Origin of the sequence: Natrarchaeobius halalkaliphilus, from assembly GCF_003841485.1 — an archaeon.
Classification (GTDB): Archaea; Halobacteriota; Halobacteria; order Halobacteriales; family Natrialbaceae; genus Natrarchaeobius; species Natrarchaeobius halalkaliphilus.
Window position 1 is genome coordinate 166,134 of the sequence record NZ_REFY01000002.1, and the last position, 57,671, is coordinate 223,804.

51 protein-coding genes (2 of these 51 cut by a window edge) are annotated in these 57,671 nt (G+C 63.0%); 30 read left to right on the forward strand and 21 right to left on the reverse strand.

What is annotated here, in order from left to right:
* The 3 genes from pyrI to EA462_RS04350 form a co-directional block, all read left to right on the forward strand.
* A protein-coding gene (gene pyrI / locus EA462_RS04340) for an aspartate carbamoyltransferase regulatory subunit (RefSeq protein ID WP_243641362.1) crosses the window boundary here: on the forward strand, nucleotides 1-76 show its 3' end. It extends 386 nt beyond the left edge of the window; 76 of the gene's 462 nt are visible here — the last part of the coding sequence; the start codon falls outside the window, past its left edge; its stop codon occupies nucleotides 74-76.
* 358 nt (nucleotides 77-434) lie between these two features.
* Nucleotides 435-1,274 (forward strand): hypothetical protein, encoded by an 840-nt coding sequence (locus EA462_RS04345; protein WP_124177351.1) that lies wholly within the window; start codon nucleotides 435-437, stop codon nucleotides 1,272-1,274.
* A 67-nt stretch (nucleotides 1,275-1,341) separates the two neighbouring features.
* A complete protein-coding gene (locus tag EA462_RS04350; RefSeq protein ID WP_124177352.1) occupies nucleotides 1,342-1,926 on the forward strand; it encodes a TlpA family protein disulfide reductase in 585 nt (194 codons plus the stop codon).
* Between the two features lie 46 nt (nucleotides 1,927-1,972).
* On the opposite strand, the gene EA462_RS17190 is transcribed toward EA462_RS04350, so the two are convergent.
* Nucleotides 1,973-2,143, reverse strand: a complete 171-nt coding sequence (locus tag EA462_RS17190; RefSeq protein WP_165872017.1) for a DUF7563 family protein — start codon at nucleotides 2,141-2,143, stop codon at nucleotides 1,973-1,975.
* A gap of 465 nt (nucleotides 2,144-2,608) precedes the next feature.
* On the opposite strand from EA462_RS17190, the gene EA462_RS04355 reads away from it, so the two are divergent.
* From EA462_RS04355 to EA462_RS04365, 3 genes are all read left to right on the forward strand, one after another.
* Nucleotides 2,609-2,941, forward strand: coding sequence for a helix-turn-helix domain-containing protein (locus EA462_RS04355; protein ID WP_124177353.1), 333 nt, complete (start codon nucleotides 2,609-2,611; stop codon nucleotides 2,939-2,941).
* 187 nt (nucleotides 2,942-3,128) lie between these two features.
* A complete protein-coding gene (locus tag EA462_RS04360; protein ID WP_124177354.1) occupies nucleotides 3,129-3,404 on the forward strand; it encodes a PadR family transcriptional regulator in 276 nt (91 codons plus the stop codon).
* Between the two features lie 149 nt (nucleotides 3,405-3,553).
* Entirely contained in the window at nucleotides 3,554-4,564 is a 1,011-nt protein-coding gene (locus EA462_RS04365; protein ID WP_124177355.1) for a DUF1616 domain-containing protein, read from the forward strand.
* A 322-nt stretch (nucleotides 4,565-4,886) separates the two neighbouring features.
* Here the strand turns inward: EA462_RS04365 and EA462_RS04370 are convergent, their stop codons facing one another.
* Nucleotides 4,887-5,423: a DUF7344 domain-containing protein gene (locus EA462_RS04370; protein WP_124177356.1), complete on the reverse strand. Its 537-nt coding sequence runs from the start codon at nucleotides 5,421-5,423 to the stop codon at nucleotides 4,887-4,889.
* A gap of 428 nt (nucleotides 5,424-5,851) precedes the next feature.
* Here EA462_RS04370 and EA462_RS04375 point away from each other — a divergent pair, with 428 nt between their 5' ends.
* Genes EA462_RS04375 through EA462_RS04395 form a run of 5 tightly spaced genes read left to right on the forward strand, consistent with a single transcriptional unit; the run spans nucleotide 5,852 to nucleotide 11,306 of the window.
* The gene (locus EA462_RS04375) at nucleotides 5,852-6,430 is read left to right on the forward strand and encodes an acyltransferase (RefSeq protein ID WP_124177357.1); all 579 of its coding nucleotides are present in this window, start codon (nucleotides 5,852-5,854) and stop codon (nucleotides 6,428-6,430) included.
* A complete protein-coding gene (locus EA462_RS04380) occupies nucleotides 6,427-7,689 on the forward strand; it encodes a DegT/DnrJ/EryC1/StrS family aminotransferase (protein WP_124177358.1) in 1,263 nt (420 codons plus the stop codon). The genes EA462_RS04375 and EA462_RS04380 overlap by 4 nt, the downstream gene beginning before the upstream one ends.
* A complete protein-coding gene (locus EA462_RS04385; RefSeq protein ID WP_124177359.1) occupies nucleotides 7,686-8,756 on the forward strand; it encodes a Gfo/Idh/MocA family protein in 1,071 nt (356 codons plus the stop codon). The genes EA462_RS04380 and EA462_RS04385 overlap by 4 nt, the downstream gene beginning before the upstream one ends.
* Entirely contained in the window at nucleotides 8,756-10,222 is a 1,467-nt protein-coding gene (locus tag EA462_RS04390) for a nucleotide sugar dehydrogenase (protein WP_124177360.1), read from the forward strand. The genes EA462_RS04385 and EA462_RS04390 overlap by 1 nt, the downstream gene beginning before the upstream one ends.
* Entirely contained in the window at nucleotides 10,215-11,306 is a 1,092-nt protein-coding gene (locus EA462_RS04395; RefSeq protein WP_124177361.1) for a glycosyltransferase family 2 protein, read from the forward strand. Before EA462_RS04390 ends, EA462_RS04395 begins: the two co-directional genes overlap by 8 nt.
* 170 nt (nucleotides 11,307-11,476) lie before the next feature.
* Here EA462_RS04395 and EA462_RS04400 read toward each other — a convergent pair whose 3' ends face one another.
* Nucleotides 11,477-12,577 (reverse strand): DUF354 domain-containing protein, encoded by a 1,101-nt coding sequence (locus tag EA462_RS04400; RefSeq protein WP_124177362.1) that lies wholly within the window; start codon nucleotides 12,575-12,577, stop codon nucleotides 11,477-11,479.
* 245 nt (nucleotides 12,578-12,822) lie between these two features.
* Between EA462_RS04400 and EA462_RS04405 the strand changes: the two genes are divergently transcribed.
* A complete protein-coding gene (locus EA462_RS04405; protein ID WP_124177363.1) occupies nucleotides 12,823-13,740 on the forward strand; it encodes a glycosyltransferase in 918 nt (305 codons plus the stop codon).
* A gap of 54 nt (nucleotides 13,741-13,794) precedes the next feature.
* Here the strand turns inward: EA462_RS04405 and EA462_RS04410 are convergent, their stop codons facing one another.
* The 4 genes from EA462_RS04410 to EA462_RS04425 form a co-directional block, all read right to left on the reverse strand.
* Nucleotides 13,795-14,844: an NAD-dependent epimerase/dehydratase family protein gene (locus tag EA462_RS04410; RefSeq protein WP_124177364.1), complete on the reverse strand. Its 1,050-nt coding sequence runs from the start codon at nucleotides 14,842-14,844 to the stop codon at nucleotides 13,795-13,797.
* Nucleotides 14,841-15,791, reverse strand: coding sequence for a DUF362 domain-containing protein (locus EA462_RS04415; protein WP_124177365.1), 951 nt, complete (start codon nucleotides 15,789-15,791; stop codon nucleotides 14,841-14,843). Before EA462_RS04415 ends, EA462_RS04410 begins: the two co-directional genes overlap by 4 nt.
* Entirely contained in the window at nucleotides 15,788-16,894 is a 1,107-nt protein-coding gene (locus tag EA462_RS04420) for a Gfo/Idh/MocA family protein (protein WP_124177366.1), read from the reverse strand. Before EA462_RS04420 ends, EA462_RS04415 begins: the two co-directional genes overlap by 4 nt.
* A gap of 276 nt (nucleotides 16,895-17,170) precedes the next feature.
* Nucleotides 17,171-18,136: a polysaccharide deacetylase family protein gene (locus EA462_RS04425; protein ID WP_124177367.1), complete on the reverse strand. Its 966-nt coding sequence runs from the start codon at nucleotides 18,134-18,136 to the stop codon at nucleotides 17,171-17,173.
* Between the two features lie 79 nt (nucleotides 18,137-18,215).
* Between EA462_RS04425 and EA462_RS04430 the strand changes: the two genes are divergently transcribed.
* The 3 genes from EA462_RS04430 to EA462_RS04440 all read left to right on the forward strand — a co-directional run bounded on the left by EA462_RS04430 (nucleotide 18,216) and on the right by EA462_RS04440 (nucleotide 20,531).
* Nucleotides 18,216-18,404, forward strand: coding sequence for a hypothetical protein (locus tag EA462_RS04430; RefSeq protein WP_124177368.1), 189 nt, complete (start codon nucleotides 18,216-18,218; stop codon nucleotides 18,402-18,404).
* Between the two features lie 64 nt (nucleotides 18,405-18,468).
* Nucleotides 18,469-20,058 (forward strand): alkaline phosphatase family protein, encoded by a 1,590-nt coding sequence (locus EA462_RS04435; RefSeq protein WP_124177369.1) that lies wholly within the window; start codon nucleotides 18,469-18,471, stop codon nucleotides 20,056-20,058.
* A gap of 89 nt (nucleotides 20,059-20,147) precedes the next feature.
* Nucleotides 20,148-20,531, forward strand: coding sequence for a hypothetical protein (locus EA462_RS04440; RefSeq protein WP_124177370.1), 384 nt, complete (start codon nucleotides 20,148-20,150; stop codon nucleotides 20,529-20,531).
* A gap of 51 nt (nucleotides 20,532-20,582) precedes the next feature.
* On the opposite strand, the gene EA462_RS04445 is transcribed toward EA462_RS04440, so the two are convergent.
* Entirely contained in the window at nucleotides 20,583-21,935 is a 1,353-nt protein-coding gene (locus EA462_RS04445; RefSeq protein ID WP_124177371.1) for a hypothetical protein, read from the reverse strand.
* A gap of 420 nt (nucleotides 21,936-22,355) precedes the next feature.
* Between EA462_RS04445 and EA462_RS04450 the strand changes: the two genes are divergently transcribed.
* From EA462_RS04450 to EA462_RS04470, 5 genes are all read left to right on the forward strand, one after another.
* Nucleotides 22,356-24,143 carry a hypothetical protein gene (locus EA462_RS04450; protein ID WP_124177372.1) on the forward strand — a complete coding sequence of 596 codons (1,788 nt, stop codon included), beginning with the start codon at nucleotides 22,356-22,358 and terminating at the stop codon, nucleotides 24,141-24,143.
* A 67-nt stretch (nucleotides 24,144-24,210) separates the two neighbouring features.
* Nucleotides 24,211-25,431, forward strand: coding sequence for a succinyl-CoA:mesaconate CoA-transferase (gene mct, locus EA462_RS04455; protein WP_124177373.1), 1,221 nt, complete (start codon nucleotides 24,211-24,213; stop codon nucleotides 25,429-25,431).
* Nucleotides 25,432-25,441: 10 nt separating this feature from the next.
* Nucleotides 25,442-26,641: a GNAT family N-acetyltransferase gene (locus EA462_RS04460; protein ID WP_124177374.1), complete on the forward strand. Its 1,200-nt coding sequence runs from the start codon at nucleotides 25,442-25,444 to the stop codon at nucleotides 26,639-26,641.
* Nucleotides 26,642-26,897: 256 nt separating this feature from the next.
* Complete coding sequence (locus EA462_RS04465; protein ID WP_124177375.1) at nucleotides 26,898-27,842, forward strand: hypothetical protein; 945 nt, start codon at nucleotides 26,898-26,900, stop codon at nucleotides 27,840-27,842.
* A 365-nt stretch (nucleotides 27,843-28,207) separates the two neighbouring features.
* On the forward strand, nucleotides 28,208-30,004 hold the full coding sequence (locus EA462_RS04470; RefSeq protein ID WP_124177376.1) for a hypothetical protein: 1,797 nt from the start codon (nucleotides 28,208-28,210) through the stop codon (nucleotides 30,002-30,004).
* Between the two features lie 242 nt (nucleotides 30,005-30,246).
* On the opposite strand, the gene EA462_RS04475 is transcribed toward EA462_RS04470, so the two are convergent.
* On the reverse strand, nucleotides 30,247-30,846 hold the full coding sequence (locus EA462_RS04475) for a DUF7344 domain-containing protein (protein WP_124177377.1): 600 nt from the start codon (nucleotides 30,844-30,846) through the stop codon (nucleotides 30,247-30,249).
* An 847-nt stretch (nucleotides 30,847-31,693) separates the two neighbouring features.
* On the opposite strand from EA462_RS04475, the gene EA462_RS04480 reads away from it, so the two are divergent.
* The gene (locus EA462_RS04480; protein ID WP_124177378.1) at nucleotides 31,694-32,647 is read left to right on the forward strand and encodes a transcription initiation factor IIB; all 954 of its coding nucleotides are present in this window, start codon (nucleotides 31,694-31,696) and stop codon (nucleotides 32,645-32,647) included.
* Here EA462_RS04480 and EA462_RS04485 read toward each other — a convergent pair.
* Together EA462_RS04485 and EA462_RS04490 are read right to left on the reverse strand one after the other, a co-directional pair.
* The gene (locus EA462_RS04485; RefSeq protein WP_124177379.1) at nucleotides 32,640-32,924 is read right to left on the reverse strand and encodes a hypothetical protein; all 285 of its coding nucleotides are present in this window, start codon (nucleotides 32,922-32,924) and stop codon (nucleotides 32,640-32,642) included. The genes EA462_RS04480 and EA462_RS04485 overlap by 8 nt on opposite strands.
* 4 nt (nucleotides 32,925-32,928) lie before the next feature.
* Nucleotides 32,929-34,656: a methyl-accepting chemotaxis protein gene (locus EA462_RS04490; RefSeq protein WP_124177380.1), complete on the reverse strand. Its 1,728-nt coding sequence runs from the start codon at nucleotides 34,654-34,656 to the stop codon at nucleotides 32,929-32,931.
* Between the two features lie 136 nt (nucleotides 34,657-34,792).
* Here EA462_RS04490 and EA462_RS04495 point away from each other — a divergent pair, with 136 nt between their 5' ends.
* Both EA462_RS04495 and EA462_RS04500 read left to right on the forward strand, forming a co-directional pair.
* Entirely contained in the window at nucleotides 34,793-36,724 is a 1,932-nt protein-coding gene (locus EA462_RS04495) for a DEAD/DEAH box helicase (protein ID WP_124177381.1), read from the forward strand.
* A 71-nt stretch (nucleotides 36,725-36,795) separates the two neighbouring features.
* Entirely contained in the window at nucleotides 36,796-38,550 is a 1,755-nt protein-coding gene (locus tag EA462_RS04500) for a helicase HerA domain-containing protein (protein ID WP_394341814.1), read from the forward strand.
* A gap of 30 nt (nucleotides 38,551-38,580) precedes the next feature.
* On the opposite strand, the gene EA462_RS04505 is transcribed toward EA462_RS04500, so the two are convergent.
* Nucleotides 38,581-39,702: a DegT/DnrJ/EryC1/StrS family aminotransferase gene (locus EA462_RS04505; RefSeq protein ID WP_124177383.1), complete on the reverse strand. Its 1,122-nt coding sequence runs from the start codon at nucleotides 39,700-39,702 to the stop codon at nucleotides 38,581-38,583.
* 235 nt (nucleotides 39,703-39,937) lie between these two features.
* Here EA462_RS04505 and EA462_RS04510 point away from each other — a divergent pair, with 235 nt between their 5' ends.
* Nucleotides 39,938-41,563 carry an alkaline phosphatase family protein gene (locus EA462_RS04510; RefSeq protein ID WP_124177384.1) on the forward strand — a complete coding sequence of 542 codons (1,626 nt, stop codon included), beginning with the start codon at nucleotides 39,938-39,940 and terminating at the stop codon, nucleotides 41,561-41,563.
* On the forward strand, nucleotides 41,560-42,570 hold the full coding sequence (locus EA462_RS04515) for a lipid II:glycine glycyltransferase FemX (RefSeq protein ID WP_124177385.1): 1,011 nt from the start codon (nucleotides 41,560-41,562) through the stop codon (nucleotides 42,568-42,570). Before EA462_RS04510 ends, EA462_RS04515 begins: the two co-directional genes overlap by 4 nt.
* Before the next feature lie 3 nt (nucleotides 42,571-42,573).
* On the opposite strand, the gene EA462_RS04520 is transcribed toward EA462_RS04515, so the two are convergent.
* Entirely contained in the window at nucleotides 42,574-42,834 is a 261-nt protein-coding gene (locus EA462_RS04520) for a MarR family transcriptional regulator (RefSeq protein ID WP_124177386.1), read from the reverse strand.
* A gap of 144 nt (nucleotides 42,835-42,978) precedes the next feature.
* Nucleotides 42,979-43,188 carry a DUF7563 family protein gene (locus EA462_RS17530; protein WP_124177387.1) on the reverse strand — a complete coding sequence of 70 codons (210 nt, stop codon included), beginning with the start codon at nucleotides 43,186-43,188 and terminating at the stop codon, nucleotides 42,979-42,981.
* A gap of 380 nt (nucleotides 43,189-43,568) precedes the next feature.
* On the opposite strand from EA462_RS17530, the gene glmU reads away from it, so the two are divergent.
* A complete protein-coding gene (gene glmU / locus EA462_RS04530; protein WP_124177388.1) occupies nucleotides 43,569-44,756 on the forward strand; it encodes a bifunctional sugar-1-phosphate nucleotidylyltransferase/acetyltransferase in 1,188 nt (395 codons plus the stop codon).
* A gap of 235 nt (nucleotides 44,757-44,991) precedes the next feature.
* On the opposite strand, the gene glmS is transcribed toward glmU, so the two are convergent.
* Nucleotides 44,992-46,806 (reverse strand): glutamine--fructose-6-phosphate transaminase (isomerizing), encoded by a 1,815-nt coding sequence (gene glmS, locus EA462_RS04535; RefSeq protein ID WP_124177389.1) that lies wholly within the window; start codon nucleotides 46,804-46,806, stop codon nucleotides 44,992-44,994.
* A 715-nt stretch (nucleotides 46,807-47,521) separates the two neighbouring features.
* Between glmS and EA462_RS04540 the strand changes: the two genes are divergently transcribed.
* Together EA462_RS04540 and EA462_RS04545 are read left to right on the forward strand one after the other, a co-directional pair.
* Nucleotides 47,522-49,582 (forward strand): cation:proton antiporter, encoded by a 2,061-nt coding sequence (locus EA462_RS04540; RefSeq protein WP_124177390.1) that lies wholly within the window; start codon nucleotides 47,522-47,524, stop codon nucleotides 49,580-49,582.
* Between the two features lie 263 nt (nucleotides 49,583-49,845).
* On the forward strand, nucleotides 49,846-50,028 hold the full coding sequence (locus EA462_RS04545; protein WP_124177391.1) for a DUF5786 family protein: 183 nt from the start codon (nucleotides 49,846-49,848) through the stop codon (nucleotides 50,026-50,028).
* 47 nt (nucleotides 50,029-50,075) lie between these two features.
* On the opposite strand, the gene EA462_RS04550 is transcribed toward EA462_RS04545, so the two are convergent.
* From EA462_RS04550 to EA462_RS04575, 6 genes are all read right to left on the reverse strand, one after another.
* The gene (locus EA462_RS04550; protein WP_124177392.1) at nucleotides 50,076-50,783 is read right to left on the reverse strand and encodes a helix-turn-helix domain-containing protein; all 708 of its coding nucleotides are present in this window, start codon (nucleotides 50,781-50,783) and stop codon (nucleotides 50,076-50,078) included.
* A gap of 299 nt (nucleotides 50,784-51,082) precedes the next feature.
* Complete coding sequence (locus EA462_RS04555) at nucleotides 51,083-54,304, reverse strand: bacterio-opsin activator domain-containing protein (RefSeq protein ID WP_124177393.1); 3,222 nt, start codon at nucleotides 54,302-54,304, stop codon at nucleotides 51,083-51,085.
* A gap of 179 nt (nucleotides 54,305-54,483) precedes the next feature.
* Nucleotides 54,484-54,906, reverse strand: coding sequence for a universal stress protein (locus tag EA462_RS04560; RefSeq protein WP_124177394.1), 423 nt, complete (start codon nucleotides 54,904-54,906; stop codon nucleotides 54,484-54,486).
* Nucleotides 54,907-55,013: 107 nt separating this feature from the next.
* The gene (locus EA462_RS04565; RefSeq protein ID WP_124177395.1) at nucleotides 55,014-55,688 is read right to left on the reverse strand and encodes a cytochrome c biogenesis CcdA family protein; all 675 of its coding nucleotides are present in this window, start codon (nucleotides 55,686-55,688) and stop codon (nucleotides 55,014-55,016) included.
* 3 nt (nucleotides 55,689-55,691) lie between these two features.
* Nucleotides 55,692-56,252, reverse strand: coding sequence for a TlpA family protein disulfide reductase (locus tag EA462_RS04570; RefSeq protein ID WP_124177396.1), 561 nt, complete (start codon nucleotides 56,250-56,252; stop codon nucleotides 55,692-55,694).
* A gap of 2 nt (nucleotides 56,253-56,254) precedes the next feature.
* The gene (locus tag EA462_RS04575) at nucleotides 56,255-57,079 is read right to left on the reverse strand and encodes an SCO family protein (RefSeq protein WP_124177397.1); all 825 of its coding nucleotides are present in this window, start codon (nucleotides 57,077-57,079) and stop codon (nucleotides 56,255-56,257) included.
* A gap of 201 nt (nucleotides 57,080-57,280) precedes the next feature.
* On the opposite strand from EA462_RS04575, the gene EA462_RS17195 reads away from it, so the two are divergent.
* Both EA462_RS17195 and EA462_RS04580 read left to right on the forward strand, forming a co-directional pair.
* Nucleotides 57,281-57,457 (forward strand): hypothetical protein, encoded by a 177-nt coding sequence (locus EA462_RS17195; RefSeq protein ID WP_165872009.1) that lies wholly within the window; start codon nucleotides 57,281-57,283, stop codon nucleotides 57,455-57,457.
* A 180-nt stretch (nucleotides 57,458-57,637) separates the two neighbouring features.
* Nucleotides 57,638-57,671: the 5' end (the start) of an alpha,alpha-trehalose-phosphate synthase (UDP-forming) gene (locus EA462_RS04580; protein ID WP_124177398.1), read on the forward strand. It continues 1,592 nt past the right edge of the window; 34 of the gene's 1,626 nt are visible here — the first part of the coding sequence; the start codon lies at nucleotides 57,638-57,640; its stop codon lies off the right edge, out of view.

Below are 57,671 nucleotides of genomic sequence, written 5' to 3' on the forward strand. Positions count from 1 at the left end.
GCTCGAGGACGGAGTTCGATGTGCGTACTGCGGGACGATCACCAGAGAGGAGATCGCCTCGTTGATCGACACCTGACCGGAGGATTCGTTGGGTGTGTGAATCGTTTCATACGGTCTGCTGTAAGTCAGCACCGGCGTATCCGGTGACCGGGTGCCGGGTGCGCCGGTAAACAGTTACAGCAGACCGTATCAGTCGGTACTCTCGTGTTCATCACGAGAAAACTGTCCAGAATATCTAAGTGGATACCGCACCTTCGTCTAATCGTACATGTCGCGTACACTCAAGATTGTGGTCGCCCTGGTCGTCGTCGCCGTCCTCTGGAAGGTCCTTATCGCCTCCTCGGACGTCGAAGAGATCGAGTACGACCCCGTCGATTCCGTCGAATAGATCGCTAACCGAACGGCTTACGGCGACGGCGTCGTACCCTTTGGGTATGTACGGCGTCGTCACCCGTAACGCTGAAGAAGTCCGCTGGCCCGAGTTCGATCGCGGCTGTTACGAGGTCAAAGACGTGACCGGACGGTCCGCCGAACCGATCGAAGACGGCGTCAACATGGTGTCGTGTTTCGGTGACAACGCCGCCGCGGACGCCGATCCGTCACTCGTGCCCGTCGACGACCTCGGACGGCCCGCGACGCGAGACAGGACGTACTTCGACTGGGACTACATCTGCCCCAGTCGGCGGGACTATCGAACGGGACTACTCGAGGTCGTCGACGACTGTGTCGAGGCAAACGAGGACGTTCGACTCGACGACGTTGGATTCCCGCGATCGGAGTACTGTCGCTGTGGCGTCTGCGAACGAGCGTTCGACGAGAGCGACTTCGAGGACAGACTCGAGTGGCGCGCACGCGTCATCACTGGGTTCGTCGCGGAGGCGGCGTCACGAATCCCCGGTCGAGTCTATCTGACGCTGTATCCAGACCCTTACCCCGGTCATCTGTACGAACGATCCGGCCTCGACCTCGCTGCTCTCGAAGAGTACGTCGACGAGTTCGTCGTCCCACTGTACGACACGGCCTACGAGACGACGTACTGGCTCGAAACGATCGCAAAGGGATTCGAAAGCGCACTCGAGACGCCGTTTTCGATCGAACTGTACGCCGTCAACGTCGATATCGACAATTTGATCCACGCACTCGACGTCGCCAACGAGTACGGTAACGACGTCTTCTTCGGGTACGATGCGACCAACGCGAAGGCGGCGATACGCCGGATGCGAGCCGACGACAGGGAGGGAGTAACCCACGGCGAACCGGGCTCTGAGCCGTGACGGCGACCACGAAGCGGACGTCGAACGACGAGTTCGATGCGTTACCCGAGCAGGAACGGGATGTCCGATGAAGCGGCGATCTCTCATTGTCGGTTCTGTCGGCCTGTGCGGTCTGAGCGGGTGTCTCGATGACTCGAGCGTAGACGAACCGAGCGATTCGACGGCCACGTCTTCCGATGACGACTCCCTCGAACCACCGTTTACGATCAGGACGGTCGACGCGCCGGGAAGTCCAGCCGGCGAGATGACGGTTCCGCGATCCGGAGCGCTTCTCGTCAACTTCACTCGAATGGCGTGTCCGACGAGTGCAGAGATGCTCTCGACGCTGGGAACGGTCTCTGATACGCTCTCAGACGACCACGATCACGATTCGGGCGACGCACCCGTTCGATTGCTCTCCGTTACGGACCCGACCCGCGGTCTTTCCCCTTCCGAAACCGAGCTAGCCGAGTGGTGGGACGATAACGACGGGAGGTGGCCGGTCGGTATCGACTCCGATGGCAGGCTCAATCGGTATTACGACGTTGCCGGTTTTCCGATGACGATTATTATCGATAGCGAGGGGACGGTCCACTGGCGAAACAGGCGCGGGACGACCGCAAACAACGTCCTCACTGCGATCGATACCGTTCTCGAGGACGGATCGGACTGACGAATGCGGTCGCGTCACCCATCCCGTTCGACGCGTGTTTCGGGAATTATCGAGTTTCGTCGCCGGGAAGATGATTGCCCGATTGCATCTCCCGATAGGTCGTACAGGCCGGACAGCCGTGGACGACGTCGCCGTTGTCTCCGAACACCCGGGCGAATTGCTGCGTAACGTGCGTACCGCAGTTTCGACAGCGGGCACCCGCCGTGGACGATTCCATTGGCCGCCAGTTCTGGGACCTCATGGTACGACCGAGGGAAGCAAACCTGAATAAAGGACGCAGACCGTTCACCCACCCCGATCGAGCGGATTGGCAGAAATATGCGGTTTCCGGGGATGGTTCGCCCGACAGAATCCACCAGACACCGTATTTCGGATCGACCGTCCGTTCGACCTCAACGTGAGTTCAGATAAGTTGACTTGCATTCGACGGGCAAATCGAGCATTGATCGCTCGGAACGCGAGCCGAAATGAGAGATTTCGTCATCGAAAGCAGACATTTCAGATCGTAAGATCATCCTTCGGAAGAGAAGGTCCCTCGTTATAAAATACCTCTCTCGCCTACTGCTCGAGTCGCTAGACGTGATCGAGGACGCAGGACAGCAGTTCGACAACGTCTCGGATCGGCCCCTCTCGTCGAAGAGAGCGAATCGAGCGAATCGGTTGGAGAGGACTACCTACGATAATGTCCACCAAAGCAAGTAATACACGACCCGACCAGACTGGCGATCCCGAAGCACAACTCGACGTGCTCGGAGATACGTGTGCACGAACGATCATCGTCGCAACGAGCAACGGCCCCAAGACGGCAAAAGAGCTGACTGAACGTACCGAAAGTTCATCGGCCACCGTTTACCGCCGAATTAACAGCTTGCTCGAGAGCGATCTCCTGGCCGAATGCATCCGATTCGAGGAGGACGGATCGCACACGACCGCCTACGAGGCGACGGTCGAACAGCTTACGGTCCGGATCGATCCGGACGGTATCAACGTTTCGCTGTCACGTCTCGAGGAGTGACCGCGCTGGCCGAGGAGTTGCCATCGGACGATCGAGAGGAACGTTCGTCGTCGACGTTCTCGAGCGCATCACAGTCCCAAAAACGGAGAGTTTAGCGAGCCGAACGAATAGTGAAAGCATACCGAACAGGTCTGTATGATACGGATAACAAATATCTACTCAGTGGAACGGTCACTGTGATTGAGCAATGCACGATCTGACCGGCTTTCAGCGAGACCTGCTGTACGTGATCGCGGGTGCGGATCGACCGTCGGGCCAGACAGTCAAAGACGAAGTCGAGAAGTACTACAGCTCCGAGATCAATCACGGTCGCCTGTACCCAAATCTCGATACGTTGGTCAACAAAGAGCTGGTCGAAAAAGGACAACTAGACAGACGAACGAACTACTACGCGATCACGGACGATGGAAGACAGCGAATCGACGAACGCCGCGAGTGGGAACGACAGTACGTCGACGTGTGACGATCACTCGCCGGTCGCGCCGTGATCATCCGCTGGTTGATAACTCGGACATAACAAAGCGCTAGCGAACGGAAGTTGGCTTCGACAATGCTGTCTGATCCGTTCGCGGCTAACCGAACTGTTGTTCGAAGAATCACGGGGCCGTATCGATGAGCTTTGGGACGGAGACACGGACCCGGCTCGAGTCCGTGCGCCGGTATCCGTCAGATCTCGCGGCCGTCTCGGTGCTCGCGGTGTTCTCGTACGTCGTGATCGCGTCGGTCCCCGATGGAAACGTCGTCCGGCTGTTTCTGGTCGTCCCGTTCGCGCTCTTTCTCCCGGGCTATGCGGTTGCGTCGATTCTGTTTCCGGCGGGCAGCCGTGACGCACGGGAAACGGCGTCGGGCGATCTCGAGCGACGGACCGGTGGAATCGACCTTCTCGAGCGTCTCGGACTGTCGTTCGCGCTGTCGCTTGCGGTCGTCCCGCTGGTCGTCCTCTCGGTCGCGGTGACGGAGTGGGGCCTCGGAACCGAATCAGTCGCGGCGGGGATCGGCCTCGTCACCATCGCGCTCGCACAGATCGGGGTCGTTCGTCGCCTTCGGACGCCGGAGTCGATCCGATTTAACCCCTCGTCGATCGTGACGGCGATCCGCGCTCGACGCGACCACGAGTCCCGACTGACGCTTTCTTCGGTCCTGCTCGTCGTTGCGATCGGGACGGCAGTCGGCGCGTTGCTCTTTGGGTTCTTTGCGCCGGCCTCAGCGGGCGGCTTCACCGAGCTCGGATTGTACTCCGAAACCGACGACGGCGAGCTCGTGGCTGGCGAGATCCCGAACGAAATCGAACCGGGCGAGTCGGTCCCGGTCACGGTTTCGGTCGACAATCAGGAAGGGGACGATCGAGAGTACGCGATCGTCGTCCAGCAGCAATCCGTCGAAGCGGGTGAGGTGACTGAGCGAACGGCAGTCGGTGAGATCGAACTCGAGGTTCCAAACGGTGAAACCGAAACGATCGAACCGGAGATCACGCCGGATGCGGCCGTCAACGAGACCGTTCGAATCAGCGTACTCCTCTACGAGGATGGCGACGTTCCGGCGATACCCACGAACGAAAACGCAGACCAGGAAACGTACGTTTGGGTGACCGTCACTGAGGACCCAGAGGCTGCGGACGATTGACATCCCCCGCATTGAATCGGAGTCGTTTTCCGTGACTTGTGGCACCACCGCCGCGTCGTAACGTTTCGTACCACCGCCGCATCGTGACGTTTCGTACCACCGCTGTGAGTTCGCCGGAGAGGGTTCTGTGGGATCGTTGGGAGGACTCGCCCGCGAATCGGGGCGATAACACCTCTGGAGACAGGCACATCCGAACGGCGGATACGTTCAGCTTCCAGCGCGGTTCTAGTTAGCGCTAGGCCGGCTGGAGCGACCGTGGCGACAGGAGAGTGGACGTCTCGGCCCGTCTCGTTCGTTCGAGAAACGGGGTTCGACTCGAGGACTACCGACTCGCACGGACGAACGGGACCTCGAGATCGGGTCGGCGGGAAACGTACTGGGCGACCGATAGCGCGAAAACGACGAGACAGAGGCCGAGCGCGACGACAGGGACGACCTCGTTCGTCGCCGGACCGATCGAGAGCCAGCCGAGACCGAACGCGATCACACCGACCGTGGCCGCCGTCACGTAGAGACGGTGCCATGGGCGCTCGCTCCCGAGACGGCGGTCGAGGTACGGTTCGAAGACTTCCTCGCTCGGGAGGAGTTCGATCGCGTGCGCTTCGGGGTCCCAGTCGACGATCCCGTGGTCCTCGAGCATCGGCAGGTGGGTCTGATAGAGCGAAATGTACACCCGCCGCCGTTGCGTGCGGGTGACATCGTCCGGAGGAGTGTCGTTCTCCCAGGCAGCGACCTGTTCGACGAGCGGTGCGAGGTCACAGGATCCACCCTTGCGTTTCAAGTACTGAACGGCATGTCGTCTTCGGGCGTTGCTGAACACGTCGAACAGCTCGGCCTGGGTGAGTTCGTGTTCAGACATGGGTTCCCTCGCGTTCCCGGGCCGAAAACCGGCCGGGCGTGGTCGGATACCTCACGACCTTGACTGCCACATGCTCTCCCTTTACTATCTCACGGCTACCCTCTCGAAAGCCGATTATACCGGTTAGCGGTCGTGACTGACGCCTAATCCGACGTTTCCCGGTATCTGACCGACGAGCGGGGGGAATCCCACGATGGCGCGAGCAATACCGCACTACCGGTTCCGTGGTTCAGCGAAGCTGTAGTTCGTCACTACGGATCCGTCAAGGCAGGGATAACAAAACCTCGTTACCGGCTGTATCAGGACGATTCCCACCCGGGTATCGAGTAACCGATGACACAGCGCTACCGACGACGACGATCACGAGTTCGATCACCGACGACAGGCCCTCCCTCGAGGCCCCCGACACCGGCCGGAGGTGTCCCGTAATGGGCGGGCTCGTTCAGGGGAACGGGTGTACGATCGACGAGGACGTAACGACCGGATACGGCGAGTTCGACGAACCGACGCGGATCGGACACGACGGGACGATTCGAGCCGGCTCGATCGTCTACGGTGACGTCACGATCGGGGACAGGGTTTCGACCGGACACGACGTGTTGATCCGAGAAGGGACCAGGATCGGGGACGACGTTCTCGTCGGCACGAAAACCGTGATCGACGGACGAACGACGATCGGGTCGCGCGTGAGCCTCCAGACGAACGTCTACGTTCCGACGGAGACGACGATCGGCAGCGACGTGTTCGTCGGTCCGAGCGCGGTGCTGACGAACGACGAGTATCCGGTCCGAAGCGATGGACAACTCCAGGGGCCGACGATCGAGGATGGCGCGTCGATCGGTGCGAACGCCACGCTGTTGCCGGGCGTCACGATCGGAGAGAACGCCTTCGTCGCGGCCGGTGCCGTCGTCACCGACGACGTTCCAGCTGATACGCTCGCCGTCGGATCGCCAGCCACCACACGACCGCTACCTGCGGCCCTCGAGGGGGCGAACCAGATCGCATGACCGATACGACCGAGACTGAAACCGAGACCGATGCGACCGTCGAATCGAGAACGAACGACCGGTCCACCGATGGTGGCGTCGACGCCGACTCGAGTGGCGGCGCCGCCGGATCGAGGTCGCGACCGAGTGCGGACGCTGAGGGTCGACGAGACGAGCCGATAGCGATCGCGGATCCGGCGCTCGGAGACGATGCAAAGCGCCGGGTCGAGTCGGTTATCGACGCCGGCGAGCTCGCGGATGGTCCAGAAGTCAGGGCCTTCGAAGCCGCGTTCGCGGACTACTGCCGAACCGACGAGGCCGTCGCGACCTCGAACGGAACCACGGCGCTGCACGCTGCTCTCGAGGCCCTCGGCGTCGACAACGGCGACGCCGTCGTTACCTCGCCGTTCTCGTTCGTCGCGAGCGCGAACGCGATCCGACTCGCCGGCGGGACGCCGGTGTTCGCCGACGTCGATCCCGAAACCTACACCCTGGACCCGCACGACGTCGAGCGGGTTCTCGCGGAACGAGACGACGTGGTCGGACTCTTGCCGGTCCACCTGTACGGATTGGCCGCGGACATGCCGTCGCTCTGCGATCTCGCTGACGATCACGATCTCTTCGTCCTCGAGGACGCCTGTCAGGCACACGGAGCCGAAATCGATGGCGACCGTGCCGGCGGGTTGGGTGATGCGGCCTGTTTCTCGTTCTATCCGACCAAGAACATGACGACCGGCGAGGGCGGGATCGTCACCACCGACGACGCGGATCTCGCTGACCGAATCTCGAGTTACGTCAACCACGGCCGGGAAACGAGCGGAACGGGAGGGTACGAACACGTCCGGCTCGGTCACAACTTCCGAATGACGAGCCTCGCGGCGGCGATCGGACGCGCACAGCTCGAGCGCCTCCCCGATCTCACCCGGACGCGACGCGACCACGCGGCGTACTACGACGACCGGTTCGACGACCTCTCGCTCGAGACGCCGACGGAGCCACCCGGCTACCGACACGTCTACCATCAGTACACGGTTCGAGTTGACGATCGAGATGGACTTCGAGACGCACTCGAGAGCCGGAACGTCGATTCGGCGGTGTACTACGGGACGCCGATCCATCGACAGCCGGCCTACGAGACCGTCAGCACCGCAGCAGCGCAGCTTCCGAAAGCGGAGCGAGCGGCCGAAACGGTTCTCTCGCTTCCCGTCCACCCGGGTCTCTCGACACGCGACCTCGAAACGGTCGCCGAAACAGTCCGCGATTCGCTCGAAACCACATGAGTACGGAACGAACACCTCTAACGTCACTGCCGGTTCGCGTCGGCGTCATCGGCGTCGGCGCGATGGGGAAAAATCACGCGCGAATATACAGCGAACTGCGAGACGTAGATCTCGTCGGCGTCACCGACCGGGATACCGACGCCGCCACTCGAGTCGCTGGGGAGTACGGAACCGAATCGCTCGCGCTCGAGCGGCTGCTCGAGCGATGCGACGCGGTCAGCGTTGCCGTTCCGACCCACGTCCACGCCGACGTGGTTTCGCGGTGTTTCGAGGCCGGCGTTCACGTGCTCGTCGAGAAGCCGATCGCGGAGACGATCGAGGAGGGACGAGAGATGGCGGCCCACGCTCGCGACGCCGGGCTGCTCTTGCAGGTCGGCCACATCGAGCGGTTCAATCCGGCGGTTCGGACGGTCAGCGAGCTGATCGACGATCTGGACGTGATCAGCCTGGAAGCCGAGCGTCTCGGCCCGCCCACCGACCGATCGGCGCTGGGAAACGTCGTCTTCGATCTGATGGTCCACGACGTCGACATCGTCGGTGCAATCCTCGGTGCCGAGCCGGACTCGATCTCAGCGATGGGAACCGGTGATGGCAAGTACGCGACTGCGACGGTCGAATACGACGACGTCGTGGCGAGGCTCACGGCGAGTCGAGTCACCCAGAAGAAGGTGCGCAAGCTCACGGTGACCGCTCGAGAGTGCCTCGTCGAGGTCGACTACCTCGAGCAGTCCGTGCTGATCCATCGCGACTCCTATCCAGAGTACCTGATCGACGACGGACAGCGCCGCTACCGACACGAGAGCGTCGTCGAGCGCCCGCGAGTCGACAACGGCGAACCGCTCCGTCACGAACTCGAGTCGTTCCTCGAGGCGGCCCGGACCGGGTCGGAACCGGTGGTGACGGCCCAGGACGGGATCGACGCGCTCGAGACGGTCCAGCGGATCGACGGGATCGTTTCCGACGACGGGCACTCGGATGAGGAGGGACAGGCCCAACAGCGCGAGCAAGACGGAGCGCAGCCGGACCACGAATCGGATCAGGAACGCGAACAGGAGGTGCAGGCCTGATGGTCGACGGCGATGGACTCTACGGCTCGAGTCGGTCAGACGAGCAACAGCGGGCGCTGTTGACGAGCGGCCGCGTTCCGGTCGCCGTCTACGGGCTCGGAAAAATGGGGTTGCCCCTCGCTGGGGTCTACGCGGAGACGACCGGCAACGTCACCGGCGTCGACATCGATCCGTCCGTCGTCGGGACCGTGACGAACGGCGAGAGTCACGTCGTCGGCGAGCCGGGACTCGAGGCTCTAATCGCGGATCAGGTCGCCGCCGGACGCCTCGAGGCGACGACGGACGGAACGGCCGCAGCCGAGCGTGCCCGGATCCACGTCGTGATCGTTCCGACGTTGCTCGACGACCGCCAGAAACCGGATCTCTCGACCGTCGATTCGGTGGCGGATGACATCGCGGCTGGACTCTCCCCTGGTGATCTGGTGATCGCGGAATCGACCCTGCCGCCGGGAACCTGTCGGGACGTCCTGCGGCCGCATCTGGCGGGCAAGAGCGGGCTCGAGTCCGACGCGTTCGGGCTGGCGTTCTGTCCCGAGCGCACTTCCTCGGGGACGGCGCTTCGGGACGTTCGCGGTCAGTATCCGAAAGTCGTCGGCGGCGTCGACGCGGAAAGCGGACGGGCGGCCGCCATCGTCTACGACGAGCTCTCGAGCAACGACGTCCACCTCGTCTCGGATGCCACGACCGCCGAGGCGGTGAAGGTCTTCGAGGGGATCTATCGCGACGTCAACATCGCGCTCGCGAACGAACTTGGACGGCTGGCCGACGAGCTCGAAATCTCGGTTCGGGAGGCGATCGAGACGGCGAACGACCTTCCCATGTGTCAGATCCACGACCCCGGCCCCGGCGTTGGCGGTCACTGCATTCCTTACTATCCGCACTTCCTCCTCTCGCGGATGACTGAACCGATGGAGTTGACACGAACGGCGCGAACGGTGAACGACGGGATGCCGACCGTCACTGCCGACCGCCTCGAGGAGGAGCTCTCGTCCGTCGGAACCTCGATCGCGGAGGCATCGGTCGTCGTGCTCGGGCTCACCTACCGCGCCGGCGTCGAGGAAACCCGCGCCTCGCCGGCGATCGACCTCGTCGAAACGCTCGAGGATCGCGGCGCGGCCGTCGCCGGCATCGATCCGCTCGTCGATCCGGCGAGTTGCGGCGCTCGCCCGGTCGAGATCGATCGGCTCGAGGAGGAGCACTTCGATGCGGCCGTCATCGTCACGCCCCACGAGGAGTTCGATCGAATTCCCTGGACGGCACTCGAGTCGATGATCGTCGTCGACACGCGAGACGCGATGGATCTTTCCGGAACCGACCACCGAGTGTATACGCTCGCCGGGTCCGCCGACGGACGGCGACCCCGCGCCGGAGCGAGCGGGGACGCAGTCGACCGTCCGGACGGCGAGCCCGGATCCGAGCACGGAACCGCGAGCGTGCGCCGAACGGACGGGGGAAACGATGTATAAGGGAAAAACGATCGGCGTCGTCGTCACGGCCTACGACGAGTCGGCGTTCGTCGGTCGGGTCATCGAGACGGTACCCGACTTCGTCGACCGGATCTACGTCGTCGACGACGCGTCGCCGGACGACAGTTGGGCGGTGATCCAGCGCGTCGCCTCGAGGATGAACGACCGCGTCGAACCGTCGCGGGCGGTGGCCGACGGTGGGGATAGTGCCGACGGCGAAGCCGGTCGTCGCGTGATGACGATCCGCCACGAGGAAAACCGCGGCTACGGTGGCGCGGTCAAGACGGGGTACGAACGAGCCTCTGAGGACGGTATCGACGTCGTCGCCGTGATGAACGGCGACGGTCAGATGGATCCCGCGATTCTCGACCGGATCATCGATCCCGTCGCCACCGGCGAGGCGGACTACGCCAAGGGAAACAGACTGCTCCACCCGGACGACCGAGAGGGGATGTCGTCGTTCCGGCTGCTCGGAAACGCGATGCTCACCGGTCTCTCGAAGTTCGCGTCCGGCTACTGGACGATCGGGGATCCCCAGAACGGCTACACTGCGATCTCGGGTGAGACGATCGAGGAACTCGACCTCGAGTCGATCACCGATCAGTACGGCTTCCTGAATCACATCCTCACCCATCTCAACCTCAACGGCTGTCGCGTCGCGGACGTCTCGATGTCCGCGGTCTACGGGGACGAGGAGAGCAGTATTCGGTACGTCCCCTTCGTTCGCTACGTCTCGTTGCTGTTGCTCCAGAGTTTCCTCTGGCGGCTCAAACGACGCTACGTGCTCGAGGGGTTTCACCCGACCGTACTCTTTTATGCAACTGGGGCTACCGGCCTGGCCGGCGGAGCGTTCTGTCTTCTCGGTGCGCTCGGTCGAAGCCTCCGCGGAAAGGAGGGGTTTTCGGGCGGAATCGCCGCGTTCGTCGCCGTTTTGCTCGGCCTCGTCTCGCTCGGAATCGCGATCTCGATGGACGCCGACGAGAGCGAGGAACTCGAGGTGACGTACTACGAGTACAGCGGCGAGGAGACGGAGATCGACCGGCCGGCAGACCGACCGATCGAAGCACACCAGCAGCTGGACTGATGCGATTTGCTGTTTCGGTGTCCAGCGTAGGTTCCGGATGGTCGGGGCGGTCCGTCGTGACGGTCGCGGTTGCGTCGGCAGCGGCGTCCAGGAGCCCGTACGATCCGTTTTTAGTCGGTAGTCCGATCCGGTCGAAACCGTCGGACGTACGGACGCATCGTGCGAGCCGACTACTCCGACGCCGACCGCGGTGCGAGTGCGTCCCTCGTCCGGTCGGTAACCCGCTCGAGCGTTCCCCTCGCCGTTGCGACGTCGACCAGCAGGTCAGTCAGGTCGGTTAGTCCGCCGACGTACTCCCGTCGGCGTCGCTGCCACCGCTCGTCGGCCGTCTCGTCGGTGAGAAGCGCCAGAGCGCGATCCCGAACTGCCGCGTACTCGTCGAACTGTTCCGCGAGGCCGACTCGCTCGAGTTCCCGGAACTCGCCGTACTCGTGATCGTCGCTCCCGCGATACCGGAGTGCGGGCGTGCCGAGGAGTGCGGCCTCGTTGACCATCGTACCCGTATCCGCGACCAGCAGCGACGCTTCGGCCATCGCGTCGTGGATCAGCGCTGGATGTAAGTCGTACGGACGAGCCGGCAGTCCGGACAGGTCCATCTCGCCACTCTCGTCGGAGACGAAGACGGTCGCGCGTTCGCTCAGTCGCTCTACCAACTCCCGTCGCTCGCGTGATTTGAATCCCTCGAGGCCGCCATCGTGGAGCGCGTCGAGGGCGTTGAACCGTACCAGCGCGAACGGTTCGTCCGCGCCGACGCCGAGGTACTCGCGAACGGCACCGTCGGGTTCGAACACCGCCGGGTGGAGGTAGGCGCACTCTTTGAAGCCCTCGAAGGTGTAGTGGTCGCTCCCGAGATCGCGGCGGGTGACCGCCGGCGAGAGGATGCAGTCCGCGAACGGACGGGACACGGTGTGGTTGAAGTCGCCGGGTTCGTCGTCGAGAACGAGGACGGTCGGCGCTCGAGCGATCGTTCCCGCGAGGGCGGCGTACGGCCCCCGACCGAAGACGACGTCCGGTCGGAATCGCAGCGACTGTGACGTGATCCGAGCCGCCTGCTCCGTGAGCTCGCGAGCGAGCCTGGGTTTCGACGGGGCGGCCGTCTCGTGGGTACCGTACCGTCGGTAGGGAAGACCGAAGAACTCGAGTAGGTCGGTCGTACAGGCGTACTCCCTCGTCAGAACGAGTACCTCGTGTCCGGCCCCCTCGAGTCGGGAGACGGCGTGGCGGTACAGGTGAACGTGGGCGGGCGTATTGGCGAAGACGAGAATCCGCATCGAACGCTGATTGTCGCCCGCAGCGCTTTGTAATCGTACACGTACAGGCGACCGTCGTCTGCGGCCGGATCCGGGCGGGATCAGATCGGAGAGTGAACAGCCGGGACGGAGCGACTCGGGATGGGACGACCGTCTGCGGAAGGAGCGCGGTTCACCGCCCGAGCGCGCCGGTCGACTCGAGGCGGTCGGTCCGAAAAAGAGACGGTTAACAAAGCGTCGTCGGTGGCTGGTACGGCTAGACCGAGATGGACGTTCTCACGCTGACGACGAACGCCGATGCGCCGTTCATGAACGAGCAGATGCGCGTCATGGAACGACGCGGTGTCTCCTTTTCGACGCTGTCGGTTTCGGGCGATGGTCGTGCGGGTCACTCCCGGAGCCCGGCCGATTACCTTCGATTCTTGCCGACGGTCATCCGCGAGTCCGCGAACGGCTACGACCTGGTCCACGCCCACTACGGGCTGACGGCACCGATGGCGCTCTCACAGCTGCGCAAACCGGTGGTTCTCTCGCTGTGGGGCTCTGACATCTACGGGCCGATCGAGCCGCTCAGCCGGGCCTGTGTGCCGCTGTGTGACGAGGTCGTCGTTATGTCGGAGGAGATGCGCCGATACCTGGGTCGTGACTGCGTCGTGATCCCCGACGGGGTCGACCTCGAGAAGTTCCAGCCCGGACCGAAGGCGAGCGCTCGCGACGCGGTGGGCTGGGACGACGACGGCTATCACGTGCTCTTTCCGTACACGCCGGCCCGCGAGGTGAAAAACTACCCGCGCGCTCGCCGGATCGTCAACGCGGTCAACGGTCTGATCGACGAGCCGGTTCGACTCCACACCGTCTACGACGTCGACCACGATGCGATCCCGGACTACATGAACGCCGCCGACGCGCTGCTTTTGACCTCCCACAGCGAGGGATCTCCGAACTCGGTCAAGGAGGCGCTCGCGTGTAACCTGCCCGTCGTCTCCGTCGACGTCGGAGACGTCCGAACGCGGCTCGAGGGCGTCGAACCGTCACACGTCGGAACCGACGACGACGATCTCGTCGAGGGACTCCGGAGAGTTCTCGAGCGCGACGAGCGGTCGAACGGTCGCGAACGTGCACGCGATGTCAGTATCAATCGAACCGCAGACCGGATGCTCGGAGTCTACGAGCGACTGGTTTGAGGCCGTTCGATCGGTTTTCGCGGTCAACGGAGCCGTCGACGCCCGGTACGGCCGCTATTTTCGGCGGTGGCGATACCAGGACATCGTCTCCGGCAAGTGGGCCTCGAGCGGCTCGTACTCGTAGCCAAGCTCCTCGTGGGCTTTCTGTGAGGTGTAGAACAGCCGCCGGGTCGCGAGCCGGGCCATCTGCCGGTCGAAGGGAAACACCTGACGATCGGTGACCGTTCCGACGGCTTCGACGACCGGGCCGGCGGCGTGAATCGCCGCCGACGGGACGGGTAGACGGGCCGGAGAGCCGCCGGTGTTATCGGAGATCCGAGAGACGGCACGGTCGTAAGTGAGGTTCTCACCGCCGAGGATGTAATGCTCGCCGGAGGTGCCGGATCGGTACGCCGCGAGCAATCCGTCGACGACGTCGGAGACTCCGACGATGCTCAGGCCGCCCGGGAGGTAGGCAGGCATCGTCGGCTCGGTCCCCATCGCGATCAGCTGGGCCGTAAACGAGCCGTCGCCCGGACCGAAGATCGACGTCGGGTGGACGGTGACGGCGTCGCCCTCGGTGCGAGCGTACCGATCCACCAGCCCCTCTGCCGCGGCTTTCGAACGCTGGTAGGCTCCGATCGGCTCCGCGACGTCGCGTTCGTCGGCGAACGTTCCGGTTCCGTTCGTCCGTCGTGTGCCCGCCGTACTGGTGAACACGAGCCTGCCGACGTCGCTCGCCCGACAGGCTCGCAGGACCGCCGCCGTTCCGTCGCGGTTGACCCGCTCGACGGTATCCGGTGTCGCACTCCAGAGACCGACGCCGGCCAGGTGAAAGACCGCGTCCGCGCCGTCGACGAGCGACTCGAGCGTCCGCCGATCGAAGAGATCTCCGACGTGCCAGTTCACGTCCTCGAGTCCGTTCTGTTCGTTCGAATCGTCCCCGTTGTCGATTCCGCCTCGATCGGAGGTCGGACGACACAGCCCGTCGACGGTCCACCCATTCTCGAGCAATCGCTCGCAGAGGTGGGTGCCGAGAAAGCCCGTCGCCCCGGTGACCGCGGCGGTTCCGGCTCCGTCCCCGGTCTCGGCCCCGTCCGAGGCCGCGGCTCCGTCCGCCGTCATTGTTCCCCTTCGATCTGTGGCGGGACGGCGTCGCGTCCGACCGTGGCATAGAGGCGATAGGCGGCCGTGACGGCGGGATGCATCGTTCCCGTCGGCGGAAGCTCGCCGCCGCCGAGGCGTTCCCGGATATCCTCGACGTCGACGCGGTCTGCCCCGGCTCCGACGCGCTCGAGCGTGATCGTTTCCGGGCCGTCCTCGAACGCGAGTTCGAGCGCGCGGTCGTCCTCGATCTCGCGCTCCAAGAGCGACGCGCCAACGGCGTCGACCGACGGCGTCGATCCGGCGAAGATCGCGTTCGCGGCGTGGGGGTCGCTTCCGTAGGCGGTCGTCGCGTCGAGCACGGAGAGGACGGGATCGACGACTCGCGTCGCCGCGACGGCGGTCACGTCGGGATCGACGGTGCGCTCGTCGGCTGCCGCGAGCGTGCGCATCCCACCGGCAACCGGTCCCTCCTCGGTCGGCCGAAGCGTCGGAACGACGATCACCGTACTCTCACCAAGCGTCGCCGGGACCGAAAACGGAACCGAGCGACCGTCGACGCAGACGATCTCGTTCGTTCGAGGCTCGTCGCGGACCAGATCGACCGGCTCCGCGTCGAAGCGCTCGAGCAACTCGGGATAGCCCAGGTACGCAAGCGTTCGATCGAACTCGATTCGTTCACCGCTGGCCCCAGCGACGACGAGATCGGCGTCGCCGCGGCTGCGGAGGTAAGAGGCGATCGCGCCGACGACCGCCGGATCGGTCACCATCCCCGTCGACGGATGGAACGGATAGTGGACATCGGGAACGAGGGTGATTCGATCCGCTTCGGTGAGCGCCTCGGTGTTGGCGTCCAGGAGCCGGCGGATCGGCGGCTCGAGCACCGCCATTCGCGCATCGACGTCGGGACGCCAGCCGCCGTGATCGAGACCCGTTCCGGCGGCGACGCGGACGCGATCGTCGGTCATATCGACGTCACCTCCGGCATCTCGAGTTCCTCGGAACCGCGTCGCGCCGCGTGGTCGTAGGCGTCCTCCGCGAGTTCGATCGACCGTCTGCCGTCGGTGCCCTCGACCGGCGGCGACTCGTCGGCTCGAATCGCATCGAGAAAAGCTTCGAGAGCGTCGTAGTGTGCCCGCAGATAGAACGTCGGACCGAAGACGTCGGGTTCGTCTCCGGTCACCCGACTGGCGACGTTCGACAGGGCCGACGTCGCCGCGCTCGCATAGAAGTTCTCGGGGAGGTAGTCTTCGTTGCTGATCGTGCCGGTGATCCCCTCGAGACGAAGCCGAGTGTTGACTTTCGGCAACTCCTCCCACTGGTAGGAGCCACAGTGGAGCGTGATCGTGGTCCCCGTTTCGGGCGCTCGCAGGAGTACCGTCGCCGCGTCCTCGATCGGAAGGTTCAGCGTGCAGCCGGTCGCCGCACTCTGTACCTCGAGGTCGCCGAACAGCCACTCGAGCACGTCGAAACAGTGGATACCGAGTTCGAGCAGCGAGCCACCGCCAGCCGCGTCGGCGTCGAGCGCCCAGCCCGGCGGCGACCGCTCGACCGGTGGACGACCCAGCGGTCCGTCGTTGAGGCGCGTCATCGACGCGTAGGGAACGTGGCCGACGCGTCCGTCGTCGTAGGCGGCCTTGACGCCTGTCACGTCCGGCTGGTACCGGAGGGTGTGATCGACGCCGACGGCGATCCCCCCGGACTTCGCGGCCTCGAGCAGCCGGTCTGCCTCCTCCGTCGATCGCGCGAGAGGTTTCTCGACGAAGACGTCGGTACCCACTTCGGCGGCCCGCTCGACCGCGTCGGCGTGTAAGAACGGCGGAAGCGCGACGACCGCGACGTCTATCGACTCGGAGTCGAGTAGCGTCGCGTAGTCCTCGTACGTTCGGTCGACGCCGGCGCGTTCGGCGCGCTGGCGGTTCTCCGGAACCGCATCCGCCGCAGCGAGAACGTCGACGTTCGCCATTACGCGCGCCGACTTCAGATGGACCATGCCGATGTTTCCGACCCCGAGTATCCCTAGCGTGAGCGTATCCGAGTCGGATTCTCGACTGAGAAGTGCCGTATTCATCCGTCAGTGTGGGGGGCCTCGGCGGGCTTTGTTATCATCGTCGTACAGCTATCACCGGACGAGCGCGTCCTCCTGACCGTTCCAGATCGGTCCGCCGTCGGTTCTCTGTCGGTCGTCTGTTAGCCGTCTCGGTGGCGGCGTCGTGGCTCGGCCGTCGAAGAATCGATCCGGCGACACTACTGCCAGTAGCGACGTGATACAGGTTCGTCCCACGGAAAACCGCACGGTCTGCGCCCGCCCGGCGATTGGGCCGGCACGCGAGTACAGCAGTCCGTTTCAGTCGGACGGCGTCGAGGACAGTTCCGTCGCGTCGTATTCGACCGAAGGGACCCGGCCATCGACCGTTCGGCCGTTCTCAAGACGGCGAGCGGTTTCACCCATCGTCTCGACGCGGATGTCGGTTTCCTCGCGTCGTCGATCGAGGTGCTCGAGAATCGCGCGCATGCGCTCGTCGTCGCGGGGGTCGGTCAGGTTGTTCGGGTGTAGCCACATGTGAAAGACGCCGTCACGACGGGCCGCTTCGTCGATACCGAGGCGAGCCTGAACGACCATGGGATCGGCCCAGACCGACTCGGCGGCCGTCCGCGCCGGCCCCTCGAAGCCGAAGAGGAACAGCGATGCCGGGACGTTCACCAGGCCGTACTCGTCGACGGCCGGCTCGACCAGCATGGATCGGCTTCGGACGATCGAATCGAACAGCCCGCGAACGCCGTCGTGAGTCGGTGATTTGCCGCGATAGACACCGAAGCCGTACTCAGCGAGGACGTCGCGGTGGCCGACGTCGTTGCGCGGGTAGACGAACGACTCTATTGTCCGTCCCCAATCGGCGGCGATGTCCATACTCCGGTCGAGTTCGGCCGCCGCGAGCTCGCGGTCCGTCTCCGGATCGCCAAAGAGGACGTGCGAAAACGAGTGGCTGGCGAACTCGTGGTCCACGTCGGAGTCGAAGAGCGCCTCGACCAGCGCCGGCGCGAATCGAAGATCGGGTCGATTTCGCCACTCGGTTCGCTCGGGGGCGAACCAGCCCGGGGGTGCCGGATGATCCGCGTGGGTACCGTCACAGGAGTCGAGCATGAGGTGGCCAACGACCGCCCACGTAGCCGGCACGTCGTACTCCTCGAGTAACTCGAGCATCACGGACCAGCCGCGGCGACCGGCTTCGACCCGATCGACGGGCGGGGATTCGAAGTCGTGAAATCCCCAGCCGAGTTCGGCGTCGAGCGAGAGAACGACACTACCCATTGTATCCACCACGAGGCCGCGTCATATCGCTGACGGAGACGACCGGACGGTTTTGTTATTGATCGCTTTTCGCGGTCGGTTGGATTATCCCGGTGCCGCGATCGCGGTAATCGTCGGAAGCCACCGTCAGGAAATCACCGGCACGGATCGTTCGCTCCGCGGGAGAGTCGGCTCGTCCGACGGTAACGGTCACGAACGCGCGACCGTCGCGCCCGCTGACGAAGAAACCGAATCGAACAGCGACGCGGTGTTTCGTCGCGGCGACTGAACACCCTCCATAACAAAGCGCGAATCGGGCCACGTCCACGACAGCAAGCGTTCTCAGTACAATCATGAGCGGATTTACTCAGTCGTCCGAGCGAGCGTTCGTGCTCGGGCTCGACGGCGTGCCGTGGAGACGTATCGAACGGTGGTCCGAGGAGGGTAAACTTCCGAACTTCGCCCGAGTGATCGAGGAAGGTGCCTCCGGTCCGCTGATGAGTACCAGTCCGCCGACGACGCCGCTCGCGTGGCCCTCGATCGCGACGGGGGTCTGGCCGGACAAACACGGCATCTACGGCTTTCAGAACCTCTCGTCGTCGTACTCTCACGAGATGTACACGAGTCAGGATCTGACACAGCCGACGCTCTGGGAGCAACTCGCCCCGGCTCACGTGGGCAACGTTCCGATGACCTATCCGGCCACCGAGATCGACGGCACGATGGTCACCGGGATGATGACGCCGTCGACGGAACAGGAGTTTACCCACCCGCCGGAGCTTCGGACCGAGATCGAATCCCGGATCCCGGAGTACCAGATCAGCCTCGACTATCCGAAGTACGCCGATCGACTCGACGACTTCGAGGAGGCGATCGACGGAATGCTCGCGAACCGCCGCGAGCTGATGCGTCTGCAGATGGAACGCGCCGGCGACGACTGGCAGCTGTTTTTTTTCGTCTACACCGCGCCGGACCGGTTCCAGCACCTCGTCTGGGAGACGGACCGATTGCTCGCACACTATCGGCAGCTCGACGAGCTTCTGGGCGAGGTCCTCGAGTACACGGAAACTCACGACAGCGACCTCTACGTCGTCTCCGATCACGGCTTCGGCCCGATCCACGAGCTGATCTACGTCAATCACTTCCTCGAGCGGGAGGGCTACCTCGCCAGACGCGAGGACGAGGGAACGAGGAGTGCGTTCGCGAGCCTCGGGATCTCCCGCGATCGGATCACGAACGCCCTGGAACGGGTCGGTATCTCAGAGGAGATGCTCGTTTCGACGCTTCCGCGGGGGCTGGTCGATTCGGTTGCCGAACAGATTCCGGGCGATCACGCCCTCTACGACGTCGACTACGATCGGACCGTCGCGTTCGTCCACGGCGCGGGCAACTGTTATATCAACGACAGCGAGCGATTCGAACGCGGCGTCGTCTCACCGATGGACGTGCCGGACGTCAAAGCCGAACTCGTCGACGTCTTCGAGTCGGTCACCGACGACGACGGGAACGCGGTACTCACGATCGAAGACGGCGACGAGCTGTTTCCGACCGACGACGGCTCGCCGGATCTGGTCGTCAACGGCGTCGACGGCTACGACTCTCGGAACGCGCTCACCGACGAGCCGTTCGGAGACACCGGAACGTACGCCGCGAGCCACCGCAAGCGAGGGATCATCCTCGGTCACGGCCCCTCGATCGACGCCGGGGCGTCGCTGCGCGGTGCCCGCGTCGTCGACGTCGCGCCGACGCTCCTGCACGGTATCGGCCAGCCCGTTCCCGAAAACGTCGACGGTCGGGTTCTCTTCGACGCGTTCCATCCGGAGGCGACGCCCTCGAGGACGAAAGTCGAGCGCACGAGCGTCTCGAGCCGTGATCGTGACGACGTCGACGACGACTTTGCCGACGTCGAAGACCGCCTGAAAGGACTCGGATATATGGAGTGATAGAGTCACCGTGAGACGGACGATTCAGGACTCGAGTGAGAGGTCGTTGCAAGCAAGACAGTTACGGCCGCGGTAGACGGATGGCCGGTATGGTCGACGACGACCTCGAACTCGAGCGAGACCTCGGTGAGGCGGAGATTGTCTACGAGGATCCGGAGGAGGGAACAGTCACGAAACGAGTACCGAACGAACACGTCGCGTACTTTCAGGATCACTGGATCGTCAAGACCGACGAAGACGAAGAGGGTCACGACATCGTTCGTCGGATACCGGCGCGCCGGGTCCACTACGTGGAGCGATCGGTCGAGCAGTTCGAAGAGGAAGTTCAGACGCTGGTCGATCAGGTGCAGTCGTTCGCGTCCAACCTGCGGACGAAAATCCCGGTCGGCGGCGACACGAGCGAAGACGAGGACGCACCTCCCGTCGAGATCGGGCTCGATGACGACGAAGGGCGCCAAAATTCCGATCGGTGACGGCGAGCGCCGGGACTGATTCCGTCGCGGGGCTGGTTCCGCTGGGATGGATCACCGGCGGGAACGGACGCGATCCGCGCCGATTTTCGCCGCCTTCAGCGCCGGATAGACGCCGTTGTACACTCGAGTCGGCGCGTTTCTCGCACCCGCACGGAACAGCCGGTGTGACAGCGGCGGTCGGGAATCCGCGACGAGTTCGTCGAGGTCGGCCTCTACGAGCCACTCGAAAAACGCCGCCTCGTTTTCGGAGGACGGTTCAGTCTCCCGAACCCGGTCTCTGATGTCGCCCCACATGTGGCGTTCGTCCTGACCGAGCACCCACTCGCCGGAGTCGAGGGCGGCTCGGATTTCGTCGTAGTCGCCGTCCGCGAAGGGGTAGCCGTGGGCCGTCGGCTCGAGTCCGGCGAGACGGAGTCCGACGGCGGTTCGGTAGCACTTCTCGCACTCGCCGCAGTTGCCGTCCATCCGGACGTTACAGGTCTGAAGCTCGAGTTCCGGAGTCGACGTCCCGACGTAGTCCGCGATGAGGTCGAGTCGCTCCTGTCGCGTCAGGTCGTATGCGTCGTGGTGACAGCGCGTTCCCGTCCAGCGGACGTGATCGTCGATGTCCGGTCGCGAGCCCCACTCGAGGTCGATTCCGTCCCAGTGAGTCGCGGCGACGAGGAGGTCGTCGACGCCCCGAACGTAGGCCATCGGCGCACAGAGGCCGAGCAGGCCGAGGCCGTGGCCGACGGAGCTGTACCAGGCACCGTCGACGTGGCGCTTGTAGTGTGCGAGTAACATCGGATGATCGAGCGCCGAGAGGACGTTCGATTCGATGAAGGCCGTCTCGAGGTCGCGTTCGTCTGCGAACGAGGAGACGCGCGCCCGCAGGTCGTTCCACTTCTCGTCGTCGGACGGGTCGGGTGTGATCGTCCACCCACGGACGCTCACGAGCGTGGGCCGTTCCTCGCGGTGACGGACGTACGAACACGTCGAATCCACGCCGCCGGTAAACAGCAGGGCGCTCTTCGGATCGCTCGTCGAACCGCCGGCAGCTTCGCCAGCTGATGCGCCGGGTTGGGACGACATCTCCGGATCGATCGTCCGTCGTGCGTAGAGCGTCCCGCCCTCGAGAAAATCGTACATCGAGAGCAGCGAGGCCTTGACGTCTTCGAGCGCGCGGGCGAAGGCGGCGTCGACCTCGTCGACGTAGACGTCAGCCCCGTTCGCCCACGCGACGGGACAGACGTTGGCGAGGACGGGAATCGCGAGGATGCCTTCGGGAACGTCTTCGATCGAGCGGTCGTAGTCGATCCTGAACGGGTCGCCCGTGACGAACCGCTCGAGGTCGGCCGACGGTCGTACGTCGCACTCGAGGCTGGTGCCGTCCGCGGTTATCCGGTCGACGATGAACGATGACATGGTGTGTAAAACGGCGGTCGCCGCCGCCCCGAGCTATCACGCAGGGGTACAAAAACGGGGAGAACCGTTGATCGATCGAACGAATTCGATCCGGACGGAAATCCCGGCGTATACCGCGTCTCTGCAGCCCGGAGACGGGCGCTCTGACCGTCTCTCACGGGCGGTCCGGAGCGCCTCGACGGCGGCGGCTGTACAGTCGTCATACTCACTTTGAAAATCGAAGTAATGGGGGAGAAGCCTCGAAAGCGGAGTTTTCATCGACGGGTCGAGCAACCGAACGCGATCGGACGGGGCCACAGGCGCGACCGCTCGAGTTGGCCTCGAGCGATAGGACCCCTATAACAAACGTCGGTTTCGGTGAGGTAGCCGCCAAGAGATGCGTACCGACACGAGACTGTCCGGATTTCGAACGGAGAGACGATGAAACGGACGACGAACGTGATCTTCGCCGCCGGATTCTTCGCGCTCGCGGCGGGGCTGCTCATCGCGCGCGATCAGCCAGCGGCGGGCTACGAGGCGTCGGTGTACGCGGGAACCCCGAACCTGGCGTGGGCGTGTTTCGGGCTCGCGCTCGCGCTCGCCGTCGCGACGACGCTCGGGACTCGAGGGCGCGCCCAGGCCGTCGGCATCGGCCTCGGTTCGATGACGGTCACAGCCATCGTGAGCCTCCCCATCGTCAGGAACTACCGCTTCTCGGGAATGGGCGACGCGCTCACTCACCTCGGATGGACGAGGGATATCGTCGACGGACTGCTGGTTCCTCACGAGCTGATCTACCCCGGCGTCCACTCGCTCGGAGTCGCCTTTCATTTCCTCGGTGGGGTGCCGATCGAGCGAGCGCTGCTCGCCACCATCGTCGTCTTCTTCGTTCCGTTCTTGATTTTCGTTCCGTTGACCGCTCGCGAGATGACCGACAGCGCGACCGCGATGGGCTTCGCGGCGATCGTCTCGTGGACGGTGTTGCCGATCAACAACGTCGCGACGCACATGGGCGTCCACACGAACTCGAACGCGCTGTTTCTGGTCCCGGTCGTGCTCTTTGCACTGATCGCTTCCCTTCGGCGGCCCTCGACGGTCGAGCGCCTGCCGTTCGGCATCTCCCCGTACATCGTTCTCCTCTACCTCACCGGGATCGCGCTGTTGCTGGCCCATCCCCAGCAGATGATCAACGTCGTCGTCCTCGTCGCGACCGTCGCGGGCGTTCAGCTTCTCGCGCGGTGGCGACTCGACGAACACCCTATCGTCGAGCAGCCGACGATGTACACCCCGACGATCGTTCTGGGAACGATATTTACGGTCTGGACCCTCGCCAACGAGCGCTTTAGAACCGCGCTCGTCGGCCTCGTCGAGGGCGTTTTTGCGACGGACGTCGGTACCGGCGCTGAGGTGGACCAGCGCGGCGGATCGCTGGCCGAAATCGGCGGCAGCATCGAAGAACTGTTCGTCGCGATGTTCCTCGACGCGGCGGTGATCGGGCTCGTCGTCGGACTGTTCGTGCTGGCGACGTGGCTCGGCTGGACCGCACTCGACCGCGAGTCGTCCTCGTACGTCACGTACTTCGGGCTCGCGTTGTTCCCGCTCGGCGGCATCTTCCTGATCTACTTCGTGGGGACGCCGACGATGGCGTTCCGGCAAGTCGGGTTCATCTACGTCCTCCTGACGATCCTCGCGGGCGTCGCCCTCGCACACCTCGTGGGCGGGCTCTCGGGAGTGATTACCCGACCGGGTGCGAACACGGTGGCCGCGCTGGGACTGGGGGCGCTGCTCGTCCTCGGACTGACGACCGTCTTCGCGTCGCCGCTCATCTACAGCCCCGGCCAGCACGTCACGGACGCACAGTTCAGCGGCTACGAGACGGGATTCGAGGACGGTGCCGAGGATCGACCGCACGTCGGCCTCGGATACGATCCCTACCGCTTCGATCACGGGCTCTACGGACTCGAGGGTGAAGAGACGTTGAGCGGTGCGACCGTCGCGACCGGCGAAGTCGATCCGGACGAGTTCGAAGCGGGCAACTACAGCGGGGCCTATCACGGCTTCGACTACTACCTCATCGTCACCGAATTCGACGTGACGAGAGAAATCGAGGTCTATCGCGAGCTCCACTACAGCGACTCGGCGCTCGAGGGACTCGACGCCGAACCGACGGTGAACAAGGTGGTCTCGAACGACGATTTCGAGATGTATGCTATCGCTAGCGAAGCGTAAGCCGACGACAGCGCCGAAATTGACTCCATAACAAAGCCGGAGAACGCCCTTCGAAGCTGATACGACAATGTCTGCCCTCGACGACGTGTGCGTGCTGGATTTGACGAGGGTCCTCGGTGGCCCGTACTGTACGATGTTGCTCGCTGACATGGGTGCTGACGTGGTGAAAATCGAACCACCCGGCGGCGATTTCGTCAGGGATACGCCGCCGTTTCACGAGGACGACGACAGCTTCGGCGGCTACTTCCAGAGCATCAATCGGGGCAAGCGAAGCCTCGAGCTCGATTTCACCGACGAGGGCGACCGCGCGGATTTCCTCTCGCTCGTCGAGACCGCCGACGTCGTCGTCGAGAACTACCGCGCGGGGACGATGGAGAAGTTCGATCTCGAGTACGAGCGCCTCGCGGAACGGAACCCGCGGCTCGTCTACGCGGCGATGCGCGGCTTCGGTGATCCCCGGACCGGCTCGAGCCCGAAACAAAACGAGCCGGCGTTCGATCTGGTCGCACAGGCGCTCGGCGGGATAATGCATCACACCGGACAGCCGGACGGACCGCCGACGAAAGTCGGCTTCGGCGTGGGCGACATCTTCACGGGCGTTCTCCACGCGGTGAACATTCTCGCCGCCCTCCACTACCGTCACCGGACCGGAGTCGGTCAGTTCGTCGATACGGCGATGTACGACGCGATGATCAGCCTCGGTGAGCGAGCGGTCTACCAACACTCCTACACCGACGAAACGCCCACGCGGCAGGGAAATTCCCACCCGACCCTGTTTCCGTACAACGCCTTCGAGGCCACCGACGGCTACGTCGTTATCGCGGCGCTGACCGACCGCCACTGGCAGAACCTCTGTGACCGAATGGACCGTCCGGAGTGGGGCCTCGAGTATTCGACAGCCGCCGATCGCCTCGAACACCGGGAGCGACTCGGGGCCGGAATCGACGAGTGGGTCGGCTCACAGTCGGTCGAATCGGTACTCGACGCGCTCAACGGCGCGGTTCCGTGTGGCCCCGTCCAAGACGTCACCGACGTCTACGACTGCGAGCACACCCACAGACGAGAGATGCTGGTGGAGGCGACGCTTCCCGAGACCGACGAAACGGTGACCATCGCCGGCACGCCGATCAAGATGGCCAAGACGCCGCCAACCCCCGGCGACCGGGCACCGCTGCTCGACGAACACCGGGACGAACTCCTCGAACGAGACGAGATACCTCGCTCGAGCCAGCGCGACGGCGACTCGGGTCGCGTCGGCGTGACCGACGGCAGCTCACAGGACGATTGACCAACGAACTATGGCAACAGATCACAGTCTCTCGGAGGAGGGATCGACGAGCGCCGATCGACACGGGCGAGACGAGCGGGAACGAACGGACGAGACGCGTCCGCCGACGGCGGAGCGAACCGACGACGGCTACGTCATCCGACCGTACGAACCCGGGGATCGCGACGACTTTCTGGACCTGTACGACATGGTGCTCGGGGAGCGCAACGAGGAGTGGTTCCGCTGGAAGTACGAGGAGAACCCCTACGTCGATCACGTTCCGATGATCGTCGCAACCCACGGCGGCGACCTCGTCGGTACCAAACCCTGTTTCGCGCTCGAGCTTCGGATCGACTCGCGGACGTACCTCGGCTTCCAGCCCGCGGACGTCATGGTCCATCCGGACCACCGCAGACGGGGTCTCTACTCCCGGACGACCGAACGGCTGAAAGAGCACTACCGGGACCGCGAGCCGGCGCTGTTTTTCAACTTCCCCAACGAGGCGACGCTCTCGGGCAGCCTCAAACACGGCTGGCGAATCGTCGAGGAGGTCCCGACGTTCTACCGCGTCCAGCGACCCGACGCCCTGATCGACCGCGAGGACCGTCTCTCGAGGCTAAGCAGTGCGGCTCACCCCGTCGCATCGGCGTACCTTCGCGCGTGCGAACTGCTGGTCGATCGGCCGGCGAACGTGGTCGTCCACCGGTTCGACGGCCTCCCAACCGAGCAGTTACTCGAACTCTACGACCGAGGCGTTCCGGGAACCATCCACGCAAACCGCACCGAACCGTTCTACGAGTGGCGATTCGAGAACCCCCACTGGTCGTACGACGCCTACGTCGCGACCAGAGACGGTGAGCCGATCGCCGGCGTCGTCGTCGGGACAACGCTCGATGACGGCTCGACGATCACCTGCCTGACCGACGTGGTTCCGCTGGCGACGACTCCCGGTCGGCGCGACGGGCTCCAGGCGATCCTCGACCGAGTCGTAGCCGACCACCGCGAGGCGGATCTGCTCGCCACGAGCGGCCGGGCGATCCCCGCGCCGCTCCTCCGTCGGTTCGGCTTCCTCTCGGACGCCTCGCTTCCGCTGTCGCGGATCACACTGCCGACGACGCAGGTAACGTATCCGATCGCCACCGAGGGCGGTCACGAGTGGACCGTCGGCGCTCGAGCCGTCACGGATCCCGCCAACTGGACGATCACGTTCGCCGAGCAGGACACGTGGTGAACTACTTCGGGGCGCGATCCCGGAGTACTCGGTCTGTTCCGCCTGTCGACAACGAACCCCCGAGCCCGCGTTGAGGCCGAATAATACGATATTTCTCCGGAAACAGCGACACGAATCAGAGCGGATTCCGTCGTATCTTCGAGTATATTCTCGCATAGGTTGTGTCCACCTCCACACTGTTACCAACTATTTCAATAAATTTAACTCATAATACCAAGGAAAAGTTTATGAGTGTAAGCTCTTGTTACCCGAGTGTATGGCGCAGAATCCCCGTACGTCCGACGCGGAGAAATCCCGAACTACAGACCGTAATTCCGGATTAAGCCGACGTAACTACGTTCGCTCGCTTGCCGTAGCCGCGACCGCAGTCACTACGCTCGGTGCAACGGGCACCACCGCAGCCACGGACGACTACGAGGTCATCGAAGCCGAGAACCAGACGATCACCGTCGACTCCGGCGAGACCTGGGAGAACAAGCTAATCGATATGACGACCGGACAGGACATCGTCATCACAGCCCACGGCAGCGACTGGACGATCCGCAACATCGGTTTCAGCGGCGAAAACACGTCCGGAACCGGCTCTGCGACGTTCGGTGTCTCCGATTCGGGCGGCTCGAGCACCGTCGAGAACGTCTACCTCGGCGACGGCTCCGACGGCCGCAACGGCAGTTCATCGGGTCACGGTCAGACCGCGTTCTGGGTCGACCCCGACCACGCGGGCCACATCGACTTCCAGAACGTCAACATTCAGGGCTTTGCTGACAACGCTATTTACGCGTCCGCTCCCGGGAACACCGGCGGCGGGACGATACACATCGATCGCTCGTTCGCCGCGAACTGCTACGTCTCTCACTTCCGACTCGCGACCGAAGGCAGCAAGGTGACGAACTCCTGTGTACTCGTCGACGACGACGGCTACCAGGGACGCGGCATCTGGGCCTGGGCTCCCGGCACGGTCGAGGTCGAAAACTGCCAGCTCGAGATGAACGGCCAGAACACCGCCATCGACGCCGGTGCGAACGGCCAGGCGACGACGGTCGTCGTTCGCGAGACCGACTACGACGAGAGCGCCGGAATCGGTGAACACGACGGCTCCGCCGTTCGACTCGAGGACGGCGTCGGAACCGATCCCGACGCTCACGTCCCGGACGGCGTACCGACCTCCGCCGAAGAAGCCGCTGCCGGATCCACACACTGAGCGCGTCTCGCCGGTCCGATTGACATCGCTCGATCACGTCGTCGGGGACCGTCGAGAGTTCGACTCCGTTTTCTATCGTTCGAGTCTCCGTTCTCGTCACTTCCGCACGGAGTCTCCGTATCACGACTTCCGACGGAGTGCTCGATCGTTGGACGGTAATGGGTTGTTACGCGGTCCAAGAGAATGCCAAAGGGCGTGACCTCGAGGCGATTCACCCGCGCCGTGGATCACGGTTCGGCGGTATCGTTTCATTGCAGTATATGAATGATTTTCTGAGCGTTCGTTCAGATGTTAGCCACAATCAGTAAATTTTATGGTTAGATTAACGGTAAGTTTATGCAGTTAGTCTCTTATTACCCGATTGCATGGCACGCGAACCTTCGGTACTGGACGACGAGCGTCCCGTCTGTGATGGCGGTGACGCAGCTGAACGTAGCGGTAATACTGGATTACTCGGCCGTCGGTCGTACATGAAACTGGCCGGTACGACGACCGCGGCCGCGGCGGTCTCCGGACTGGCGAGCGCCGACGGGGACGGATACGAAGAGATCGCCGCGAACGGACAGGTGATCAGGATCGGTCGCGGCGAAACCTACGAAAACAAACTGTTCGACCTCACCACCGGCGACAGCGTTTTGTTGCTCGTCGAGGGTGGTGACTCGGTAATCCGAAACATCGGGTTCAGGGGTCTCCACCGCGGCGACGCGTTCATGATTTCGATCACCGCATCCAGCGGCGACGTTCTGATCGAGAACGTCTATCTGGGTGACGGCTCGACGAAAGAGGGAGAAAGCTTCGTCCACGGACCCGGTGCGGTGTTTTACCACCGAAACGCCTCGTGTGACGTCACCTTTCGATACTGTAACGTCCAGGGATGGCCGAACAACGGCTTTTATTGCTCTAACACCGCAAACGGCGGCTCGGCTCGATTCGAACACTGTTACGGAAAGAACAACGGCGTCAGCACGTATCGGATCGCCGGTGGAAACGACGCTATCGTCGGCTCCGTCGCGTACAACGACGACACCGACTACGGTCCCGGCTGGGGTGGCTACGTCGAGGACGCCGGCCGACCGGTCTGGGTCTGGCCGGGTGGGACTCCATCGCTCGAGGACTCACACTTCGCGAGCGGGGGGTACCCCTACGCGATGGTTCTCCGAGGCGACGGGAGCGCGCGGATGACCGGCGGCGGAATTCGTGGCACGGTTCAGGGAGAGGGGCTGCAGCGATCGGACGTTTCGAGAACGCCGGATCTCTCGGTTCCGGACGGCGTCCCGACGTCCGCCGAAGAGGCAGCCGCCGGTGGCTCGGTCGAACCGGAAAGCGGCGACGGAACCGGAGAAACCGAGCCCGAATCCGACGAATCGACGCTTTCGAACGTCATCCTCTTCGACGGCGATCCAGACGACGCGACTCGATACGAGTTCGAAGCGGACGGACGGGTCGAAAAATCGACGCACGACGGTGCCTCCATCGACGACGAGGACGTCGTCGACGACGGGTTCGTCCACGGCGTCGTCGCGGACTGGAAGGACGCTTTCCGGTTCAGCGGCGAACTCGAGCAGCTGACGGTCGACGGACCCGCAACGGTTTCGGTCAACGGCGTCGCCGTCGATCCCGACGAGTACGGCGAGGAACTCCCGCACGTTCTCACGGTCGAGGGAGGCGACGAGCCGACGAGCTACGAGATCACCGTCGACGGGGCGATCGAACTCGATTCGGAGGACGATCCGATCGACGAGGTCACGATCGTGTCGGGGTCGGCCGTCCAGAGTTCGGTTACTGAGACAACCCAGACGTTCCGGTTTTCGGGCGCGGTCACCGACGTTAGCGTCAGCGACGGCGACGCCGTGGTTTCGATCGACGGAGCGGAAATCGATCCCGACGAGTACGGTGACAACGAACTCCTCCCGCACGCGTTGCTCATCGACGCCACCGGTACCGAGGGACCGAGTACGTACTCCGTCGAGGTGAGCGACGTCATCGTCAAATCCGATTTCCGCACCGTCTCGGTCGACGACTCGAGCGTCTCCCGCGGACGAACCGTTCGCGATATCGTGGAAAACGGACGCAGTACGTACTGGTTCGACGGCGAAATCGAAAACTTCCGCCTTCTCGGCAGAGCAAGAGCCGACGTTCAGTACAACGCTCGCGGTCAGTAACGACCACCGACGGTCGACGGATCGGCGGCGCTTTTCGCGAAGAGAGATGGCTCCCGCGCCGAGAACAGTAGGCTGGCACGCGAACTGTTCCGGTACTGGATGACGGTCGCCGGGAGCCACAGCCCTCTACGAACGGTGCGGATAAAAGTCCTTCTCGTATCGAAGGCCGGGTTTCGTATTAGTCGGAAACTGATAAACAGTACGACGGATCGACCCGGAACGATAGCACGCTCGGGACGAGGTCATCCGATTCGCGAGAGCTTCCCGTCGACCGTTCGCTCTCGCTCGCGGTTCGAGACGGCGTGGACGATCGAGAGAACGAAGAACGCGACGACGACCGCTCCCGCGATCGCAATAGTCGGCAGCACCGAAAGCGGCGGTACCCCGAGGAACGTTCCGGTAATGAGCGCCGCTCCGACGACGCTCAGGACGCTATACCATCGATCCCAGCGATCCTGATGATGCGTGTCCGTATCCAGATACATCATCAACAGATCCGCGTTGTCAGAGAGGGTGATCAGTCCGCGATCCTGATCGTATTCGACGATACCCGCGTCGTCCATCTTCGGGAGATGAGTTTGATACAGTGCGACGTACACGCGTTTTCGTTGATCGGAACTGAGCGCGTTGACCTCCGTGTCGTTTTCCCAGGCCGCGATCTGTTCAGCGAGCTCTCCAAGCGTCACCGTCTCCTCCGCCTCGAGCAAGTACGCGAGGACTTCTCGCCGGCGTCGATTCTTCAGTAGTTCAAAAATGACGTCCTTCGACAGACCGTCCTCGTCCGCCGAATCCGAAACCGAAGACGCGATTTCGTCGGGGAGCGAGGTATCGATCGACGACATTACCTTGAGCCTCCGAACGGTAGTAGTACGGTTCGGCCAGGTTCGTTCCAAGTTCGGTGCTCGAGGTCTCCACCGAGCCGTGGGAACAGTAGGGACCGCTGTACTCTCGAAAGACGGTTCGCAGTCACGGTTGACACACCAAGTTGTACACCAACAGTGACTCTCTTAAGCACGGTCACGTTTTGCACCCGCTGCAAAGGGCGTACGGGCTGACTTCTCGAGATACTGACGTCGCCGCTCCGGCGGTGCGGGTTCGCACGCTCACCGGTCCGCTTCGGCCGTGGTCGGTATCGGCCGATTGTCCGGCAGTATTGATCGTGTACATTCCGAACCGTCGGGTACGACGGCACTCGGTCGTCGTCGGAACCAGGCAACACAACACTCGGGCGAAACATTCGACGCCAGCGACATAAATTCGGGCGTCGGTTTGATACCGAACGAATCGTTTCTGCGGTGAAGCTCGGATTTACGATTCCGTCACGACGAAACGATGGCCGCGTTTCATGTGGTACGTTCACTATCGGCACAATGGGTCGAAGCGAACGGCAGTGATCGCTTTACCCGGACACGACCGATGGGACACGGTCTCGACGCGAGCGACAGCCGCCTAGAGCAGGCGGGTGGGACATCGTGTCGATCATCTCCGTTCTTTCTCTCTTTGGCTGTGATCGAGACCGTTCTTTTTCGCTTCGGTCGCCCGCGACGCGTGTCGACCGTACCCCGTAGATCGGGTCGTCGCCTCTCCGCTCGAAGCGCTGTAACCCGCCACGTCTGACAGGACAAGTCACAGTTTCCCGCGAAACCATGTGAACCCCTTACAGTGGTCGCACGGTTTCTCCCCGTACTGATGACGCAGTCTATTATCGATCACACGAGGCCCGAATCCGAGCGAACGGACGCCGAGCGCTGTCCTGACTGCGAAACCGAAACCATCGTTCACGACCCGGATCGGGGCGAGCGAGTGTGTGCGGATTGTGGGCTCGTTCTCACCGAAGATCCCATCGACTACGGTCCGGAATGGCGAGCGTTCAACGCCCAGGAACACGACGAGCTCTCACGCGTGGGTGCACCACTCACACAGTCGATGCACGACAGGGGGCTGACGACCACGATCGACTGGCGAAACAGAGACGCCAACGGTCACGCGATGTCCGCCGAAAAGCACGGCCAGATCCATCGACTGCGGGTCTGGCAAGAGCGGATCCGAACCAAGAACGCCGGGGAACGAAACCTCAAGTACGCCCTGTCGGAGATCGATCGAATGGTCAGCGCACTCGGCGTTCCAAAGCCCGTTAAAGAGACGGCAAGCGTTATTTACCGTAGCGCGCTCGAGAAAGATCTCATCCGTGGCCGATCGATCGAGGGCGTCGCCACCAGCGCGCTTTACACCGCCTGCCGTAAAGAAGACATACCACGCAGTCTCGAGGAAGTAACCAGCGTCTCTCGCGTCGACCAGCGCGAAATCGGACGCACGTATCGTTACATCGCAGACGAACTGGACATCAACCTCGAGCCGACGAACCCGAGACAGTTCGTTCCCCGGTTTTGCTCCGAACTCGACGTCGACAACGACGTCGAGACGAAAGCCATCGAAATCATCGATCAGACGACCGCACAGGGACTTCACTCCGGAAAATCTCCGACGGGGTTCGCCGCCGCCGCAATCTACGCTGCCGGGCTACTGTGTGACGAAACCATCCCACAGCGCGCCGTCGCGAACACTGCCCAGACGACCGTCGTCACCGTCCGAAACAGGTACCGCGAACAGCTCGAGGCGATCGATAGGGCTCCGGCTACATGATCGATCGCTCGTTGCCGCCGTAGACGTCCTCGTTGACCAGCGCGTGAAGGTTCGCGTACGGGACGAACGCGATGAACTCGTCGTCAGTGTCGTACAGCTCGAGGCCCTTCTCGGTATGGTCGTATCGCTCACAGACGATCTGCCCTTCCGGGAGGATCGCACGGAACATACGCAGGGGTACGTCATCGATCGGCATATAGTGTTGGGCTCTCACGAACGCGACGGAGTCAACGGCGCGGGCGTAGCCGCGTCGGACCCCGCCACCCCGAACGTTCATACCGTCACTCTCGAACGGTAAACTCCTCGAGTTCGTCGTGTAACTCCGTTGCAGTGTTCGACAGCGACCGGGCGGATCCAGAAATTTCGGTGATCGTCGCGGTCTGTTCCTCGACGGCCGCAGCCACGCTGGTCGTCTCCCGGAGCGTTCGTTCGCTCTGGTCGGTCGCGTCGTCGACCATCCGCACGACCTGTTGGCTCGAGCGAGCCTGTTCGTCGGTCGCGTCGTTGATCGATTGCACCCCGTCGTTCGCCTCCTGGACCCGTTCAGCTATCTCCTCGAGACCCTCGAGACTCTCTTCGATCGTCTCGACGCCGTCGGAAACGTCGCGCTGCATGGTCCCGATCTCTTCGACCGCGTCTCTGGCCGACGACTGAACGGCGCTCACCATCCGATCGACGTCGCCGGTCGCGTCGCTCGTCTCCTCCGAGAGGGATTTGATCTCGTTCGCGACGACGGCGAACCGTTTCCCGTCGGCGTCCGCCCGAGCCGCTTCGATCGAGGCGTTGACCGCGAGCAGGTTGGTCTCCTCTGCGATCTCGTCTATCAGTTCGACGACCTCCGTGATCTCCTCGAGTTCGTCCTCGAGCGTTTCGATCCGGTCGACGATCGTTTCGGACCGGCGTTCGATCGTATCGAGTTCTGCCAGTGCCTCGGCTGCGGTTTCCCGGCCCGACCGAGCGCGGGTCGCCGCTTCGCTCGAGCGGTCCGCGACGCCGTCGGCCGTCGACGCGATCTCCTCGACGGTCGCGGAGAGGTCGCTCATCTCACCGAGCACCTCCTCGAATCTCGCGTTCTGTTCGTCGGTCGCGACCGAAATCTCGTCGGTCGACCGGCCGACTTCCTCGCTCGCGTTCTCGATCTCGGTGACGCTCGTCGAAACCTCCCCGCCGACCTCGTCGACTTCGCTCGCGAGGTTCTGAACCCGCCGAAGCGTCGATTCGACGTCGTCGAGCATCGTATTCAGCGCTCCCGCGATCTCGGTCATCGCCTCGTGATCGCTTTCGACCGAGACGCGACGGGTGAACTCCCCCTCGGCGCATCGCTCCAGCAGTGCCCGAATACGCTCGGCGTCAGCCTCGAGCGACTCGTTTCGGCGCTGCACTCGCTCTCGTTGACGTTCGATCCGATCGTGGCTCTCCTCTAAGTCGTCGATGTGCGTTTCGAGCCCCCGTCGCATTCCCTCGAGTGATTCCCCGAACGTGCCGGGAACGGGACGGTCGAGTACCTCGGAGTCGAACGCTTCCCTCGCCAGCGCATCGGCCTGGGCCGCGACTGTCGTCAGAACGGCGTACATCTCGACGATCGACCGCTGGAGATCACCGATCTCGTCGGTCTGATCCGACTCCGACGGTCGATTCTCGAGTCGACCGTTCGCGATGTCGTCGGCCGTCGTCCGAACTGCGCGGATCGGTCCGATGAGATCTCGACGGGCGATCAAGAGCGTATTGGCGAACGCGAGAACGGAAAGCGCAAAGACGACACCCGTCAGCAAGATCTGCTCGGTCGGAAAGACCGCGATCGCGTCGCCGGGTCCGAGAAACGCAAGCGGCAGCGCGAACACCGCAAGCGTCGAGAGGAACTGGAGAACGACCGCCGCCACGATCTTTCGCTCGACGCTCTCGGAAATTCCCAGCCGATCCATCGATCCCCACAACAGCGATTCGTACCACTCTCGAACCGACGCCGCCCGTCCGTCGGGCCCGTCGAGTCGGGTAGACGCAGTCGACATATCGTAGAGGTCCCACAACGAGGACTTAAGCGCGGTGTTGATTACCAGTTTGTAACAGTTCACTATCCGATCGACGGGGTCGGCTCGAGCGGTCCAAGCGAAATCGGTTTACTGCTATCGCGGCTAGCGAAGAACAGTGACCGACGAACGCCCTGCGGAACCCTCTCCCGACAGTTCCGACGACGAACCGGACGAAACCGACCCCGCTCGAGGTGACGCCGTCGACGGCGTGAGCGAATCCGGCGGCGACTCCGGGCCCACGAACGACCTCACGCTCGCGGAGTTTCACGACGCCTGTCAGCGGGAGGGGCGGCCGGTGCTCACCGCGGGGGCGGTCGCACGATGGCTCGACCAACCCCACGAACGCGTCAGCGAACGCCTCACGGCCCTCTCAGAGGAGGGCGAACTCGAGCGACTGTCTGTCTCGACCGATCCCGTCGTCTGGTATCCGAGCGAACTCGACGATCTCACCGAGCGCGAGCGAGTGGTCGTCTTTCCGAAACGTCGAGAGATCGTCGTCGACCGACCCGCGCAGTTCACGCGCGCCCAGCTCTCCCAGTTCGCCCACCTCGCTGACGCGAACGGCGAGAACGGCTATCGGTACGTCGTCCGACCCGAAGACGTCTGGCAGGCACCCCACGAATCGTTCGAGTCCCTCGAGCGAACGGTTCGTCAGGCGCTCGGCCAGCGCTCGCCGGCGCTGGAAGAGTGGATTCACAGCCAGTGGGATCGCGCCCACCAGTTCCGGCTGACGACCCACGATGACGGCTACACGGTTCTCGAGGCCAAGAGCGCGGAAGTGATGGGGAACGTCGGCCGACAGAAACTCGACGAAGAACACGTCCACGCACCCATCTCCGAGACCGAAGACTGGGTCCGAGACGGAGCCGAGGCCGCGATCAAGCGCTTGCTTTACGAAGCCGGCTACCCCGTTCAGGATCACCGCGACCTCGAGTCCGGAGAGGACCTTCCGATCGATCTCACGGTCGGTCTCCGGGAGTACCAGCAGACGTGGGTCGATCGGTTCTCCGAGACCGGAGAGGGCGTGTTCGTCGGCCCACCGGGGAGCGGCAAGACCGTCGCCGCGATGGGTGCGATGTCACACGTCGAGGGAGAAACGCTGATCCTCGTTCCGAGTCGCGACCTGGCTCGTCAGTGGGCCGACGCCGTCGCGGAGTACACCTCCCTCGAGCCGTCTCAGATCGGCCAGTACCACGGCGGCCAGAAGAACGTTCGCCCGGTGACGATTGCAACCTACCAGATCGCCGGCATGGATCGACATCGCTCGCTGTTCGACGACCGCGAGTGGGGACTGGTGATCTTCGATGAGTGCCAGCACGTCCCGTCGGACGTCTATCGACGGAGTACGCATCTCCAGTCTCGCCACCGCCTGGGATTGTCCGCGAGTCCGATCCGCGAGGACGACCGCCAGACCGAGATCTTCACGCTCGTCGGCCCGCCGATCGGAACCGACTGGCAGGCGCTGTTCGACGCCGGTTTCGTCGCTGAACCGGAACTCGAGATTCGGTACGTTCCCTGGGGCGACGACGAACAGCGCAACGCCTACGTCTCCGCGGAGGGTCGCGAGAGGTATCGGATCGCGGCCGAAAACCGCGGGAAGGTCGACGAGATCAGATACCTGCTGTCGGCTCATCCGGACTCGAAGGCGCTCGTCTTCGTCGACTACCTAGAGCAGGGGAGAGAGGTCGCAGACGCCGTCGACGCACCCTTCCTCAGCGGCGAGACGCCACACCACGAGCGCCGACGGTTGCTAGAGGAGTTCAGGCGAGACGAACGCGACCTGCTGGTCGTCTCGCGCGTCGGAGACGAAGGTATCGATCTCCCGACTGCCGATCTGGCGATAGTCGCCTCGGGACTGGGTGGATCGCGCCGCCAGGGAACCCAGCGGGCGGGACGAACGATGCGTCCTGCGGGCGGTGCGCTCGTTTACGTGCTCGCGACGCGGGGCTCGCGCGAGGAGGATTTCGCTCGTCGACAGCTCCAGCACCTGGGCCGAAAAGGAATGACCGTACGCGAGCAGACCGTGGAGCCGACCGACGAGAGCTGAGGGCCAATATTCAAGGTATCCTGTTCGAACAGTATTGTTAGCATGAACGATGCGGCCACACGCGAGGTGCGGTGCTGGTGAGCGACCAGCGAGAGATCGTCGTCGGAAACCGTGCCGACGGAACGGAGCTGTCGCTCCCCGTGATCGAACTCCTGACCGGTCGCGGGTTCGCGACCGGAAAATCGGGCTCGGGGAAGTCGAACACCGCGTCGGTGATCGCGGAGGAGCTTCTCGAGTCCGGGTTCCCCTTACTGATCGTCGATACCGACGGGGAGTACTACGGGCTCAAAGAGGAGTACGAGATGTTGCACGCTGGAGCCGACGAGGAGTGTGACATCCAGATCGGCCCGGAACACGCAGAACAGATGGCAGCGCTGGCGCTCGAGGAGAACGTTCCCGTGATCCTCGACGTCTCGGGCTACCTCGACGAGGACGTCGCGAACGAACTCATCCGAGAGATCGCCCGACAGCTGTTCGTCAAAGAGAAAAAACTCAAAAAGCCGTTCTTGCTGGTCGTCGAGGAGGTTCACGAGTACATCCCCGAGGGTGGTGGCGTCGGTGAGACGGGAAAGCTCCTCATCAAAATCGGCAAGCGGGGCCGAAAACACGGGCTCGGAATCCTCGGCATCAGTCAGCGACCGGCCGACGTCAAAAAGGACTTCATCACGCAGGCGAACTGGCTCGTCTGGCACAGGCTCACCTGGGAGAACGACACCAAGGTCGTCGGACGGATCATCGACACCGAGTACGCCGAACTCGTCTCCGAGCTAGACGACGGTCAGGCGTTCGTCCAGACCGACTGGAACGAAGCCGACGTTCGCAAGGTCCAGTTCCGGCGAAAGCGGACGTTCGACGCCGGTGCGACCCCGGGACTCGACGACTTCGAACGGCCGGAGCTCAAGTCGGTCTCGGACGCGCTGGTCGGAGATCTCCAGAATATCTCCGAGCGAAAGGAGCGAAAACAGGACCGAGTTCACGAGCTCGAAAACGAACTCGAGAAAAAAGAACGGCGCATCGAGACGATAGAGAACGAACTCGAGTCGGCCCGGGACGTCTCGAACGCGGCGCGACAGATGGCCGACGCGCTGCAAAACACGAACACGGTGCAATCACACCTGCCTGGTACCGACGAGGAGCTTCGTCGGCTCCACGACGAGGTCGTCGAGCTGGAGGCCGAACGTAACGAACTCGCGAACGAACTCGAAGATCGGGAGGGACGGATCGAGGCGCTCGAAACGGAACGCGACGAACTCGAGGCCGACCTCGCGGACCGAGAAGCGAGAATCGAGACGCTCGAGACCGAACGGGATTCGCGCCTCCGGGACGTCAAGCGGTTTCGAAACGAAACCAAGCGGCTTCGACGTCGAATCCGCGACCTCGAAGCCGAAGACGATTCCGACGACACCTCGGATGCGGATCCGATCGTCCAGGGAGACGGCGAGGAGTACGAGTTCGGATACGCGAACGTCGAGGAGCCGGCGGACCGATCCGACATCGTCGTCGCGAGCGACGGCGACGAGTTCGTCGAACACCTGGAAACGGCGGGTCTCGTCGACCGGGTAGAACGGGCGAGCGACCGATCCCAGTGTTCACTCGCGACGGCTTCGCACGTTCTCGTCACCCTTTCCCGAGAGGGGCCACTCGAGGCGTACGATCTCGCCGCTCGCGTCGAGCGGTCGACGGTCGCCGTCCAGAGTGTGCTCTCGGAGCTGCGAAGCGAGTCGATCCTCGAGAGAGCCGGCGCGCGACGCTACGATCTCACCGACGACGCCCGTCCGAAGCTTGCGCCGGCGGTGGACGATCGAGCCGAAGCCGATCTCGAGTGAGCGATTTCGGGCGAACAGCCCGTATCCGCACTATCGTCGTCGGAGTTCGCTTCCAACCGCCTCGATCGTCGACGGCTCGATGTGCTGGTGAACCGGCAGCGTCAACACATCTCGAGAGAGTCGTCTCGCCGTCTCGTACGCCGGTTCCTCGACGACCGACGACGACAGACGCGGCCAGGTATGGACGCCGCCGATACCGCACTGCTCGAGCTCCGCGAGGAACGCTTCGGGACGATCGGTTCGAACGGGAAACACCTGCGGACAGATTCCCTCGGGGAGCGATTCGTATACGAGTTCGACGTCGTCCCTGTCGGTCAGGAGAGTTCGCCAGCGACGATAGTTCTCCCGACGAGTCCTGCGAATTCCGATCGGATCCGCGTCTTCGACGACGCGGTAGGACAGTTTCGACATGCGGGTTTTTCGTCGCTCGTATCGCTTCTGGGGGGTGCCGACCGAGGGCGACCCTCCGCGGCCGCTGACGATGGCACTGATCGACTGGCGGACGGTTCCGTCCGCGTCGAAAACGTCGTCGAGGATCGACTTCGCGACGAACCGGATGTCGGTCCGATCGAGACCGTCCTGGATGCCCGCGAGCGACGACGGTTCATAACGGTCGGCCACGTCGTCGTCGTTGCAATAGAGAAGGGCGCCGTCGGGGACGGGAAACAGCTTCCACAGGCTCGTTATTCCGAGATGACCCCGGGTTCCGAGAAGGGTTCCGTCGTCGACGCTGAGTGGGGCGTGTGCGTTGTCGTCGACGTGGTAACAGTCGTACTCGGAAACGAGGTCGGACAGCTCCGAGAGTCCGGGCTGTGGAAAGCCGAAGTAGTTGACCGAGAGGACGGCGACGGTGTTCGTGTCGATCCGTGCTTCGACGTCACCGAAATCGGGAGCCAGCGTCGATCGGATCCGGTAGTACCGCGGTTCCAGTCCGAGTTCGATAAGCGGCTCGACGACACCGTCAGGGAGGTACGCGGGAACGAGGACGTTTTCTCCCGGTTCGACGAGGTCGGACAGTCCGTCGCGGAGTGCAGCCTTTCCCGAGCCGTAGTAGGTATACGCTCGAGTGTGACCGTCGACGAACTGTTCGATCCCGGTCGGCCGCTCGCTCGAGAGCGACGAGACGAACAGCGATGGCGTGCCACTGATCATCCGTCCGAGACGAGCGACCGGTTCCTGTTCATCGAGACGCGCATCACCGAATTCTCGTCGAGACCGACCTTAGTGATGCGGGGGATACGATACCGGATCGCTGGGCAACGGAGCCATACAGTCCCAGCGGTCCCACAGGAGCGATGACGCGGCGATAGCTGACCGGCGTGAAGTCCCGCCTTACAGCGGCCCAAGCAGTTGCATAACAAAGCACGGAGGGAGAAAGCGCTTGCTCATGGTGAATACGACCGACGAAACCGATCTTAGTCTGCTCGTCGTCGGGATCGATGCCGGCTGTCTGCCGGTACTCGAGCCGCTGTTCGACTCGGGAACGACCCCCGCTCTCGAGCGTCTGTTCGAAACCGGCTCGAGCGGCCCTCTCGAGTCCCAGGTCCCGCCGTGGACGGCCAGCGCCTGGCCGTCGATGTACACCGGAAAGAACCCGGGAAAACACGGCGTCTACGACTTTCTCTCGTTCGACGGCTACGACTGGAACGTGGTGAACGCGACGCACGTCAGGGAGCGCTCGATCTGGGAACTGCTGAGCGAACACGGGTTCTCGAGCGTCGTCGTCAACGTTCCCGTCACGCATCCTGCACGCGAATTCGAGGGCGCATTGATTCCGGGTATGACCGCACCCGAAGACCCCGACTGTCATCCCGACGGTATTCTCGAAGACGTCATACGTTCCTGTGGCGGCTATCACGTCTATCCCCAGAGTACGTCCGAGCCGGACCGATCGATCGAGGGATACGAACAAACGGTCGAGAAGCGGGGATCGGCGTTTCGCTACCTCTGTCGACGGATGCAACCCGAGTTCGGCTTCCTCCAGTTTCAACAGACCGACAGCGTCTTTCACGAGCGCCCCGGGGACAAGACGGCTATCGAGGCGGTTTACCGCGCTGTCGATCGGGAGATCGAAGCGACGATCGAAGAGACCGATCCGGAGAACGTTCTGGTCGTCAGCGACCACGGTATGGGAACGGTCTCCGGTCCGGAATTTCGGGTCAACGAGCATCTCCGTGAGAACGGCTACCTGAAGGGACAGAGCGGTGGCGAGGGAATGCCCGACTGGTCTCGCGCCTGGGAAAACGACCTTCTCGAGGGAGAAAACGCCGGAGAACACGAGGAAAGCACCCTCGAAACGATTCTGAGCGTCGCTGCGAAGGCCGGGCTCACGACACAACGGATCGCGAGCGCACTCGACCGGGTCGGTCTGAAAGAACCGATCGGACGTCGGATTCCGAACGACGCGATTCGAGCCGCCAGCGAGCAGGTCGATTTCCCCAATTCGCGAGTTTACATGCGCTCGAAGAGCGAACTCGGCGTCCGGATCAATCTCGAGGGACGTGAGCCGTCCGGAACCGTCCCGCCGTCGGAGTACGATGCCGTTCGCGACCGGGTCATCGACGAATTATCCGCGATCCGAACTCCCGAAGGCGAACCCGTGTTCGAGGCGGTCGAACCGCGAGAGAACCACTTCGATGGCCCGTACGTCGACGAAGGCCCCGATATCGTGACGGTTCCGGCGGCGTTCGACACCGCGGTCGTCGCGGATCTCGGTACGGAGCCCTTCGGGGAGCCACTGGAGCCGTGGAATCACAAACGGACTGGTGCCATGGCGGCGACCGGACCGGCCTTCGACGAACGGACACCGCTCGAGGAGGCGTCGATCTTCGACATCGCACCGACGATCTGTTCGGTGTTCGACGTTCCGGTCGACAGCGCCTTCGACGGCGAGACGTTGCCGATCGTCGACGAGAGCAGCGAAACGACGTATCCGGCGTACGAACCGACACCGATCACGGCGACGGACGATCGAGCAGTCGAGGATCGACTCACCGATCTCGGATACCTATGAGCATCGAGATCGACGTCTTCAATCCGCGAACCGACGGCGACGAGTGGAACCGCTACGTCGAACGCTCGGCCGGAGCGAACCCGTTTTTTCGAGCTGAAGCGCTTCGATTACAGGCCGAAGAGACGGGGACGAGACCACACTTACTGGTCGGGTTCAAGGGTCAGGAGGCCGTCGGAATCTTTCCCGTCTTCGAGTTCCACAAAGGACCGCTGACGGGTGCGTTCTCCCCCGCACCGCGGTCGTGGTCGTGTTACCTCGGACCGTCGGTGTTGAACCTCGAGAAACTCAAACAGCGAAAGGCCGATCGCCGAATCAAACGGTTTCTCGAGGGCAGTCTCGAGTGGATCGATGAGAACATTTCGCCCCAGTACTGCAAGTTCGTCGCGGCGGAGTTCGACGACGTCCGACCGTTCGTCTGGAAGGAGTACGACGTCACGCCGGGGTACACCTACATTATCGATCTCGAGGGAAGTGCGAACGAGTTGCTCGAGCGTTTTAGCAGCGATGCTCGGAGTAACGTTCGAAACGCAGATGACGGATCGTACGTCATCGAAGAGGGTACCGGAGACGACGTCGAGCGGATCATCGAGCAGGTCTCGAACCGCTATGAGAGTCAGGGACGGGCATTTCACCTGCGCCCGGAGTTCGTACGATCGGTCCACAGCACGCTACCGGACGGAGCGATCCGACCGTACGTCTGTCGCGGCGGCGGCGACTTCCTGGGCGGGATCCTCGTCGTCGAATCCGAAACGACCCGCTACCGGTGGCAAGGAGGGGTCAAACCCGATATCGACGTCGATCTTCCGATCAACGACCTGCTCGACTGGCACGTCATGCGCGACGGTCTGGAACGTGGTCTCGAGCGGTACGATCTCGTCGGCGCGGGCGTTCCGAGCATCAACCGGTACAAAGCGAAGTTCAACCCGCGCCTCGAGACGCACTACGAGATCACGTCCGGCGCGTTCGGACTCGATCTGGTGATCGATCGGTACCGGAAACTCCGGTGAGGATCAGCTGATCCAGTACTTCGACTTGCGAGCGTCTTCCAGGGAAACTCGACTCGTGACGAGAGCCGACTCCTCGAGTTTCCTGAGCGCGTATCGAACCGTTCGAGCGCAGAGGCGCGACTCCGTTGCGATCTCTTCTTGGGTCATCACCCCCTCGTACTCGAGGACCTTGTAGACGAGTTTTGCACTGGGAGAGAGCTCCGAAATCGAACTGCAACAGTCACCATCGCTGGCGATATCGGGGTCCTGGTCGGTTGCACTCATGTGGATCTTCGTTCGAAGTCACCACTCAGGGACGGATATACGCTCGAGACAGTTCAAAAATATAGGCGGGCACTAACGGCCGGAGAGCGCATCCCTGTATTCGAACGACAGACCGGACTCGGTGTGACCATCTCGGGCGGGTCCCTACCGCACGTCCTCGGGAATGAAGTCGGACGTTTTCATCTCACGGTACGTCGAACACTCCGGACAGGCGTGGACGACGTCACGGTTGTCACCGAACACGCGAGAGAACTGGCGCGTCACCTGATTACCGCAGCTGACACATCGTGGGGTGTTCGTTTGCTGACTGGACGTCATCGGCGTCCACTTCGCGTCGGATGGTTCCGTCGACATCATCAGCCCGTAGCGACAGAACGGTATTTACTATAGACTGCATAACTCGTTTCAGTCCGGTTAGTCTCTAATTTCTGCCGTGATAGTCGTGATACCGTGACGCTCTATATATCGAGAGTATTACCGTCATCTCCGGGCGAAATTCAATATTTCTGTTCAGAAACATCTCGTTTTTTGCCTCGATTCGCCGGTAAGAGACGGCGGTGGGTAGACGCACACGAGGTGGACTGGGTCGCCGGCGGATCACCCGATCCAGAACCAACGGAGCGACCGGACGATCCCAGCGTGCGTTCATCGCGATCCGGACGAGTCTGAGCGGGTTCCCGCGAGTGGGCAGTAGTTGCGATATATTTATCCGCCGAATCGCTGTACGCAACCTCATGAAGGCAATCGTTCTCGCGGCAGGAGAGGGGACGAGAATCCGTCCGCTCTCTGCGTCAGTGCCGAAGCCGATGTTACCCGTCGCGGACCGTCCGCTCGTGGCACACACCGTCGACGCCGCCATCGACGCCGGAGCCGACGAAATCGTTCTCGTCGTCGGCTACGAACACGAAACGGTTCAGGCGCACTTCGGCTCGAGCCATCGGGGCGTCCCGGTGAGCTACGCCCGTCAGACCGAGCAGGCCGGGACCGCTCACGCGGTCAACACTGCCCGTCGTCACATCGACGGCGAGTTCGCCGTGCTCAACGGCGACAATCTCTACGAACCCGCCGCGATCGAGCGGCTGTTCGAGGCGCGTCCGGCAGTGTGTGCCGTCGAAGTCGCCTCCCCTCGAAACTACGGCGTTCTGAGCACCGCCGACGGAACGGTTACCGACATCGTCGAGAAGCCGGCAGATCCGCCCACGAATCTCGCCAACGCCGGCGCGTACGCCTTCCCTGCCGACGCGAAAGAATGGCTCGAGGTGCCAGCCAGCGAGCGCGGGGAACACGAGATTACGGACGTCCTCTCGCGAGTTATCGACGAGTTTTCGGTGACGCCGATCACGACGAAGCGGTGGATGGACGTCGGTCGTCCGTGGGAACTCCTCGAGGCGAACGAGTGGAAACTGCAGACGCTCGAGCCCCGGATCGACGGTGAGGTGAGCGACACCGCCGTTCTCGAGGGGACCGTCGTCGTCGAGGATGGGGCAACGGTCAACTCCGGCGTCACTATCGAGGGACCGGCGCTGATCCGTTCAGGCGCAAGTGTCGGCCCGAACGCGTACGTACGCGGTGCGACGCTGATCGACGAAGGCGCGAGCGTCGGCCACGCCGTCGAAGTGAAAAACAGCGTTCTCTCGGCGGGAGCGACCGTCGGACATCTCTCGTACGTCGGTGATAGCGTCCTCGGTCGGGACGTCAACTTCGGTGCCGGGACGACCGTCGCCAACCTTCGACACGACGACGACGACGTCCGATTTACAGTCAAAGGTGAACGCGTCTCGACCGGCCGACGAAAGTTCGGCGTCGTCGCCGGAGACGGGGTCAAAACGGGGATCAATACCAGCTTGACTCCCGGCCTAAAACTCGAGACGGGCGCGACGACCGTCCCCGGCGAAGTCGTCGACCGAGACCGGGAACCGTAGCAGTCAGGTACTATCTTTATATAATCGTGAACAGCTAGTTAATCTGGAGGGTGTCGATCGGTATCGCACCACGACTCGATCACTGTTTCCCTCCACATTTCGACGGATCCGAGTTCGGGTCACACCCGTCGGATCGCACGGATGCTGGGCTACGGGGGTGGCCCCGTATCCGACGAATCCGCGGACTCGTACTCGGTTCCGGATCGACGTCAAGCCGGACGTTCGATCCGATCACCTATTCGACGGTGACGCTCTTGGCGAGATTTCGCGGCTTATCGATCGGGCGATCCAGCAAGGACGCCGCGTGGTAGGAGACGAGCTGAAGTTGAACGTTTGCGAACAATCCTGCGAGGGTCGAATTCGTCTCTGGAATCTCGAGGTGACCGTCCGCGATCTCGAGCGCTTCGTGACCGGCCGGACAGACCGCGACGACCGGTGCGCCGCGGGTCTGTGCCTCCGACGCGTTTTTGAGGGTTTTTTCGTCCTCTTCGCCGGTGAAAACCGCGAACACCGGCGTCTCCGGCGTGACCAGTGCGAGCGGTCCGTGTTTGAGTTCACCCGAGGCGAACCCTTCTGCGTGTTCGTAGGTGATTTCTTTGAACTTCAAGGCTCCCTCGAGGGCGACCGGAAAGCCCAGTCCCCGTCCGATGAAGAAGTACGACCGGCTGTCGTGATAGCGGCGTGCGATACGTTCGGCGTCGGAGGTCGCCAGCACGTCCTCAGTTCGATCCGGCATCCCAGCCAGTTCAGCAAGCAGCGCCTCTCCGTTCTCGGGCGGATCACTCTGTGTGTCCGCAGCGATCCGCCGAGCGAGCAAGACGAGCATGATCGCCTGCGAAGAGAACGTCTTGGTCGCTGCGACGCCGATTTCGGGGCCGGCGCGAATAAACAGGGCGTCCGTAGCGACGCGTGCAGCGGTCGATCCCACGACGTTCGTGACGGTGAGCGTCCGCGCGCCCTCGAGTTTCGCCTGGCGGAGTGCACTCAGCGTATCGGCAGTTTCGCCGCTCTGAGTCACGGCGATCACCAGCGTCCCGTCGTCGACCGGAGGCGCTGAGATACTGTACTCGTTTGCGAGCACTGCGGTGGTGCGTATTCCGGCCCGATTCAGCGCGATCGATCCGTACAGCGCCGCGTGATAGGACGTCCCGCAGGCGACGAGCTGGACGGTTTCGATGCCGGCGAACGTTCCGGGGCCGAGGTCCTCGAGGGTGATTCGCCCGTTTTCGGGATCGATCCGGCCCTCGACGGCCTGTGCCAACGAGGTCGGCTGTTCGTTTATCTCCTTGAGCATGAAATGATCGTACCCACCTTTTCCGGCCTGTTCCGGATCCCAGTCGACTGTCTCGGGTTCGCGGATAATAGGCTCGCCTGCGAGATCGGTAAACTCCACGCCGTCGTGGTCGACGACGACGACATCGCCGTCTTCGAGGAAGACGACGCTGTCGGTGTACTCGAGGAACGCGGGGACGTCGCTCGCCAGGAAGAACTCGTCGTCTTCGACGCCGACGACGAGCGGCGATCCCTTTCGGGCGGCATAGAGGACGTGCTCGCCCGAGAACATCGCAGTGATCGCGTAGCTCCCCTCAAGTTCGTCGATGGCGCGTCTGAACGCGGTCTCGTTATCCCGGCCGCTATCGATGAAGTACTGGATGAGGTGCGGGATCACCTCCGTATCAGTCTCGCTGGTGAACTCGTGGCCCTTCTCTCGCAACCACGCTCGAAGCTCGGCGTAGTTCTCGATGATCCCGTTGTGAACGACCGCCACGTCCTCGGTTTCGTCCGTGTGCGGGTGGGCGTTCTCGTCCGTCGGCGGTCCGTGGGTGCTCCAGCGAGTGTGTCCGATTCCGACCGTCCCGTCGAGGGAGACGCCTTCGATCGACGCTTTCAACTCGTCCACCTCGCCGGAGCGTTTCTCGACGTCGATCCCGGATCCGTTTTGAACGGCGACGCCTGCGGAGTCGTACCCACGGTACTCGAGGTTCTCCAGTCCGGTCAAGAGTGTCTCGAGGGAGTTTTCGTTGCCTACGTGACCGATGATACCACACATTAGCGACTCACCCGGTGGTCGGCTCGTGACGACAGCGGCCGTTCCTGTCCTGAACCGAGACCCGAGCGCGGGGTGGTGAGAAGCGTGCAAGCGGACTGAGAGGCGGACATAATCGTTTCACAGGCAGTCCGAATCCATTACTATAGACGGACTACCGGAGTGGGTAGTCCACGTGTAACCGTCCGTCGTGCTCGCGTCCGTTTCTCGAGGACCGGCTCGTCCTGCCGGATCTGGCGTCACGATCCTGTCGCCTGGAAACACGTTCGATCAGTTTCGGACCGATGAGATCGGATATTTGTTTCGAACGAGCAGTCGATCGGCGGTATGTTAACCAAACAGTCAACAAGCGAACTCGTACGGCGTGCCCAACCGTCTGATATTCCGTGATGAACGATCGGTAGGGGACGAACACAACGAACGATTTCGATCGATTCGACGGTTCGATTCGAGTTCGGTTCCGATCGCTTTTCGAGCGACGCTCACCGGATGGTGAACACGCGCTCACGATCGGACTCGAGGGAACGCGAGGGCGGTCCAGAAGGTATCCGTCCCGGCGGCCCCTCCCGATTCAGAAAGCGGGTTTTTTATACCATCCCTTCTATCTTCCGTCGTGAAGACGTCCCATCGAATCGAACGACCGCGTCGCTGTACCGCGAGTCGGTACTGGTTCGACGGTGTGGTGGGTCGCTGATCGACGAAATCGGAGAGTCCAGTTATGAACCTTACTCTGGCTCTGAGCGTTCTCGAACTCCCGCTCGATCAGCCGGTACTGGTGTTTGCGATCGCGATGGCGATCTTCCTGGCCGGTCCACTGATCGTCAAACGTCTCGGACAACCGGGAATCGTCGGTATCGTCGTACTGGGTGCGATCATCGGGCCCGGTGCGCTCGAACTCGTCGAACACTCGGACGCCATCGAGTTGCTCGGAGAGGTCGGCCTGATCTATCTGCTGTTTACCGTGGGACTCGAACTCGACATTCGAGGGTTCAAAGAGGCTCCGGAAAACGCGGCACTGTTCGGTCTCGCGAGTTTCTTTCTCCCGTTTACGGTAGGAACGTTCGCGACGTACACGATACTCGGGCTCGATCTCTGGGCTGCACTCTTGCTCTCGTCGGTGTTCGCATCCCACACGTTGCTCGCGTATCCGATCGTCAACCGCCTCGGCGTGACGAAAAACCGCGCCGTTACCGCCGTCTTCGGCGGGATCCTCTTTACCGACACGCTCGCCCTCGTCGTTCTGGCCATCGTCACCGGGGCGACGGACGGCGAGCTCACCGCCTGGCTGTTCGTCGAGGTCGGACTCTCCCTTCTGGTGTTGTTCGGAAGCATCTGGCTCGTCCTTCCACGTGGCTCGCGGTGGTTTTTCCAGAGCTTCAGCGAGGAGAGTTACTTCGAGTTCCTGTTCGTGATGGTCGCTATCTTCGCTGCCGCGAGCCTCGCGGAAGTGCTCGAGCTCGCCCCGATCCTCGGCGCTTTCGTCGCGGGGATCGCGCTCAATCAGCTCGTTCCACAGGGTGGGACCCTGATGAACCGCATCGAGTTCGTCGGGAACGCCTTTTTCATTCCCTTCTTCCTGTTACACGTCGGAATGCTCGTCGATCCGAGCGTTATCTTCGACGGTCCGGCGACCCTGCAGATCGCGGCACTCATCGTCGTCGTCATGGTCGCGACCAAGGGCGGGGCCGCCTGGCTCGTCGCAACGATCCAGGGATACACGGCACACGAACGTAACACGATCTTCGGCCTCTCGACCGGGCAGGCCGCGGCTGCGCTCGCGATCACGCTCGTCGGATACGACGCCGACCTCTTCGGTGCCGAAGTCCTCAACGCCGTCGTCCTGATGTTGCTCGTGACCGCCCTCCTGAGCCCGTGGTTGACCGAACGCGCCGCGAGCCGCCTCGCACTCGAGCGAGACGTCGGTGGCGAGGACGGAGACGGGAAAGACCCGAACATCCTGTTGCCGCTGTCGCACAACGCCGAACTGCAACAGCGACTGCTCGAACTCGCGTTCGTCATCAAAGGCGACCGAGGGAGCGAACCCGTCAACGTTATTACCGTCGTCCAGCCGAACCGTGAGTCGTCAACTGAAGAACAGATAGCCGCGGTTCAGTCCGACCTCGACGAGATTGCGGCGACCGGAAGTGCCGCAGAAGTTCCGATTCAGACCGAGACGCGGATCAACCACAACGTCGCGTCCGGAATCGTCCAGGCCGGAGTCGAAGTTCAGGCCAACCAGATCATCATGGGCTGGGACGCGACTCGGACGTTTCGCCACCGGATGTTCGGCAGCATCATCGATCAGGTACTCGAGCGGACCGCGCTCCCGGTTCTCGTCTCACGGCTTGGCCACCCCATCAACACCACGCGACGGATAACCGTCGTCGTCCCGATCGGTGCCGACCATCACGAGGGATTCTACGAGGTCGTACACCTCGTCAAACAACTCGCGTCCGGACTCGGGGCCGAACTGCGCGTGATCGTCGTCGAAGGCTCCCCACATCAGTTCGAACAGCTGTTCGACCTCGTCGAGACGGAGGCTCCGGCCGAGTTCGACTCGATCGACGACTGGGGAGCGCTCATTCCACGACTCGAGGCGGAAACGGACGACGACGATCTCATCGTTGCGATCTCTCCTCGACGAGGTGACGTCGGCTGGCACAGCGAACTCGCGGATCTCCCCGCGAAGCTGGCCGAGCTACCGCCTGAATCGTTCATCGCCATCCACCCGCGACAGGGCGAACCCGAGTACGACAGACAGTATCTCCGGTTGAAGTAGGGCAGATCTGACGAGATCTCCCGTCGGTTCCAGACTCGTCACGCCAACAGCCGGCACAAACGGTCACTGGGTCGCTTCCCAGGACGGACACTGATACGGTCTACTGTAAGTCATTACCGGAGCGACCGCAGGACGGCTCGCGGTCGCTCCGGTGAAAAGTCACAGCAAACCGTATGAGTTGGCTGCCGAAACGAACACTGAGACTCACACAGAGTGGTGGATCGAACCGCCAGGTCTTTCGTGGTCGATAGTGCACCACAACTATGGGTTTTGGTAGCTACGACGAATCCGAGCAGAACCAACAGACGGCCAGTGACGAGGACGACGTAGAAGCGGTTAACGTCCACGAAAACGACCACGACGGACAGCTGTCGTTCGAGTCGGATCTTTCGACCGACGAGCTCGTCTCCCAGCTCGGATCGATGAAAGACGACGACGAAGAGTAAGCGACACCGTATACTTACCCAACGGTTTTATCGATATTTCGGCCGCTCTACGGCGGCGACGACAACGACGCGTCACAGAGTTCACCGATCGCCCGGCGAAGCCGCTGTGAGATCGCTGACTTCGAGACGCCGAGGCGATCCGCGAGTTCGTCCTGTGAGATCCCGCGTGGAACCTCGAAGTATCCTTCCTCGTGTGCGACCGTGAGTAACTTCTCTTGTTTGTCGGTCAGCGCGACGACGCCCTCGTTATCGTCGTCCGACCGCCGAAGGTGGTCGACCGTGACGGAAATACCGTGAGCGCGACAAAACTCGTTGAATCGAACCAGCGCGTCTCTGGTCGGAAACCGAAGCTGAACGAGCCAGCCGTCGCGCGTGCTCGAGAGTTCGAGCACCCGACCTCCCACCTCGGCGGTCCGGGCGATGACGGTCCGGGTTCCATCGGCAAGCGTGACCCGGTAGACGTGCCGGTCGGGATAGCGATCGACGAGGACCGGATCTCGAACCGTCGAATCCGTCTCGAGGGCGGTCTCGAACGCGCCAAATGAGCTACCGTAGGCAGTGAGAAACAGAAGCGTTCGATCGGTGTCGATGGTCGTCCAGTACTCGGGCTGGACCGTGACGTCGGGAACGCGCTCGAGCGTTGGACGCAAGACGAGGTCCGGGTGATCGAGTCGAAGCTGGGCGACGATTCCACCGTCGGCTAGAGAGCGAAGACCGGCTCGCTCGACATCCATATCCGCGGTTTCGATACTCATGGAGACACCATCCGCTCAACTGAGAGACAGGTGTAAGTCCGTATTACTGGTGACACGCTCATCGAGCGTTTGATTCGACCGAGAGTAAATCACCGTGGGTTCTATATAGCAAAACGGCACGGGCTCGCCGGCCAATATCTATTCAGCCGTCCGAAAACCGGACTGTTTTCGGCCGAAAGAAATAGTCAGTTACCGCCCGACCACGGTTGGTACCCCTCGAGTAATCGTTGTTAGCCGCTCCGTGCGGCATAAAAAGGCTGCAATAGTTCAAATGACGGCGTCCGAGACGCTCGCACGTGTCAAGTTCGCTCGGTTCGTTCGTCGAAAAGAAGCTCGAACAGTTTTTGCTGTGCGATCCGGGAGTGACGGCTGAACGTCGGCTGAGAGACGCCGAGCGACGTGGCAACCTCTTCGCCGGTGCTCTCTCGAGGCCACTCGAAGAAACCGCTGTAGTAGGCGGTCTCGAGCGTCAGCAACTGGCGCTCGGAGAGACGATCACGTAACTCGGCCTCGAACGCACGCTCGGGCCGTCTCGAGTGCTCGTGCTCGCGACGAGCGACCAGTTCCGTTCCCGGATACGCACGCTCGAGCGTCTGCACGACAGCTCTCACGTCGGCCGTCTGCGGGAGCGAGAAAACCACTCGCGATCGGCTGTCGATCGGCGTGATCGATCGGACGACGCCGCCGTGAGTGGCGAGCAGTTCCGCGACCGTCGACTCCTCGAAGGCGACCTCGATGGGAGTGGCGTCGGTTCCGTTTCCAACTCGCCTGATCGAATCGACGGCCTCGACGGAGTCGATCGCATCCCGCAACTCCCCATCGTCGCTTATCGAGACCGTCGCGTACATCGTCGATCCGACGGAGGACCGTGGAACGACCGAGCGCACGTCGATCCGACACGCGAGACGATGGGCGAGCGCGGCTATCGGTTCGTCCTCGGCACGGAGCACGACCTCGAGTTCGATGACGCTGTCGGTGAGCAGTGCCCGTTTGCGCTCTATAGATCCGATCGCGTGTCCGGCGACCGCCGAGAGATGGACACAGGTCCGTCGAAGTCGATCGTCGAAAGCCGCGGGTTGATTCGCGTAGACGGTCAGCGTTCCGTAGGGCACCCCATCGCATTCGATCTTGACGCTCAACGCGGATCGAAAACCGTGTTCGGTGAGCCGACGGATCCACGTCGACGGGTCGGTCCTCGCCGTCGACTCGATTCGCGTCGAAGAGCGTGTCTCGAGGTCGTCGATCACGACCGGTTGCCGCTCCGTCGTCACGTCCGCTTGCGACTCGTTTGCCGCGGCCGCCGTGGGGCCGTCGACGTCTAGCGGGATCGATGCGGAGTCGAAGAGAGTACCGTCACGGCCGGCCCAGATTCGGGGTACTATCGTCTCGGTGCTCGCGTCGACGCGACCGACCCACGCCAGTTCGATCTCGGCGTCGGATTCGAGTGGCTCGAGAGCGGTGACCGCCTCGCACAACGTGCGCTCGACGTCCTCGCGGCTCTCTGCGGCGAGGAGCGTCCGGACGGCCTTCCGGAGCTGTCCCGTCTCGACGACGGCCGATTCGAGTCGGGCTTGCTCGCGACGGGCCGCTCGTAGACGTGATCGATGTTCGATCAGATCCAGCGCGACCGACGCGGCGTCGACGAGTGCGTCGATCGGAGCGAGGTCGAACGATTCGAACGGAAGCGGATCGGTACCAGCCGCGAGTATCACGGCCCGGTCGTCGACCGGAGCGACGAGGACGCGATCGGCTCGAATGCCTGACCGGTCGAGAACCGACTCGAGACCGACGCGATCGTGAACCGTGGAGTCGCCACCCGCGAGCGTGTCCTCGATCGGCGTTCCGACGGGATCGATCGTCGGCGGATCGATCGACGGCGTCGACTCTCCGGTCACGACTGCGGCCGGTGTGAGCTGTCTATCAGTCACGCGGTACCATCCAACGAACTCGCATCCGGTAGACGATCGGACGGCTTCGACGGTCCGGTGGCGGAGTTCGGATGGATCGTCGGTTCGTGCCAGCGTCCGAATCGTCCGGGAGAGAGTAGAAAGCATCGCCGCCCCCGAGCGTCGCCTGTCGCGAACGAGACAGAGCGTCCGATCACCGTCCGGAAGTGGTGTCACGAAGACGTCGACTGGACGTCGACCGTCGGTCTCGAGCGTTCCCTGAAGCGGTTCCATCCACCTGACGATCGCTGACCGTGATCGCTCGCGAATCGCTCCCGTGAGATCGTCGTCGAACAGGGTCTCGATGTTTCGCCCGAGCAGCGACTCGGCGTCGGTCATCTCGAACAGGGCGGCGTTCGCCACCCGAACCGCGTCGCCCTCCAGTATTGCGACGCCGTCCTCGAGCGCGTCGATCGAGGACTCGAGGAGGTCGAGTCGATCGGACAGCTCGGCGTCCAGTTCCGAGCTTCGGGCGAGGCGATCGCCTCCGATCGCGATCGCGTCCGCGCTTCGTGGTCGAGCGACCACCGTGACGCCGTCATCTCCGGGGACGAGCGTTACTTCGAGGCGGCCGTCCGTCGCTGGGTCTGCGGTTTCGAACCGAACGATCGAGTCGATCGTTTGCGCCTCGTGAAGGCGCTCGTGGAACGAACTACGTACCGATCCGGGCAGGAGGTCCCAGATCACGGTTCCGGGATCCGCGTTACCCTCGAACAGTCGGCGTGCGGGCTCGTTCGCGAAGACGAGTTCCCACTCGGGCCCGAGGGCGAAAACCGGGTTCGGAAGCCGATCGATCGACGCCCGCACCGCCTCGTCGTTCGCGGACGAGATCCCGTCGCCCGCGGTGACGACGAGTCCGTCGACGAGCGGGTCCTCGAGTCGATTGACGACCGTCAACTCGGTGAGCGTCCACGTTCCATCGGCGGTTCCCAGGCGAACCGTTGCGGTTTCTTTCGCGCCAAACGGTGCCGCCACCGCGCTCTCGAGCGTTTCGCGAACCGTTTTACGGTCGTCGGGGTACACGAGGCGAGACAGGGGCGTCCGCTCGAGTTCGTCCGGCGTGTATCCCATTCGAAAATCCACGGCTGGACTCGTATACGCGATCGTTCCGTCGCTCTCGACGACCCAGACGAGCGCTTCGGCGCTCTCGAGGATCGCGCGGTGGTGACGATCCGACGAAACCGTGGCGAGGCGATACCGGGACGCGAGGGTTTCGACTCGAGTTGCGACGACCGGCTTCTCGTCCGTCGGAGCGACTACGTCGGCCGCACCTGCCTCGAGCGCACGAGTCGCGTCCGACCCGTCCGTCAGCGCGAGGATCGGCACGTCGTCTGCCGCCCCCTCGAGTCGTTCGAGCACCGGATCGGTCGAGTGACGGTCGAACTCACAGACGAGACAGTGGATCTCGAGCGTCTCGAGTCGCTCTCTGGCGCCGGTAACCGTTCGCTCGTGCCACAGTGACACGCGGTCCACTCCGTGCTCTATGGTGTCAGCCACGGCGTCGATCGACGACGAATCTCCGACGACGAGGATGCGGAGAACGTCCCCGACGACGGCCGTTTCACCGTTGCTCACCGACGGACACCTCCGAACGGTGCGCGGACCCGAATCCGACGATAGATGAACCGACGGTCACCGGCCCGGCTGAAGCGGTCACGATGGATGCCCGTTTTTCGACCAGCGAGATATTTATCCACCTCATATCGCGAGCGAGACGGTAGTATTCGATCGGGCCTTCCGGCCGAGACGGTCGCCTACGAGCCGTCTCGAACGGTAACCACCGGAACCGACGCGGTTCGGACCACCTCCTGTGCGACGCTGCCGACGACCAGTTGCTCGAGCTTACCCCGACCGACGGCCCCGATGACGATCATGTCGATCTCGTTTGCCTCCGCGACATCGACGATCTGCTCCTGGGGGACGCCGGACCGAACCGTCGTCGTCGTTTCGACTCCGCCGGTGGTTGCCGCGGTGTCGGCTTTCTCCACCGCTTCGATGGCCTCTGACTCGGGATCTGCTCGAAGGCGGTCACGCTGTTCCGTACTGTGGGGACCCTCTTCAGCGACCGAGAGGACGTGAACTCTCGCATCGAGGCGGTTCGCGAGCGCAATAGCGTGGTCAGTCGCACGCTGGGCACCGTCGCTGCCGTCCGTCGCGAGCAAAAGATCCTGATACATCACTCGACGATACGTTCGGTCGGCGGCGGCATACGTCACCGACTTGCCGCTGCCGGGGATACTTTCCGGGCCGGTCGTCCGAAGTCAGCACGCTCTGTGGCGTCCGCTCAGATAACGTCGAGGACGAAGATGGCGAGATACAGCTGGCCGAGCCCGGCGACGATCATGATCGCTCCGGCGAGGCGTTTGAGCCGATCACCGTAGGCTGCGAGACGGCCCACGCTGGCGAGAACTCCCATCCCGGTCGCGACGGTCAGCGAAACCATCAGGAGCACCACGCTCCCCACGTAGGTTCCGAGAACGAGCGCGGCCGACATCGGCGGCTGCGAGATCGCACTGGCGATCACCGCACCGAACAGCGGCGCGACACAGCCGGCTGCGGCGAGCGCATAGCCGACGCCGAAGATCGCGAACCCGAAAACCCCCGACCGACGTTTCGGTAGCGCGACCGACAGCGACGGCGCGCGGTCGAGCACGACGAGAATTCCGAACACGACCAAAAGCGCGCCGACGATCGGCTCGAACAGCACGACGTTCGACAGCCTCGAGTGACCGATCCAGAACGCCGCTCCCAAGAGAACGCCGAATGTCACGAGGACGCCGGTTCCGGCGACCAGCCCTCGGCTCAGCGCGCCGGCGAGTGACGCCTCCTTCTGTTCGGTCTGGCTCACGTAAAAGCCGACGTAGCCGGGCAACAGCGGGTAGGCACACGGTGAAAAGAACGTGGCGATGCCCGCGGTCAGTGCGAACACGATCGTGGGCAACAGCGTCGTATCGATCATGCGTTATTCCTCGAGGACGGCTTCGATCCGTCCGACGAGTTCGTCTGCGGTTTTGATACCACTGTCGGACCACCGAAGTCGGCCCGATTCGTCGATTACAGCCGCGGAAGGATAGCCGCCCGCGAGATATCGCTCGGTCAGTTCGGCCGCCGGGTCGAGTCCCACCGTCCAGTTGCCGTCGTGTTCGTCCCACCAGCCGACCAGTTCTTCTTCGGTGATCGAACCGTTTTCACCGACCGATTCGTTGGTGATCGACAGAAACTGAACGTCGTCACCGATACGCTCGTTCGTTTCTGCGAGTGCGGGCATTTGTTCGATACACGGCGCACACCAGGTGCCGAAGATATCGACGAACGTGACCCGGCCGGGTTCGGGAACGAGTACCGTTCCGGCCTCGCTGCCGGGCGCATCGATCGTCTCCGTCTCGAGAGGGTCGTGAACGGCTCCGTCCCCGTCCGTTCCGGTAAGCTCCTCGGCCGACGGAACACCGAAAATCGCCAGTGCACCGCCACCGGCGATTACGCCCGCGCTTGCAACCCCGGCGATGACGTCTCGTCGGCGCATGGTTACTCCTGTGCGACCGTTCGTGCGTCCGAGACGATCGTCTCGATGCTGACCTCCTCGCGTTGCTCGACTGCGTTCGGATAGGCCCGTTCGACGACGCCCTGGTCGTTGACGAGCACGATCAGGTTGTAGTGAACGAACGTGTACTCGCCGTGATCGTGGTCGGCGTGACCGTTCTGGTCTTCGTCGTCGTGATCGCCGTGGTCGTCCCCGGATTCTTCGTCACCCCCGTGGTCGTGTTCGTCCTCGAACTCGTGATCCTCCGGGTCCTCGACGCGTTGAATCGGCATTCCGAACGTCTCGTCCAGCAACGTTTCGCCTTCTTCGTAGCTCTCCGGACGGAGAAAGTGCCAGTTGTCCGCCTCGTAATCGATACTTCGTTCGACGGCGTAGGACTCGAGAACGTCGGGCGTGTCCCGTTCGGGGTCGAACGTCATCGCGAGCAAGGCGATGTCGTCCTCGTAGCCCTCCTGAATAGCGTCCTCCTGTGCGCGCCGAAGACGCAACAACAGGGCGGGGCAGGCACCGTCCGGACACGCCGTAAAGAAATACGTCATCAGAAACGTCCGCTCATCCACGAAGTCCTCGAGCGAGACGGACTCGTCCGAGAGAGGATCGGGAAGCGTAAACGGCGGGAACTCGTCGCCGTGGATCGGATGAATTGTGCTTCCCCGCTCTTCGGACGGCGGATCGAGTATCGTCTCACCGTCGCCCCAGTGCTCCGTTTCGGGGTTCGACTCGTCGCCAGCTCCGAGTTCGTCGAGGCAGCCGGCGAGTCCCCCGATCCCTACCCCACCGAGACCACGGAGATACGTCCGTCGTTCCATATCAGTTCTCTTGGATGGAGCGATGAAAGGTTCGTTGGTTTGTGCTTCGAATCGGGACAGGTACATGTTCGGACACGGTCGATCGAGCCGTGTTCGAGCGGCGATAAACCCGAGCGTACGAGAAGTGAACGGTTCGTAACCGGCTGTAACCACAGAGTACGACTGGTATAACTATCAGCGGCTGTCGATAATCGTCCATCCATGTCCCGGTCGAGCCGTTCCGCCATGCACATCGGGTGTCCCGCGTGTGATTCGGTCGTCGACGCGTCCGTCCCTCCAGGCCCCGGAATCATCGATGATCGCGACACGAACCGACTCCAGGGAACCGAGACAGTCTGTCGAAACTGTGGACACGAACTCGAGCTCTACTACTACTGAGACGAACCGATCGGAGCGTATCGCGGTCGGTCCCGGCGAACTGTCACCGACTATCGAACGTTCGAACGGTCGTTTCGTGTGGACTGTTCAACCGTCCTGACCGGTATTGGATGCCTATTAGAGGCCCATGCGGCTGCAGGCCGCGAATCAACCCGTGACCGGGCCGTGGTCTTCCAGCAGATGCGATTCACTGACGAACGTGTGTCGTCGACGG

Coding starts and splice junctions, on each gene's coding strand:
- EA462_RS17195 (WP_165872009.1), top strand. CDS start 57,281: ATGTCCCGGTCGAGCCGTTCCGCCATGCACATCGGGTGTCCCGCGTGT.
- EA462_RS04360 (WP_124177354.1), top strand. CDS start 3,129: ATGCACGATCTGACCGGCTTTCAGCGAGACCTGCTGTACGTGATCGCG.
- EA462_RS04370 (WP_124177356.1), bottom strand. CDS start 5,423: ATGTCTGAACACGAACTCACCCAGGCCGAGCTGTTCGACGTGTTCAGC.
- EA462_RS04475 (WP_124177377.1), bottom strand. CDS start 30,846: ATGTCGTCGATCGATACCTCGCTCCCCGACGAAATCGCGTCTTCGGTT.
- EA462_RS04490 (WP_124177380.1), bottom strand. CDS start 34,656: ATGTCGACTGCGTCTACCCGACTCGACGGGCCCGACGGACGGGCGGCG.
- EA462_RS04460 (WP_124177374.1), top strand. CDS start 25,442: ATGGCAACAGATCACAGTCTCTCGGAGGAGGGATCGACGAGCGCCGAT.
- EA462_RS04480 (WP_124177378.1), top strand. CDS start 31,694: ATGACGCAGTCTATTATCGATCACACGAGGCCCGAATCCGAGCGAACG.
- glmS (WP_124177389.1), bottom strand. CDS start 46,806: ATGTGTGGTATCATCGGTCACGTAGGCAACGAAAACTCCCTCGAGACA.
- EA462_RS04355 (WP_124177353.1), top strand. CDS start 2,609: ATGTCCACCAAAGCAAGTAATACACGACCCGACCAGACTGGCGATCCC.
- EA462_RS17530 (WP_124177387.1), bottom strand. CDS start 43,188: ATGTCGACGGAACCATCCGACGCGAAGTGGACGCCGATGACGTCCAGT.
- EA462_RS04400 (WP_124177362.1), bottom strand. CDS start 12,577: ATGCGGATTCTCGTCTTCGCCAATACGCCCGCCCACGTTCACCTGTAC.
- EA462_RS04560 (WP_124177394.1), bottom strand. CDS start 54,906: ATGTATCAGGATCTTTTGCTCGCGACGGACGGCAGCGACGGTGCCCAG.
- glmU (WP_124177388.1), top strand. CDS start 43,569: ATGAAGGCAATCGTTCTCGCGGCAGGAGAGGGGACGAGAATCCGTCCG.
- EA462_RS04385 (WP_124177359.1), top strand. CDS start 7,686: ATGAGTACGGAACGAACACCTCTAACGTCACTGCCGGTTCGCGTCGGC.
- EA462_RS17190 (WP_165872017.1), bottom strand. CDS start 2,143: ATGGAATCGTCCACGGCGGGTGCCCGCTGTCGAAACTGCGGTACGCAC.
- EA462_RS04470 (WP_124177376.1), top strand. CDS start 28,208: ATGGCACGCGAACCTTCGGTACTGGACGACGAGCGTCCCGTCTGTGAT.
- EA462_RS04390 (WP_124177360.1), top strand. CDS start 8,756: ATGGTCGACGGCGATGGACTCTACGGCTCGAGTCGGTCAGACGAGCAA.
- EA462_RS04420 (WP_124177366.1), bottom strand. CDS start 16,894: ATGAATACGGCACTTCTCAGTCGAGAATCCGACTCGGATACGCTCACG.
- EA462_RS04570 (WP_124177396.1), bottom strand. CDS start 56,252: ATGCGCCGACGAGACGTCATCGCCGGGGTTGCAAGCGCGGGCGTAATC.
- EA462_RS04345 (WP_124177351.1), top strand. CDS start 435: ATGTACGGCGTCGTCACCCGTAACGCTGAAGAAGTCCGCTGGCCCGAG.
- EA462_RS04450 (WP_124177372.1), top strand. CDS start 22,356: ATGAAACGGACGACGAACGTGATCTTCGCCGCCGGATTCTTCGCGCTC.
- EA462_RS04510 (WP_124177384.1), top strand. CDS start 39,938: ATGGTGAATACGACCGACGAAACCGATCTTAGTCTGCTCGTCGTCGGG.
- EA462_RS04365 (WP_124177355.1), top strand. CDS start 3,554: ATGAGCTTTGGGACGGAGACACGGACCCGGCTCGAGTCCGTGCGCCGG.
- EA462_RS04425 (WP_124177367.1), bottom strand. CDS start 18,136: ATGGGTAGTGTCGTTCTCTCGCTCGACGCCGAACTCGGCTGGGGATTT.
- EA462_RS04405 (WP_124177363.1), top strand. CDS start 12,823: ATGGACGTTCTCACGCTGACGACGAACGCCGATGCGCCGTTCATGAAC.
- EA462_RS04565 (WP_124177395.1), bottom strand. CDS start 55,688: ATGATCGATACGACGCTGTTGCCCACGATCGTGTTCGCACTGACCGCG.
- EA462_RS04575 (WP_124177397.1), bottom strand. CDS start 57,079: ATGGAACGACGGACGTATCTCCGTGGTCTCGGTGGGGTAGGGATCGGG.
- EA462_RS04435 (WP_124177369.1), top strand. CDS start 18,469: ATGAGCGGATTTACTCAGTCGTCCGAGCGAGCGTTCGTGCTCGGGCTC.
- EA462_RS04550 (WP_124177392.1), bottom strand. CDS start 50,783: ATGAGTATCGAAACCGCGGATATGGATGTCGAGCGAGCCGGTCTTCGC.
- EA462_RS04465 (WP_124177375.1), top strand. CDS start 26,898: ATGGCGCAGAATCCCCGTACGTCCGACGCGGAGAAATCCCGAACTACA.
- EA462_RS04350 (WP_124177352.1), top strand. CDS start 1,342: ATGAAGCGGCGATCTCTCATTGTCGGTTCTGTCGGCCTGTGCGGTCTG.
- EA462_RS04395 (WP_124177361.1), top strand. CDS start 10,215: ATGTATAAGGGAAAAACGATCGGCGTCGTCGTCACGGCCTACGACGAG.
- EA462_RS04505 (WP_124177383.1), bottom strand. CDS start 39,702: ATGATCAGTGGCACGCCATCGCTGTTCGTCTCGTCGCTCTCGAGCGAG.
- EA462_RS04520 (WP_124177386.1), bottom strand. CDS start 42,834: ATGAGTGCAACCGACCAGGACCCCGATATCGCCAGCGATGGTGACTGT.
- EA462_RS04380 (WP_124177358.1), top strand. CDS start 6,427: ATGACCGATACGACCGAGACTGAAACCGAGACCGATGCGACCGTCGAA.
- EA462_RS04445 (WP_124177371.1), bottom strand. CDS start 21,935: ATGTCATCGTTCATCGTCGACCGGATAACCGCGGACGGCACCAGCCTC.
- EA462_RS04375 (WP_124177357.1), top strand. CDS start 5,852: ATGGGCGGGCTCGTTCAGGGGAACGGGTGTACGATCGACGAGGACGTA.
- EA462_RS04515 (WP_124177385.1), top strand. CDS start 41,560: ATGAGCATCGAGATCGACGTCTTCAATCCGCGAACCGACGGCGACGAG.
- EA462_RS04415 (WP_124177365.1), bottom strand. CDS start 15,791: ATGACCGACGATCGCGTCCGCGTCGCCGCCGGAACGGGTCTCGATCAC.
- EA462_RS04410 (WP_124177364.1), bottom strand. CDS start 14,844: ATGACGGCGGACGGAGCCGCGGCCTCGGACGGGGCCGAGACCGGGGAC.
- EA462_RS04540 (WP_124177390.1), top strand. CDS start 47,522: ATGAACCTTACTCTGGCTCTGAGCGTTCTCGAACTCCCGCTCGATCAG.
- EA462_RS04545 (WP_124177391.1), top strand. CDS start 49,846: ATGGGTTTTGGTAGCTACGACGAATCCGAGCAGAACCAACAGACGGCC.
- EA462_RS04485 (WP_124177379.1), bottom strand. CDS start 32,924: ATGAACGTTCGGGGTGGCGGGGTCCGACGCGGCTACGCCCGCGCCGTT.
- EA462_RS04440 (WP_124177370.1), top strand. CDS start 20,148: ATGGTCGACGACGACCTCGAACTCGAGCGAGACCTCGGTGAGGCGGAG.
- mct (WP_124177373.1), top strand. CDS start 24,211: ATGTCTGCCCTCGACGACGTGTGCGTGCTGGATTTGACGAGGGTCCTC.